The 56,353-nt window shown below is 67.7% G+C and carries 51 protein-coding genes and 4 tRNA genes; 18 read left to right on the top strand and 37 right to left on the bottom strand.

What is annotated here, in order from left to right; genetic code table 11:
• The coding region (locus tag FAB82_RS10085; protein WP_168801521.1) for a hypothetical protein at positions 1-1,653 on the top strand (1,653 nt) is incomplete at its 5' end.
• 45 nt (positions 1,654-1,698) lie between these two features.
• On the opposite strand, the gene FAB82_RS10090 is transcribed toward FAB82_RS10085, so the two are convergent.
• From FAB82_RS10090 to FAB82_RS10105, 4 genes are all read right to left on the bottom strand, one after another.
• The gene (locus tag FAB82_RS10090) at positions 1,699-3,717 is read right to left on the bottom strand and encodes an ATP-binding protein (RefSeq protein WP_136534417.1); all 2,019 of its coding nucleotides are present in this window, start codon (positions 3,715-3,717) and stop codon (positions 1,699-1,701) included.
• 210 nt (positions 3,718-3,927) lie between these two features.
• A tRNA-Cys gene (locus tag FAB82_RS10095) sits at positions 3,928-3,998 on the bottom strand.
• Positions 3,999-4,046: 48 nt separating this feature from the next.
• Positions 4,047-4,118, bottom strand: a tRNA-Val gene (locus FAB82_RS10100).
• Between the two features lie 24 nt (positions 4,119-4,142).
• Positions 4,143-4,215, bottom strand: a tRNA-Gly gene (locus FAB82_RS10105).
• Between the two features lie 137 nt (positions 4,216-4,352).
• Between FAB82_RS10105 and FAB82_RS10110 the strand changes: the two genes are divergently transcribed.
• The 7 genes from FAB82_RS10110 to FAB82_RS10140 all read left to right on the top strand — a co-directional run bounded on the left by FAB82_RS10110 (position 4,353) and on the right by FAB82_RS10140 (position 13,242).
• The gene (locus tag FAB82_RS10110) at positions 4,353-6,710 is read left to right on the top strand and encodes a Tex family protein (protein ID WP_136534418.1); all 2,358 of its coding nucleotides are present in this window, start codon (positions 4,353-4,355) and stop codon (positions 6,708-6,710) included.
• 142 nt (positions 6,711-6,852) lie between these two features.
• Complete coding sequence (locus FAB82_RS10115) at positions 6,853-7,989, top strand: sensor histidine kinase (protein ID WP_136534419.1); 1,137 nt, start codon at positions 6,853-6,855, stop codon at positions 7,987-7,989.
• Complete coding sequence (locus FAB82_RS10120) at positions 7,986-8,657, top strand: response regulator (RefSeq protein ID WP_136534420.1); 672 nt, start codon at positions 7,986-7,988, stop codon at positions 8,655-8,657. The genes FAB82_RS10115 and FAB82_RS10120 overlap by 4 nt, the downstream gene beginning before the upstream one ends.
• A gap of 107 nt (positions 8,658-8,764) precedes the next feature.
• On the top strand, positions 8,765-10,906 hold the full coding sequence (locus tag FAB82_RS10125; protein ID WP_136534421.1) for an MMPL family transporter: 2,142 nt from the start codon (positions 8,765-8,767) through the stop codon (positions 10,904-10,906).
• Positions 10,907-11,062: 156 nt separating this feature from the next.
• Positions 11,063-12,019, top strand: coding sequence for an RDD family protein (locus FAB82_RS10130; RefSeq protein WP_168801522.1), 957 nt, complete (start codon positions 11,063-11,065; stop codon positions 12,017-12,019).
• Positions 12,020-12,116: 97 nt separating this feature from the next.
• Positions 12,117-12,659: an HdeD family acid-resistance protein gene (locus FAB82_RS10135; protein WP_136534423.1), complete on the top strand. Its 543-nt coding sequence runs from the start codon at positions 12,117-12,119 to the stop codon at positions 12,657-12,659.
• Between the two features lie 88 nt (positions 12,660-12,747).
• The gene (locus tag FAB82_RS10140; protein ID WP_136534424.1) at positions 12,748-13,242 is read left to right on the top strand and encodes a hypothetical protein; all 495 of its coding nucleotides are present in this window, start codon (positions 12,748-12,750) and stop codon (positions 13,240-13,242) included.
• 67 nt (positions 13,243-13,309) lie between these two features.
• On the opposite strand, the gene FAB82_RS10145 is transcribed toward FAB82_RS10140, so the two are convergent.
• The 12 genes from FAB82_RS10145 to FAB82_RS10200 all read right to left on the bottom strand — a co-directional run bounded on the left by FAB82_RS10145 (position 13,310) and on the right by FAB82_RS10200 (position 24,397).
• Positions 13,310-13,633, bottom strand: coding sequence for a type II toxin-antitoxin system PemK/MazF family toxin (locus FAB82_RS10145; protein WP_136534425.1), 324 nt, complete (start codon positions 13,631-13,633; stop codon positions 13,310-13,312).
• Positions 13,630-13,896: a hypothetical protein gene (locus FAB82_RS10150; protein ID WP_136534426.1), complete on the bottom strand. Its 267-nt coding sequence runs from the start codon at positions 13,894-13,896 to the stop codon at positions 13,630-13,632. Before FAB82_RS10150 ends, FAB82_RS10145 begins: the two co-directional genes overlap by 4 nt.
• Before the next feature lie 84 nt (positions 13,897-13,980).
• Positions 13,981-15,381: an argininosuccinate lyase gene (gene argH / locus FAB82_RS10155; RefSeq protein ID WP_136534427.1), complete on the bottom strand. Its 1,401-nt coding sequence runs from the start codon at positions 15,379-15,381 to the stop codon at positions 13,981-13,983.
• 1 nt (position 15,382) lies between these two features.
• The gene (locus FAB82_RS10160; RefSeq protein ID WP_136534428.1) at positions 15,383-16,594 is read right to left on the bottom strand and encodes an argininosuccinate synthase; all 1,212 of its coding nucleotides are present in this window, start codon (positions 16,592-16,594) and stop codon (positions 15,383-15,385) included.
• The gene (locus FAB82_RS10165; protein ID WP_136534429.1) at positions 16,591-17,187 is read right to left on the bottom strand and encodes an arginine repressor; all 597 of its coding nucleotides are present in this window, start codon (positions 17,185-17,187) and stop codon (positions 16,591-16,593) included. The genes FAB82_RS10160 and FAB82_RS10165 overlap by 4 nt, the downstream gene beginning before the upstream one ends.
• Positions 17,184-18,134 (bottom strand): ornithine carbamoyltransferase, encoded by a 951-nt coding sequence (gene argF / locus FAB82_RS10170; protein ID WP_136534430.1) that lies wholly within the window; start codon positions 18,132-18,134, stop codon positions 17,184-17,186. Before argF ends, FAB82_RS10165 begins: the two co-directional genes overlap by 4 nt.
• Positions 18,131-19,333, bottom strand: coding sequence for an acetylornithine transaminase (locus tag FAB82_RS10175; RefSeq protein WP_136534431.1), 1,203 nt, complete (start codon positions 19,331-19,333; stop codon positions 18,131-18,133). The genes argF and FAB82_RS10175 overlap by 4 nt, the downstream gene beginning before the upstream one ends.
• Positions 19,330-20,229, bottom strand: a complete 900-nt coding sequence (gene argB / locus FAB82_RS10180; RefSeq protein ID WP_136534432.1) for an acetylglutamate kinase — start codon at positions 20,227-20,229, stop codon at positions 19,330-19,332. The genes FAB82_RS10175 and argB overlap by 4 nt, the downstream gene beginning before the upstream one ends.
• A gap of 69 nt (positions 20,230-20,298) precedes the next feature.
• The gene (argJ, locus tag FAB82_RS10185) at positions 20,299-21,453 is read right to left on the bottom strand and encodes a bifunctional glutamate N-acetyltransferase/amino-acid acetyltransferase ArgJ (protein ID WP_136534433.1); all 1,155 of its coding nucleotides are present in this window, start codon (positions 21,451-21,453) and stop codon (positions 20,299-20,301) included.
• Positions 21,450-22,463 carry an N-acetyl-gamma-glutamyl-phosphate reductase gene (gene argC, locus FAB82_RS10190; RefSeq protein WP_136534434.1) on the bottom strand — a complete coding sequence of 338 codons (1,014 nt, stop codon included), beginning with the start codon at positions 22,461-22,463 and terminating at the stop codon, positions 21,450-21,452. The genes argJ and argC overlap by 4 nt, the downstream gene beginning before the upstream one ends.
• A 92-nt stretch (positions 22,464-22,555) precedes the next feature.
• Positions 22,556-23,197, bottom strand: a complete 642-nt coding sequence (locus FAB82_RS10195) for a response regulator (RefSeq protein WP_136534435.1) — start codon at positions 23,195-23,197, stop codon at positions 22,556-22,558.
• A gap of 6 nt (positions 23,198-23,203) precedes the next feature.
• On the bottom strand, positions 23,204-24,397 hold the full coding sequence (locus FAB82_RS10200; RefSeq protein ID WP_136534436.1) for a sensor histidine kinase: 1,194 nt from the start codon (positions 24,395-24,397) through the stop codon (positions 23,204-23,206).
• 172 nt (positions 24,398-24,569) lie between these two features.
• Between FAB82_RS10200 and FAB82_RS10205 the strand changes: the two genes are divergently transcribed.
• The gene (locus FAB82_RS10205) at positions 24,570-24,995 is read left to right on the top strand and encodes a DUF2568 domain-containing protein (RefSeq protein ID WP_211116497.1); all 426 of its coding nucleotides are present in this window, start codon (positions 24,570-24,572) and stop codon (positions 24,993-24,995) included.
• 30 nt (positions 24,996-25,025) lie between these two features.
• Here FAB82_RS10205 and FAB82_RS10210 read toward each other — a convergent pair whose 3' ends face one another.
• The 12 genes from FAB82_RS10210 to FAB82_RS10265 form a co-directional block, all read right to left on the bottom strand.
• Entirely contained in the window at positions 25,026-25,676 is a 651-nt protein-coding gene (locus tag FAB82_RS10210; protein WP_136534437.1) for a phosphatase PAP2 family protein, read from the bottom strand.
• A gap of 55 nt (positions 25,677-25,731) precedes the next feature.
• Positions 25,732-26,112 (bottom strand): DUF4190 domain-containing protein, encoded by a 381-nt coding sequence (locus tag FAB82_RS10215; protein WP_168801523.1) that lies wholly within the window; start codon positions 26,110-26,112, stop codon positions 25,732-25,734.
• Between the two features lie 63 nt (positions 26,113-26,175).
• Positions 26,176-27,642: a penicillin-binding transpeptidase domain-containing protein gene (locus tag FAB82_RS10220; RefSeq protein WP_136534439.1), complete on the bottom strand. Its 1,467-nt coding sequence runs from the start codon at positions 27,640-27,642 to the stop codon at positions 26,176-26,178.
• A gap of 284 nt (positions 27,643-27,926) precedes the next feature.
• Complete coding sequence (gene pheT / locus FAB82_RS10225) at positions 27,927-30,398, bottom strand: phenylalanine--tRNA ligase subunit beta (RefSeq protein WP_136534440.1); 2,472 nt, start codon at positions 30,396-30,398, stop codon at positions 27,927-27,929.
• Between the two features lie 3 nt (positions 30,399-30,401).
• Positions 30,402-31,469, bottom strand: coding sequence for a phenylalanine--tRNA ligase subunit alpha (gene pheS, locus FAB82_RS10230; protein ID WP_136534441.1), 1,068 nt, complete (start codon positions 31,467-31,469; stop codon positions 30,402-30,404).
• A gap of 153 nt (positions 31,470-31,622) precedes the next feature.
• Complete coding sequence (locus FAB82_RS10235; RefSeq protein WP_136534442.1) at positions 31,623-32,432, bottom strand: TrmH family RNA methyltransferase; 810 nt, start codon at positions 32,430-32,432, stop codon at positions 31,623-31,625.
• Positions 32,433-32,816 (bottom strand): 50S ribosomal protein L20, encoded by a 384-nt coding sequence (gene rplT / locus FAB82_RS10240; RefSeq protein ID WP_136534443.1) that lies wholly within the window; start codon positions 32,814-32,816, stop codon positions 32,433-32,435.
• Between the two features lie 46 nt (positions 32,817-32,862).
• Positions 32,863-33,057 carry a 50S ribosomal protein L35 gene (rpmI, locus tag FAB82_RS10245; protein WP_136534444.1) on the bottom strand — a complete coding sequence of 65 codons (195 nt, stop codon included), beginning with the start codon at positions 33,055-33,057 and terminating at the stop codon, positions 32,863-32,865.
• Between the two features lie 82 nt (positions 33,058-33,139).
• Positions 33,140-33,718, bottom strand: a complete 579-nt coding sequence (gene infC / locus FAB82_RS10250; protein WP_281276887.1) for a translation initiation factor IF-3 — start codon at positions 33,716-33,718, stop codon at positions 33,140-33,142.
• A 345-nt stretch (positions 33,719-34,063) separates the two neighbouring features.
• Positions 34,064-34,534, bottom strand: a complete 471-nt coding sequence (locus FAB82_RS10255) for a PH domain-containing protein (RefSeq protein WP_136534446.1) — start codon at positions 34,532-34,534, stop codon at positions 34,064-34,066.
• 21 nt (positions 34,535-34,555) lie between these two features.
• Positions 34,556-34,951 (bottom strand): hypothetical protein, encoded by a 396-nt coding sequence (locus tag FAB82_RS10260; protein WP_136534447.1) that lies wholly within the window; start codon positions 34,949-34,951, stop codon positions 34,556-34,558.
• Positions 34,948-35,244: a ribbon-helix-helix domain-containing protein gene (locus tag FAB82_RS10265; protein ID WP_136534448.1), complete on the bottom strand. Its 297-nt coding sequence runs from the start codon at positions 35,242-35,244 to the stop codon at positions 34,948-34,950. Before FAB82_RS10265 ends, FAB82_RS10260 begins: the two co-directional genes overlap by 4 nt.
• Before the next feature lie 121 nt (positions 35,245-35,365).
• Here FAB82_RS10265 and FAB82_RS10270 point away from each other — a divergent pair, with 121 nt between their 5' ends.
• The 5 genes from FAB82_RS10270 to FAB82_RS10290 all read left to right on the top strand — a co-directional run bounded on the left by FAB82_RS10270 (position 35,366) and on the right by FAB82_RS10290 (position 42,222).
• Positions 35,366-36,847: an aminopeptidase P family protein gene (locus FAB82_RS10270; protein WP_136534449.1), complete on the top strand. Its 1,482-nt coding sequence runs from the start codon at positions 35,366-35,368 to the stop codon at positions 36,845-36,847.
• 399 nt (positions 36,848-37,246) lie between these two features.
• Positions 37,247-39,970 (top strand): aconitate hydratase AcnA, encoded by a 2,724-nt coding sequence (gene acnA / locus FAB82_RS10275; RefSeq protein ID WP_136534474.1) that lies wholly within the window; start codon positions 37,247-37,249, stop codon positions 39,968-39,970.
• Positions 39,971-40,038: 68 nt separating this feature from the next.
• Entirely contained in the window at positions 40,039-40,446 is a 408-nt protein-coding gene (locus FAB82_RS10280) for a VOC family protein (RefSeq protein WP_136534450.1), read from the top strand.
• A gap of 95 nt (positions 40,447-40,541) precedes the next feature.
• Entirely contained in the window at positions 40,542-41,000 is a 459-nt protein-coding gene (locus FAB82_RS10285) for a DUF3291 domain-containing protein (protein ID WP_136534451.1), read from the top strand.
• A 136-nt stretch (positions 41,001-41,136) separates the two neighbouring features.
• Positions 41,137-42,222 carry an NAD(P)-binding domain-containing protein gene (locus FAB82_RS10290; protein ID WP_211116504.1) on the top strand — a complete coding sequence of 362 codons (1,086 nt, stop codon included), beginning with the start codon at positions 41,137-41,139 and terminating at the stop codon, positions 42,220-42,222.
• On the opposite strand, the gene FAB82_RS10295 is transcribed toward FAB82_RS10290, so the two are convergent.
• The 5 genes from FAB82_RS10295 to FAB82_RS10315 form a co-directional block, all read right to left on the bottom strand.
• Positions 42,209-43,036, bottom strand: a complete 828-nt coding sequence (locus tag FAB82_RS10295) for an endonuclease/exonuclease/phosphatase family protein (protein WP_136534452.1) — start codon at positions 43,034-43,036, stop codon at positions 42,209-42,211. The two genes, FAB82_RS10290 and FAB82_RS10295, sit on opposite strands and share 14 nt — an antisense overlap.
• Positions 43,037-43,101: 65 nt before the next feature.
• Positions 43,102-44,016: an endonuclease/exonuclease/phosphatase family protein gene (locus tag FAB82_RS10300; RefSeq protein ID WP_136534453.1), complete on the bottom strand. Its 915-nt coding sequence runs from the start codon at positions 44,014-44,016 to the stop codon at positions 43,102-43,104.
• A 226-nt stretch (positions 44,017-44,242) separates the two neighbouring features.
• Positions 44,243-45,670, bottom strand: coding sequence for an FAD-dependent monooxygenase (locus FAB82_RS10305; RefSeq protein WP_136534454.1), 1,428 nt, complete (start codon positions 45,668-45,670; stop codon positions 44,243-44,245).
• A 258-nt stretch (positions 45,671-45,928) separates the two neighbouring features.
• Positions 45,929-47,092, bottom strand: coding sequence for a VLRF1 family aeRF1-type release factor (locus FAB82_RS10310; RefSeq protein ID WP_136534455.1), 1,164 nt, complete (start codon positions 47,090-47,092; stop codon positions 45,929-45,931).
• 98 nt (positions 47,093-47,190) lie between these two features.
• Entirely contained in the window at positions 47,191-47,961 is a 771-nt protein-coding gene (locus FAB82_RS10315) for a DsbA family oxidoreductase (protein ID WP_281276888.1), read from the bottom strand.
• A gap of 105 nt (positions 47,962-48,066) precedes the next feature.
• Between FAB82_RS10315 and FAB82_RS10320 the strand changes: the two genes are divergently transcribed.
• Positions 48,067-48,141 (top strand) — tRNA-Val (locus FAB82_RS10320).
• A gap of 68 nt (positions 48,142-48,209) precedes the next feature.
• Here the strand turns inward: FAB82_RS10320 and FAB82_RS10325 are convergent.
• Positions 48,210-49,433, bottom strand: coding sequence for a tyrosine-type recombinase/integrase (locus tag FAB82_RS10325; RefSeq protein WP_136534457.1), 1,224 nt, complete (start codon positions 49,431-49,433; stop codon positions 48,210-48,212).
• Complete coding sequence (locus tag FAB82_RS27030; protein WP_168801524.1) at positions 49,430-50,209, bottom strand: replication initiator; 780 nt, start codon at positions 50,207-50,209, stop codon at positions 49,430-49,432. Before FAB82_RS27030 ends, FAB82_RS10325 begins: the two co-directional genes overlap by 4 nt.
• Here FAB82_RS27030 and FAB82_RS28865 point away from each other — a divergent pair.
• Positions 50,185-50,580 carry a UTRA domain-containing protein gene (locus FAB82_RS28865; RefSeq protein ID WP_168801525.1) on the top strand — a complete coding sequence of 132 codons (396 nt, stop codon included), beginning with the start codon at positions 50,185-50,187 and terminating at the stop codon, positions 50,578-50,580. The genes FAB82_RS27030 and FAB82_RS28865 overlap by 25 nt on opposite strands.
• Positions 50,577-51,131: an NUDIX domain-containing protein gene (locus FAB82_RS10335; RefSeq protein WP_211116499.1), complete on the top strand. Its 555-nt coding sequence runs from the start codon at positions 50,577-50,579 to the stop codon at positions 51,129-51,131. Before FAB82_RS28865 ends, FAB82_RS10335 begins: the two co-directional genes overlap by 4 nt.
• Positions 51,132-51,189: 58 nt before the next feature.
• On the opposite strand, the gene FAB82_RS10340 is transcribed toward FAB82_RS10335, so the two are convergent.
• Positions 51,190-52,644, bottom strand: coding sequence for a hypothetical protein (locus tag FAB82_RS10340; RefSeq protein ID WP_136534458.1), 1,455 nt, complete (start codon positions 52,642-52,644; stop codon positions 51,190-51,192).
• A 789-nt stretch (positions 52,645-53,433) separates the two neighbouring features.
• On the opposite strand from FAB82_RS10340, the gene FAB82_RS10345 reads away from it, so the two are divergent.
• A complete protein-coding gene (locus tag FAB82_RS10345; RefSeq protein WP_136534459.1) occupies positions 53,434-53,697 on the top strand; it encodes a DUF4177 domain-containing protein in 264 nt (87 codons plus the stop codon).
• A gap of 586 nt (positions 53,698-54,283) precedes the next feature.
• On the opposite strand, the gene FAB82_RS10350 is transcribed toward FAB82_RS10345, so the two are convergent.
• The coding region (locus tag FAB82_RS10350) for a sialidase family protein (protein ID WP_136534478.1) at positions 54,284-56,353 on the bottom strand (2,070 nt) is incomplete at its 5' end.

Genomic DNA, 56,353 nt, shown 5'->3' on the forward strand with positions numbered 1-56,353 from the left:
CACCCCGGAACCCCGGCACCCCGGAACCCCGGGCTGCCGCAGTGGCCGGTTGACGGCCCAACCTCGCCGTACCGGCGCAGAGTCGTCCTCGCCGGCAGCACCATCCAAGCCCTCAGTCGGCTCTACTTCGACGTCGAACCCCTCCTCGCCGCCGACCGCCGCCTCCTGCTCCGCTACTCGGTGTTCGACGGCGACCGCCAAGACAGCGCCCACCGCTTCGCCCGGCACCGCGATCTCGACCTGATCGACTGGGACACCGTCAAGGCCGACCCGCCCGACCTCATCGTCTCCTCCGGCGCCAGCCGCTCCCTCCACGAGCCGCGCGCCCCCTTCGCCCTGCTCCCCCACGGCGCCGGCCACAACCGCTTCACCCCCTACTTCGACGGCGTCGCCGGTCTCGCCCGGGGCCAACTCCGCGGCCCGAACGGCGAACTGCCCGCCTACCTCGCCCTCCCCGGACCCGCCGCCGAGAAGCGTCTCGCGATCGACTGCCCCGAAGCGGTCCCGTATGCGGACATCACCGGCGACCTGTGCCTGGAACGACTGAAAGCCAGCGCCCGAATGCGTCGCGAATACCGCCGCGGCCTCGGCGTCCGCCCCGAACAACGCCTGGTCGTGGTCTCCTCGACCTGGCTGGGCCATTCCCTGTGGGCCCACCACCCGCAGCTGCCCGAACGACTCCTGGCCGCCCTGCCGATGGACGACTACGCGGTTGCCTTCATCCCCCACCCGAACATCCTCGCCGTCCACGGCAGCATGGAGGGCCTGTTCCGACGCCAGCTGGAGAACGGCCTGATCATGGTGGACCCCGGCGAAGGCTGGCGCGCAACGATATCGGCCGCCGACTGCGTCATCGGCGACCACGGCTCCACCACCTTCTACGCTGCGGCCCTGGGCATCCCGACGGCCGTGGCGGCCTTCGGACGCGACGAGATGCCGCCCGAGTCGCCACTGCGGGCCTTCGGGACGCTCGCACCGTGGTTCGACTCCGGGGGCGACCTCCTCGACCAGGTGGAGCGGTTGTGCGAATCGGGGCCGCTCAAGGACGACTGCTTCACCGAAGCGCTGGCCGAGCCTGACCCCGGTCCGTCCCAGCGCATTCCGGCCGCCATCCTGCGAATCCTCGGGATTGAGGCCGCGGAGGCGAAGAGCCCGCACATGCTGCCGCTGCCATCGCCGGTGGAGCACTGGCGGCCGACCTCGGCCTGGCGGTGCGTGGTCGAGATCGAGGGCGGTCACGCCGGCTGGAGCCGCTACCCGGCGGTCGAAGGCCGCGGCCCGCACCGAAGCGTCGGTGAGTTCGGCGCCCCCGGCCACCTCGTGGCGGACGTCAGGTGCCTGGACCAGGAGGCCAGAGACCGCGCCGACATCATCACCCGGCACCACGGCGCGCTCCCCGTAGCCGAAGCCCGCGACGAATCCCGCAGCCTCTTGAAAGAGCACCCGATGGCGCTCGCGGCGAGCGTCCGCCTGGCGCCGGACGAACTGGTCTGGGATTCCCGCGACGGCCGAACCCTCAGGGCGATGTGCCCACCGGAATACGCGGACGCGGCCGCATCGATCTGGCTCGAAGCCGGAAAACCCGACTCGGCCGAATGGCGCCTCGTCGGCACGGGACCTGAAGCGGCGCTTCGGGTCCGGCCTTTCAATTGACCGTGAGCGCGGGAGTGCCCGGACCGGGCTCCAATGGTGGTCCGGTCAGCCGATCTCGAGCGCCGCTTTCACTCGGTCCGCATCGAAGAACGCCTCGTGGGCCCTGTACAGCTCGTACGCCATGGTCAGGCGCATTCGGCGTTCCTCGCCTTCGAGTCGATCGGCCAGGCGCTCATGCGTCTCGGCGCCGAGCTGCCACAGGCTCTGCTCGCGCAGCTCCCCCACGATCCGATTGACCTCCGAGGTGGCCGCGGCCTTCGCCGCGGCGTCTCCGCTGTCGAACCGCAAGAGCGCCAAGTCGAGGCGGGTTCCGGCCAGGTGCAGTCCGTCGCCCTCGGCCTCGAATATCGCCGCGGCCCGCTGCCACGTCTCCTCGGCCGCCGCGAGGTCGCCCTCGTCGAGGCGGATCTCGGCCAGCACCCGCAGCCGGATGGCGACGGCCTTCGCGCGGCCGAGCGATTCGGCGCTCGCGATGGACCGCCTGATGTGGCCGACCGCCTCCTTGAAGCGCTCCTCGCGGTGGCGCAGCCGCGCGAACTGCTCCTCCAAGGTCCCGACGAGCGCCCTGAACCTCTCGCCTTGTTCCGGGGAGTCCTGCCCGGCGAGGGCCACCCGCAGGCCCTCATCGAGCCGCAACTCGGCCTCGGCGAATTCCGAGCTTTCGATCAGGCACAGCCCCAGCAGCGCCGATAGCTGTGCTCGGGCCAGCGGGCTCTCGGCCGCATTGAGCGCGCCGCGGTAGCACGTCACTGCCTCGCGGTGCTGCGCCGCGTTCGTGTAATACGCCCACAACGCCTCCGCCAGCGCCCAGGTCTCCTCGTGCCAGCCCCGGACCGCCGCTATGCGGACCGAGTCGGCCAGGGCCGTGTGGAGGGTCCGGAACCATTCCATGGCCTCGGGCCGGCCCGGGAACCCGCGCACCTCGAAGGCGGCGCCGAAGTCCGGGGCGTGCCGCTGGCGGTCGCCCATGATGGCCTCGTCGGCGCGCTGGGCGCGTCGCACGTGCCAGCCGAGCTGGCGGCGCAGGGGGATGATCAGATCCGAGGAGACCGCTTCGCCCGGCACCGGGAGGTTTCGCAGGGGATACCGCTCGATGCGGTACCAGCCGCCAGGGAGGCGGCTGATGAGTTGTGCCGCTTCGAGTTCGGCGAATTCCGCGGGCACCCCGTCGCGGGTCCAGTCGCGGGAGCCGACGAAGATCCCGGTCAGCGCGGTCTCGAACTCGCCGCCCGGGAGCGCGCCGAAGAACCGGTAGAGCCATCTGGCGGGCTCGCTGAGGCTGGTGTACAGACTGTCGAACACCGACTCGCCTCCGACCGCGGACTGGATGCCGCCGAAGCTGTCGAGCGACTTGTTGTGCACCAGGCCGGCGAGGGCCCGGAGCTTCGCGGGGACGCCACCGAACTCCTCGACCAGTCGGGGCAGCACGGCCCCGGACAGGTTCGGGCAGGCCCTGCGGAGATACTCGGCGGCGTCGGCCGGATCGAGCGGCCCCAGTTCGTGCTGTTCGTAGGCCGAGTCGTCGAGCGGCACGTCTCCGAAGACCGCGAAGCCGGAGCCCTCCCCCGCGGGTCGGAGGGCTTCCGCCTCCCGGACCCGGGTGACGCCATCGACCACCACGAGCATTCGCCGGTTCCGAGTGGCGGTCTGGAAGAGCGCGGTGAGGCCTTCGAGGGTGTCGGGGATCTGCCGTTGATTGGCGTAGAGGCGCGACAGCAACGAATGCATCGCTCTCGATATATCTTCCTTATTCAAGTCGATATAGAGCTGGCCACCCGGGTAGGCCCGCCGCATCCGCTCCAGGAGCATCGCCGCCACCGCCGACTTGCCGATGCCTCGGGGACCGTGGACCGAGAGCCACCGCCCCGACTCCAGCGCCCGTTCGAATTCGGCCAGTTCCCTTGCGCGGCCGGCCCAGTCGGGGCGCAGCGGCGGCCCTTCCCGAAGCGGGTCGGCGACGGGAGCGGCGTGGTAGTGCTCGACCCGGCCGATCTGGTTCACGCTGTGGACGTCGCCGTTGAATTCACTGTGGAACTCGCTCCGCGTGGACGACTCGTCTGGCATCTGGGCTCCCCGGAGAGGTTCGGAATGCTCAGTTCATGGTCGCACAGCGCCGAGCCGGTCGCTCGACTGCGGAACCCGCTCCGGCACAATTATTCTCCGGCTCCCGGCATCCCTGTTTCCTCAGTGGAGCGGCGAACCGGGGCCGCCGGAATGGGGGCAAAGAGAACGGCCCCGGATTCGATCCGGGGCCGTTCTCGTAATCCTCTGTTGAGGTGGGTACGGGAGTCGAACCCGTGTGGACGGCTTTGCAGGCCGCTGCCTAACCACTCGGCCAACCCACCATGATGCGAGAAAAGCCCAGGCCTTATCAACCTGGGCCCTCACTGCGGTGGACGATACTGGGATTGAACCAGTGACCTCTCCCGTGTCAGGGGAGTGCTCTCCCGCTGAGCTAATCGTCCGGGATAGCGCTCTTTCGAGCTCCGAGCGGACGACCGGGATCGAACCGGCGACCTACACCTTGGCAAGGTGTCGCGCTACCAACTGCGCTACGTCCGCATGTCTTCCAGGTGGTTTTTTCTGCCCCCCGGCGACGGGATAGAACTTTACCCAACGCCTTCGCAAGCGTCCACCCGGGGGTCGGGGATGGCGGCTTCGGGCGCCGTTGTCGCAGTCCTCTGGCAGAATCCATCCCCGTGGCTCAAGCTATCAATCAACGCATCGCCGAAGAACTCTCGGTCGGCTCCCATCAAGTCCGCGCCGCCGTCGGTCTTCTCGACGACGGCTCCACCGTCCCGTTCATCGCCCGCTATCGCAAGGAGGCCACCGGCGGCCTCGACGACGAGCAGCTGCGCGCCCTGGAGGAGCGCCTGGGCTACCTGCGGGAGCTCGACGCCCGGCGGGAGGCGGTCCTCAAGTCGATCGCCGAGCAGGGCAAGCTGACCGACGAGTTGGCGGCCCAGATCGACGGTGCCGACACCAAGGGCCGGCTGGAGGACCTGTACGCGCCGTTCAAGCAGAAGCGACGCACGAAGGCCCAGATCGCGCGCGAGGCCGGGCTCGAACCGCTGGCCGAGACGCTGCTGAACGACCCGACCCAGGACCCCGAGACCGTCGCGGCCGGCTTCCTCAATCCGGAGGCCGAGATCAAGGACGTCGCCGCCGCGCTCGCCGGCGCCCGCGCGATCCTCACCGAGCGGTACTCCGAGGACGCCGACCTCATCGGTGAGCTGCGTGAACGCATGTGGAAACGGGGCCGGCTGGTGTCGCGGGTGCGCGGCGGAGCCGAGGAGAAGGGGGCGAAGTTCTCCGACTACTTCGAATTCGGGGAGACGTTCACCACCCTGCCGTCCCACCGGGTCCTGGCGCTGATGCGCGGCGAGAAGGAAGAAGTTCTTTCCCTCACACTGGATCCGGGCGAGACGGAAGAAGAAGCGGCGGGCTACGAGGGCATGATCGCCGCCCGCTTCGGCATCCGGGACGCCGGTCGCCGGGCCGACGCGTGGCTGGCCAAGTCCGTCTCCTGGGCCTGGCGCACCCGCATCCTCGTCAAGCTCGGCGTGGACCTGCGGATGCGGCTGTGGCAGGGCGCCGAGGACGAGGCCGTCAAGGTCTTCGCCTCGAACCTGAAGGACCTGCTGCTGGCCGCGCCGGCCGGGCAGAAGACCGTCATGGGGCTCGACCCGGGCTACCGCACGGGCGTCAAGGTCGCCGTGGTCGACGCGACTGGGAAGGTCCTCGACACCACCGCGATCTACCCGCACCAACCGCAGAACCAGTGGGACGCCTCACTGGCCCAGCTCGGCGCCCTGGTGCAGAAGCACGGCGTCGAACTCATCGCGATCGGCAACGGCACCGCCTCCCGCGAGACCGACCGGCTGGCCGCCGACCTGATGAAGGCCCTAGCGGGCAAGGCGAACCTGTCCAAGATCGTGGTCTCCGAGGCGGGCGCGTCGGTGTATTCGGCGTCGGCCTACGCGACGAAGGAGCTGCCGAGCATGGACGTGTCGCTGCGCGGCGCGGTCTCGATCGCCCGGCGGCTCCAGGACCCGCTCGCCGAACTGGTGAAGATCGAGCCCAAGCACATCGGGGTCGGCCAGTACCAGCACGACCTGACCGAGACGAAACTCACCAAATCCCTTGAGGCCGTGGTCGAGGACGCCGTGAACGCCGTCGGCGTCGACCTCAATACCGCCAGCGTTCCGCTGCTGAGTCAGGTCTCGGGGCTCACCGAGTCCGTCGCCGCGAACATCGTCGCCTGGCGCGACGAGCACGGCCGCTTCGGCGACCGCAAAGACCTGCTGAACGTCGCCCGGCTCGGCCCGAAGGCCTTCGAGCAGGCGGCCGGGTTCCTGCGCGTCACCGGCGGCTCCAACCCGCTCGACGCCTCCGCCGTCCACCCCGAGGCCTACCCGGTCGTCGAGCGCATCCTCTCCGGGACGGGCGAGCAAATCGGCGGCCTGCTCGGGAACGCCGCGACGCTGCGGAAGCTCAAGGCGGGAGACTTCGCCGACGAGCGCTTCGGCGTCCCGACCGTCTCCGACATCCTGGCCGAACTGGAGAAGCCGGGCCGCGACCCGCGTCCGGAGTTCAAGGCCGCCACCTTCAAGGAGGGCGTCGAGAAGATCGGCGACCTGGAGGTCGGCATGATCCTCGAAGGCGCGGTGACCAACGTCGCCGCCTTCGGTGCGTTCGTCGACATCGGCGTCCACCAGGACGGCCTGGTGCACATCTCCGCGCTCGCCAACCGCTACGTGGACGACCCGCGCGAGATCGTCAAGTCCGGCGACGTGGTGCGCGTGAAGGTGCTCTCGGTTGACCCAGCGCGCCAGCGCATCTCGCTGACGATGCGACTGGACGACGAGCCCGGGCCCGATGAGGGCAAGGGCGGCGGTCAGGGGGGCGGTCAAGGCCGCGTCAAGGGCGGTCAGCCCCGCGGCGGGAACCAGGGCGGCCGCGGAGGCAAGGGCGGCAGGCAGCCGAGCCAGCGGGGCGGCCAGGCCGCTCCGCAGAGCGCGATGGCCGAGGCCCTGAAGCGGGCCGGGCTGGCCTAGGTCGGTTGACGGAATCCAAGCGGTGAACGCTCCCCTGACACGGGAGTGCTCACCGGTTCAATCGGCGATCACCGATCTAGAGTTTCGGACGGCGGCCCCGCTTCGGCGGGGCCGCCGTTTCGCTCCCCTTTAGGCTGGGGACGTGTTCGACCGTTTCTCTGACCGCGTCGGCGACCTCATCGTCGGTTCCATCGTGACCTTCGTCGTCTTCGTGTGGATCGCGCTGCAGCTCGCCGTGGTGGGCACCGATCCGATCGGCCTGTCCGAGCCGCTCGGGTGGGCGGCGACGGTCATCGCCTGCGCGGCGCTGTTCTTCCGCAACACCTTCCCGCTGACGGTCACGTTCATCACGCTGGTGTGTTCGATCGTCTACTACCCGGCCTCCTCGATCGACGGCCCGGTCCTGGTGACGTACGTCGTGGCGCTCTTTACGCTCGCGGCACGCGGGCACGTCGTCGCGGCCTGGTCGGTCACGTCGGTCTCGTTCGCGGCCCTGATAATTCCGGAGTGGATCAGCGGCTTCGTGCACATGTCCGTGGTCGAGACCTACCTCCTGGCGGGCTGGTTCGTGGCGATCGTCGCGTTCGGGTCCATGGTGGCGAGCCACCGGGCCTACCGGGCCCAGGCCGAGACGGCGATTCGGGAGGGTGAGCGGCGCAGCGTGGCCGAGGAGCGGCTGCGGATCGCCCGGGAGCTGCATGACGCGGTCGGGCACCACCTGTCGCTGATCAATGTGCAGACTTCGGCGGCGCTGCGGAAGCTGAAGAAGAATCCGACGTATTCGACCGAGGCGACGCTGGGCGTCATCGCGGAGACGAGCCAGTTGTCGCTGCGGGAGCTGCGGGCGATGGTCGGGGTGCTGCGGGAGGCGGGCGTGGATTCGCCGACCGGGCCGGGGCCGAGCCTGGAGCAGCTGCCGCCGCTGGTGGCGGCGGCCGAGTCGGCCGGTATCGAGGTGGTGCTGCGCCGCGACGGCCGGGCGGAGCTGCCGGTGGCGGTGGATGCGGCGGCGTTCCGGGTGGCGCAGGAGGCGTTGACGAACGTGGTGCGGCACGCCGGGGCCCGGCACGTGGAGGTCGATGTCGTGATCGGAACCTCCACTCTGGCGCTGCGGATCGCCGATGACGGGGACGCCAAGGGCGGCAAACCGATCGCCGGGAACGGACTGACGGGTATGCGCGAGCGTGCCGAGAGCCTGGGCGGTACGTTCGACGCGGGTCCGCGCGAAGACGGGGGCTTCATTGTCGAGGCCACGTGGCCGTTGGAGGTGCAGTCGTGATCCGTGTAATGCTGGTGGACGATCAGCGGCTGGTGCGGGCCGGGTTCGCTTCGATCCTGGGCGACGAGGACGATATCGAGATCGTGGCCGAGGCGTCGGACGGCGCCGAGGTGCCGGAGCTGGCGCGGCGGCACCGTCCCGATGTGGTGCTCATGGACATCCGGATGCCCGGCGTGGACGGCCTGGAGGCGACGGAGCGGATCGGCGCGGACGCGAAGCTCGACGGGGTGCGGGTGATCATCCTGACCACCTTCGACGAGGACGACTACGTGTATCGGGCGCTGCGGGCGGGCGCGAGCGGCTTCCTCGTGAAGGACACCGATCCGGACGAGCTGATTCATGCGATCCGGGTGGTGGCCGCCGGGGACGCGCTCATCTCCCCGGGGATCACGCGCCGGCTCATCGGCGAGTTCGCGGGCCGGGTGGCCCGTCCCGATCCGAGCCCGAAGCTGAACGCCCTGACCGAGCGGGAGACCGAGGTGCTTTCGCTGGTGGCCACGGGCATGAGCAATGACGAGATCGCCGGGGCGCTGTTCCTGTCGCCGGCGACGGCGAAGACGCACGTCAGCCGGATCATGTCGAAGCTGTCGGCGCGGGACCGGGCGCAGTTGGTGGTGACGGCGTACGAGTCGGGTCTGGTGCGCCCGACCTGGACCGACGGGGACTGATACTCCGCCTGGGGTACATGCCGCGCCGGGGTTGACACTCCTGGAGTAGGCCGATTGCCTCTGCTGAGCCGATGTACCGGGCCGCTGCGGCGGCGACGGTAGTGAGCATGAATCAGCAACTCACCCCACAGCGGCCTTCCGGTCTGGCGCGGCTCTCCGCGTGGACCCAACGCCGTCCATTGGTCGCTCTGCTCGCATGGGTCCTGGTGTTCGCCGGGGCCATAGGTGTCGGCTCGTGGACCGGTTCGGCCTTCGAGGACGACAACTCGATGCCGGGCACCGAGTCCCAGGAGTTGTCGGATCTGCTGGATGAGCGGGCTCCCGACGCCAATGAGTCCACCGTCCAGATCGTGTTCGGCGAGAACGACGGCGTCGCCGGCCAGGAGGACCGCGTCCAGGGCGTGCTCGACGAGTTCGCGGCGATGCCCGGCGTCGACGGCGTGAACGACCCGTTCGAGACGCCTGGCGCGCTCGCCGAGGACGGCACCGTCGGCTATGCCACCGCGAACTTCTCCGGTTCCACCGAGGAGGCGGCCGCGCTCATCGACGTGGCCGAGGAGGCCTCCGGCGACGGATTGACCGTCGCACTCGGCGGCGACGTGATCCGGGAGGCCACCGAAGGGGGCGGCGGCGCCGCCGAGGGCGTCGGCATGCTGGCGGCCCTGGTGATCCTGGTGCTCATGTTCGGATCGTTCCTGGCCGCGAGCCTGCCGCTGATCACCGCCGTGTTCGCCGTCGGCGTCACCTTCTTCCTGTCCATGGTGGTCTCCCATGTGGTGACGTTGCCGACGTACCTGACGCCGATCATGTTCCTGGTGGGCTTCGGGGTCGGCGTCGACTACGCGCTGCTGATCTTCGCCCGTTACCGGTCCGAGCTGCTGCAAGGCTCGAACCGCAAGGGCGCGGCGGCCGTCGCGCTCGACACCGCCGGCCGGTCGGTGATCTTCGCCGGGTCGGTCGTGATCGTGGCGCTCATGGGCCTGTTCGCGCTCGGTCTCGGTTCGCTCCAGGCGGTCTCGCTGTCGGTGGCACTGGTGGTGCTGGTGACGATGCTGGCGTCGGTGACGCTGCTGCCCGCGCTGCTGGCGCTGTTCGGCAAGCGCATCGAGAAGCGGGTCAGGAAGCACGCCGCGAAGGCGAAGCGTGCGCCGGGCTCTCGCTGGATGGGCTGGTCACGGTTCGTGGAGAAGCGTGCCTGGGCGGCTATCGCGATCGTCTTCGCGGGACTGCTGGCGCTGTCGGCGCCGCTGATGGACCTGCGGCTCGGCTTCGCCGACGCCGGAACCGACGCCGAGGGTACGACCACTCACGTCGCCTACGACATGCTCTCCGACGGCTTCGGGCCGGGCTTCAACGGCCCGCTCATGGTCGTCACCGACGGCACCGAGGCGGAGGCCGGGGCGGCCTACGAGGCCATGTCCGACCTGGACACCGTCGAGTTCGCCTCACCGCCGTTCCAGATCGGCGAGGACCTGTGGATGTCGACCGTCGCCGGCACCGGTGGTCCGGCCAACCAGTCCACGGTGGACCTCGTCGGGCAACTGCGCGGGGACGTGTTGGACCAGGTCGAGGGCACGCAGCTCGTCGGCGGATCGACGGCCGCGGCGATCGACTTCTCCGACATCATCATCGACAAGGCGCCTCTGTTCCTGCTGTTCGTCGTCGGTTTGTCGATGCTGCTGCTGACGGTCGTGTTCCGCTCGATCCTCATTCCGATCAAGGCGGCGATCCTCAACCTGCTCACCATCGGCGCCTCGCTGGGCGTGATCACCTGGATCTTCCAGGAGGGCATGTTCGGGATCCCGCCGGGACCGGTGGAGGCGTTCGTGCCGGTGATGGTCTTCGCGATCGTCTTCGGCTTGTCGATGGACTACGAGGTGTTCCTGGTCTCGCGGATGCGCGAGGAATGGGTGCGCACCAACAGCCCCATCGAGGCCGTCCGGAAGGGACTGGCTTCGACCGGAGGGGTCATCACCGCCGCCGCGGCGATCATGATGGCCGTGTTCGGCTCGTTCATGATGGACGACGCGAGGCTGTTGCAGCAGTTCGGGATCGCCCTGGCGGTCGCGATCTTCATCGACGCCATCGTCATCCGCTGCCTGCTCGTTCCCGCGATCATGAAGGTCCTCGGCCGGGCCGCCTGGTGGATACCGAAGTGGCTCGACCGGATCGTCCCGCACCTCACCGTCGAACCCGAACCGGAAGCCCAGGCCGCGGACCGCACCCGCGAGCCGGCCGCCACCCGATAGACCGCATTCAACACCCGCGACGCCCCCGGTGCGACACGCACCGGGGGCGTCGTCCCCGTGCGCGGTACCCCGGCGGTGGCGTGTCCTTCTTATACTGCTTGCACACCATACGGAGTCCGCTCGCCGTCCACCCCTATGGAGATTTCTGGAAGCCCCATGACGCAACCGCCCTTTCTGCCAGGTCCGCCCGACCACGGCCCCGGCCCCGTGGCTTCCGATCCTGGAGCCGCGTCGCCGGAGTCGGCCTCGCCCGCCCCGGGCATCGGCCGCCGAATCGGCGGCCGCGCGATCGACTTCGGCGTCTGGACCGCCGTGTTCGTCCTGCTCGCGACGCTGACCTACAACACCATCGCCGAGAGCCTCACGACCATTTCCGGCGGTGAGATCGTCCGGGTCCTGTTCAGTCTGCTCACCACCGGAGGCGATGTCGGCGAGGCCGCCGAATCGTTCGGGCTGTCGGCCTGGAGGATGATCGTCTCGAAGATCCAGCTGTCGATCTTCGTCCTCATCGCGTTCCACCTTGCCTACGAACTCGCCGCGGGCCTGTGGAAGGGCCGCACGGTCGGCAGGATGATCCTCGACATGCGACTGGAAGGGCGCCGGCGTCCCGGCGTCGGCGTTTGGCGCTCGGCGGTCCGTGCGCTGATTACGGTCGTCTGCACCGGCGGCCTGTACGGACTCGCCTGGGTGGCACTGCTGCACGGCAGCTTCGCCGGCGGCTTCGCGCTGTGGGTCCTGTCGGTCGCGGCACTGGTCGCCTATCTGGTGACGGCGCTGGTCGGCCGGGAGCGGCGGTCGCTGGCCGACCTGGTGGCCGGCACCCGGGTGGTCCGCGCCGGCGTCTACGCCAAAGCCGGGCAGACGATCGCGAACGCCGCCCAGGCGAGTGCGTCGGCGGCGCGGCAGGCGGCCGACGCCACCCGCACCGGCGCCACCGGTCTCGCCGACCAGGTCCCGGTCCAGCGCGCCAGGGAAACCGGCGCCCGCATCATCACGCAGGCGAGCGAGAGCGAACAGGCGCAGCGCCTGCGCGATCTGGGCACCTCCGCCAAGGACCGAGCCGTGGACACCTATCGCAGGCGCCGTGGAGACGGTCAGCCTCCGATCGCCTGATCACGATGGCTCTGTCTCATTCTGCGGAATCCTCGCCATGTGGTCCGGTTTGTCATAGCCTGAGGCCACCAGAGTTTTCGCAGGTGAGGTAGTTGTCATGCTTGAATTGCTCGCTAAGAACTGGGCCTGGGTGCTCGCGCGAGGGATTATTACGCTCCTCTTCGGCGCGCTCGCCGTGTTCTGGCCCGGCATCACCTTGCTGGCGCTCGTGATCCTCTTCGGGGCCTACGCCATCGTCGACGGCATCACCGCGATCGTCATGGGCATGCGGAAGGAAACCGGGCGCGGCTGGACCATCTTCATCGGCGTCATGGGCGTCATCGCCGGTCTCATCGCCCTGGTGTGGCCCGGGATCAGCGCGCTCGCGCTGCTCTACGTGATCGCGTTCTGGGCGCTCGTCCTCGGCATCGGCTACATCGTCAAGGGCTTCGGCGTCAAGGGCGATGCGGGCGGACGCTGGATGCTCGTCTTCTCCGGCCTCGTCGGCGTCATACTCGGCATCCTGCTGCTGGCGCGGCCCGGCGAGGGCGCGGTCGCGCTGGTGCTGACCATCGGGTTCCTCGCGCTCATCTGGGGTGTCATCACCATCATCTCCAGCATCCGGCTCCGCCGGCTCGCCAAGGAGCTTGACACCGAATAGGACAGTCCGGGATAGTCGGTCGGGTAAGCATGAGGCGACGGAGTGCGAGGTGGGGACGCCTCCGTCGCACCCCTCTGATGGGAGCCCCATGAAACGACCGTTCAAAACCCTGCGCGCCGCCGCGGCCCTCGCCGCCGGAATCCTCCTAGCCCTCGCCGTCTCCTCCCCCGCCTCCGCGGCACCGATGTACTTCGAGACCAACGATCTCGGCGAGGACCTGTGCACCTACTACGAGACCGCCGGTGAGGCCGAATGGCCGACGTTCACCGTGGAGCCCGTGGTCGTCATCACCGGCAAGGCCGCGACCACGGTCCTGAGCGACCGGAACTGCCTGCACGTCATTCCGTACGAGCGCCACATCGAATTCGTGGCGTACGCCGACGACCGGCCCGTATCCGAGCACCGGGAAGCGCTGGAGAACTCCAGGTCGAGCTTCGAGTACTCATTCAGCCTCGAATCCACCTGGGAGGAACCGATCGATTACCTGACCGTGGCGATCTGCCGGACCGTGCCCTCCGATGTGCCGTATGACGACTGCACCGAGCCGGTGTACGTCTACCCCGGCCCCGTAACGACCGGCTGAGCGAGCGCGAAAACGGCCCGCGCTTCGCGCGGGCCGTTTTCACTTGTCCTGCTTAAGGCTTTGGAATTCACACTGCGAGTCCGAGATAACGGATGACCGCGTACTCGACTTGCTCCATATCCTCCTGGTTGAGGAAGTCGATCAACCCGCCTGTCACATATTGCGTGTCTATGCTGCGCATTTGATCGACCAGCAATCGGGTGTCCCGCCCCGCCACAGCGATTTCGGGGCGGAAGGCCGCAGGTTTGGCCCTCGTCGAAGTCGGTATGACAGTGACCGTGCTCCAGCCGTCGAGACTAACGCTGATGACCAGCCCGAAACGCCTGCCCCGCTGTTCATGGCCTCGCTTCGCTTCACCGAGGTCGATGGGGTAAATCGCGCCCCGGATCACCGGTGATCCTCGCGGCGAGGGACGACGACATCGCTTCCGACGACTCGGATATCACCCGATTCGTCGTACTCCCATTCATCGGGCTCGTCGGACAGGTCCTCCAGAGCAAGCTTCGCCATATCTGCCCGTGCCTGCTCTTCCCACGCCAACCGTTCCAGACTTCGTAGTCCCCGGCGGATCACGTCAGACGTGTTCTCACCCTCGCGTTTGAAGCTCTGGATGATCCGCTCGTCATCGTCTGTAGGTCGAAAGCCAATAGCCATTCCCCGAGTGTACAACATTTGTAGAACATTCAGGCGCGAAAGCGGTCCCGGGCATTGCCCGGGACCGCTTTGCTTTGTCTCGCTTTAGTTCGGGGCGGCCCAGTCGCGCCAGGCCTCGACCGATTCGCGGACCTGGGCGAGCTGGTCGGCCACGGCCCTCGGGCCGGTCGAGCCGGGCGTGGTGCGCGCTGCCAGCGCACCGTCCACGTCGAGCACGGCCTTCACCGACGGGTCCAGGTGTTCCGAGATACCGGCCAGGTCGGCGTCGGCGATCTCGTGCAGCTCGATGCCGCGCTCCTCGCAGTGGGCGACGCAGGCCCCGGCGACCTCGTGAGCCGAGCGGAACGGGATGCCCTTGCGGACCAGCCAGTCCGCGATCTCGGTGGCGAGGCTGAAGCCCTTCGGGGCGGCCGCGCGCGGGATCTCGGTGTTGAGCCGCATCGTCTCGACCATGCCGGTCACGGCGGGCAGGAGCAGCGCCAGATTGTCCAGGGAGTCGAAGACCGGCTCCTTGTCCTCCTGGAGGTCCTTGTTGTACGTGAACGGCAGTCCCTTGAGCGTCACGAGCAGGCTCGTGAGGTTGCCGACGAGGCGCCCGGACTTGCCGCGCGCGAGTTCGGCGACGTCCGGGTTCTTCTTCTGCGGCATGATCGACGAGCCGGTCGAGAAGGCGTCGTCCAAGGTCACCCAGCCGAACTCCTGGCTCGACCAGAGGATGATCTCCTCCCCCAGGCGGGAGAGGTGGATGCCGATCATGGAGCACACGAACAGCAGCTCCGCGGCGAAGTCGCGGTCGGACACGCCGTCGAGCGAGTTCGCGACGGGCCGTGCGAAGCCGAGCTCCTCGGCGACGGCGACCGGGTCGAGCGGCAGCGAGGAGCCCGAGAGGGCGCCCGAGCCCAGCGGCGAGACCGCCGCGCGCTTGTCCCAGTCCCACAGCCGTTCCAGGTCGCGGATGAATCCCTGGGCGTGGGCCAGCAGCTGGTGTCCCAAGGTGATCGGCTGCGCGTGCTGCAGGTGGGTCATGCCCGGCGCGGGCGCATCCACCACGGTGGCGGCCTGCTCGGCCAGCGCGCTGACCAGGTCGGCCAGGTCGGCGCCGAGCCCACGGGCGTGGTCGCGACAGTACAGGCGCAGGTCGGTGGCGATCTGGTCGTTGCGGCTGCGGCCGGCGCGGAGCTTGCCGCCGAGCTCGCCGAGGCGTTCGACCAGTCCGCGCTCGAGCGCGGTGTGGACGTCCTCGTCGGCGACGGTGCCTTGGAAGGCACCGGATTCGACGTCGACGGCGAGGCCGTCGAGTGCTTCGAGCATCCGGTCGAGTTCGGACTCATCGAGCAGTCCGGCGCGGTGCAGGACGCGGGCGTGTGCTTTGGAGGCCTTGAGGTCGTATGGTGCCAGCCGCCAGTCGAAGCCGATCGACGCGTTCAGGGCTTCGAGGGCGGCGGCGGGACCGCCGGAGAAGCGGCCTCCCCAGAGTTTCGACACGTTATTTGCCCTCGATCTTCGCCCGCTCGTTGCGGGCCGCGGCGAGCTTGGACGGCAGGCTCCACAGTTCGACGAAGCCGCGCGCGTTGGACTGGTCGAACGCGTCGCCTTCGTCGTAGGTGGCCAGGTCGAAGTCGTAGAGGCTGGTCTCGGAGCGCCGGCCGGTGACGGTCGCCTTGCCCGCGTGGAGGGTCAGCCGGACCTCGCCGGTGACGTGGGCCTGGGTGTCCTCGATGAACGCTTCCAGGCTGTCCTTGAGCGGGGAGAACCAGAGGCCGTCGTAGACCAGTTCGCCCCAGCGCTGATCGACGTGGCGCTTGAACCGGGCCTGCTCGCGCTCGATGGTGACGTTCTCGAGTTCCATGTGGGCGGCGATCAGGGTGATGCCGGCCGGGGACTCGTAGACTTCGCGGCTCTTGATGCCGACGAGCCGGTCCTCGACCATGTCGATGCGGCCGATGCCCTGGGCGCCGGCCCGCTCGTTGAGCTCGTGGATGAGGTCGAACGCGGACTTCTTGACGCCGTCGAGCGCGACGGGCTTGCCGGACATGAAGGTGATGATCACTTCGTCGGCGTCGCGCGGCTCGGCGGGGTTGTCCGAGTAGGAGTAGATGTCCTCGATGGGACCGTTCCAGATGTCCTCCAGGAAGCCGGTCTCGACGGCTCGGCCCCACAGGTTCTGGTCGATCGAGTACGGGGACTTCTTGGTCACGTCGATCGGGAGCTGCTTCTCCTCGGCGAACGCGATGGCTTTGTCACGGGTCCAAGCGAAGTCACGGGCGGGGGCCACGATCTTCAGGTGCGGGGCGAGGGCGGCGAGGCCGGCCTCGAACCGGACCTGGTCGTTGCCCTTGCCGGTGCAGCCGTGGGACACGATGGTCGCGCCGTGCTTCTCGGCGGCGGCGACCAGGTGCTTGACGATCAACGGCCGCGACAGGGCGGACACGAGCGGGTAGCGGTCCATGTAGAGGGCATTGGCGTACACGGCCGGGAAGCAGTATTCGGCGGCGAACTCCTCTCGGGCGTCGATCACCTCGGCGGCGACGGCACCGCAGCCCAGTGCCCGGGCCTTGATCTCGGCCATGTCCTCGCCGCCCTGGCCGACATCGATGGCCACGGCGATGACTTCGGCGTCGAGCTGCTCTGCCAGGTACGGAATGGCGACGGAGGTGTCCAGCCCTCCGGAGTAGGCGAGCACTACCTTTTCAGTCATGACTGGTTCTCCTCAGCGTCGTTCAGAGGCATGGCCTCGGTGGTGTTGTGGTGTTCGTAGCGTTTGCGGGGCGCGTCGCCGACTTCGAATACGGCGTCGACGGCGCCTTTGCCGGCCCAGGTGAGCATCTGCGATGCGACCTCGCGGCCGGTGACGCCGTCGCGGGCGATGACGGCGATGGTGTCGTCCCCGGCGATGGTGCCGATGATGGAGGCGAGCCCGGAGCGGTCGATGGCGCTGGCGAGGTACTGGGCCGCGCCGGGCGGGACTCGCAGGATCGCCATGTTGGCGGAGTGGTCGGCGCCGACGAGCAGTTCGCGCAGCAGGCGCTGGAGCCGATCCGAGGCGGCCTCGGTGTCGCGAAGTGGTCGTTCGCCTTCGGCGAAGATCGAGTAGACGGCGGCGCCGCCGTCGGTGCCGCGGACCTTCACAGCGCCGAGCTCTTCGAGGTCGCGCGAGAGCGTGGCCTGAGTGGCGTCGATGCCGTCGGCGGACAGCAGGCTCGCCAGTTCGGTCTGCGAGCGGATCTCCAGGCCGGAGATCAGTTCGACGATCCGGGCCTGCCGGGCGGCTTTGGTGGTGGGTTGGTTCATGGCCGCTCACCGCCGATGAGCCAGGCGAGCAGGGCCTTCTGGGCGTGGAGCCGGTTCTCGGCCTGGTCGAAGACCCGCGAGTGGGGGCCGTCCATGACCTCGTCGGTGATCTCCTCGCCGCGGTGGGCGGGCAGGCAGTGCAGGACGATCGCTCCGTCGGCGGCGTGGGCGAGCAGCTCCGCATTCAGCTGGTAGGCGGCCAGGTCGGCGAGGCGCTGGTCCTGGCCTTCCATGCCCATGGAGATCCAGGCGTCGGTCGAGACGACGTCGGCGCCGGTCACTGCGGCTACGGGATCGTCGGTGACGGTGACCGAACCGCCGGTCTCGGCATTGATCTCGGCGGCGCGGGCCAGTATCTCGGCGGAGGGCTGGTAGCCGGCGGGCGCGCCGATGCGGACGTGCATCCCGGCCATCGAGCAGGCGATGACGGTGGAGTTGCCCATATTGAAGGCGGCGTCGCCGACGTAGGCGATGCTCGTTCCTTTGAGCGGCTTGTGCTCGGCGATCGTCTGGAGGTCGGCGAGCAGCTGGCAGGGGTGCCAGCCGTCGGTCAGGGCGTTGACCACCGGGACGCTCGCGTGCTCGGCGAGGTCGGCGATCCGGTCGTCGCCGAAGGTGCGGATGACGATCGCTTCGACATAGCGGGAGAGGACCTGGGCGGTGTCGCCGACGGTCTCGCCTCGGCCCAGGTGGGAGGACTGGGAGTCGATGATGATCGGATTGCCGCCGAGCTCGGCGATGCCGGCGTGGAAGGACAGCCGGGTCCGGGTGGAGGACTTCTCGAAGATCACCGCGACGGACTTGGGGCCGGCCAGCACGGTGGAGCCGAACCGGTCGTGCTTGAGTTTGGCGGCCAAGGCCAGAACCTCGGCCTGTTCGGCGATGGTGAGGTCGTCGTCCTTGAGAAAATGCCTCTTGGTCTGCTCCGCAAACTGCTTCGGCTTCACGGTCGTCCTCCGGGTGAGGGGAACACTGCGTCGAGTGCGGCGATGAGTTTGTCGCAGAACTCGTCGAGCTCGGTCTGGGTCATGGTGAGGGCGGGCGCGATCCGGACCGTGTCGGGCCGGGGCGCGTTGGCGAGGACGCCGAGTCCGATGAGGTGGTCGACGGCTTCGGCCGCGACGGGCTCGGTGAGGGCGATGCCCCGCCACAGGGCCTGGCCGCGGATCTCGGCGACCCGGGGGTCGGCACCGAGCCGCGCGTCGAGGTGCTCGCCCAGCGCGAGGACATTCTCGAGTAGGTGCTCCCGCTCGATCGTGTCGATCACGGCCAGCGATGCCGCGCAGGCGATCGGGTTGCCGCCGAAGGTGGAGCCGTGCACGCCCTTCGTGAAGAGCGCGGCGGCCTCGTCGGTGGCGAGGACCGCGCCGATCGGGACGCCGCCGCCGAGCCCCTTGGCGAGGGTCACGACGTCCGGGACGATGCCCTCGGCGTGGTGGGCGAACCAGGCACCCGTCCGGCCGAAGCCGCACTGGATCTCGTCGAGGATCAGCAGCGCGCCGTTCGCGGTGGTGAGTTCCCTTGCGGCCTTGAGGTATCCGGCGGGCGCGGGCATGACACCGGTCTCGCCTTGCGTGGGTTCGAAGAACACGGCTGCGACGGTGTCGTCCACGGCGGCCTTGAGGGCCTCGAGGTCGCCGTAGGGCACGAACACGACGTCGCGGCCCAGCGGTTCGAACGGCTCCCGGATCGCGGCCTTGCCGGTGATCGAGAGCGCCCCGAGGGTCCGGCCGTGGAAGCCGTTCTCGGTCGCGACGACCTTGGTGCGGCCGGTCTGCTTGCCGTGGAGGATCGCGAGCTTGAGCGCGGCCTCGTTGGCCTCGGTGCCGGAATTGCACAGGTAGACCCTGCCGGCGTTGCCCCACAGGTCGAGGAGCTTCTCGGCGAGCTCGATCTCCTTCTCGTGCATGAAGAGGTTGGAGGTGTGGGCGAGCCGGGCGGCCTGGGTGCTGACGGCCTCGACCAGCGCGGGGTGGTTGTGGCCGAGGCTGGAGACGGCGATGCCACCGATCATGTCCAGGTAGGTATTGCCGTCAACATCGGTGACATAGCGGCCCTCGCCTTCGCGGAGGGCGACCGGCGGAAGGCCGTAGTTGCCCATGAGGGAGGCGGAGAACCGCTGCTTGATTTCGTCTGAATAGGTCATTTCGACTCCACGACCATCGTGCCGACGCCGTCGGTGGTGAAGATTTCCAGCAGCGTCGAGTGGGGGACGCGCCCGTCGATGACGTGCGCCTGGGGGACGCCGCCCTTGACGGCCCTGAGGCAGGCCTCCATCTTCGGGACCATGCCCGATTGGAGGCGCGGCAGCAGTTCGGCGAGGTGGGGGGCGGTGATCTGCCGCAGCAGCGAGCCGCGGTCGGGCCAGTTCTCGTAGAGCCCTTCGACATCGGTGAGGACGATCAGCTTCTGGGCGCCGAGGGCCTCGGCCAGGGCCGCGGCGGCGGTGTCGGCGTTGAGGTTGTAGAGGACGCCCTCGTGGTCGAGCGCGACGGTGGAGACGACGGGGATGCGCCCGGCGGCGATGAGGTCGGCGATGGCGGTGGTGTTGACGCTGGCGACGTCGCCGACCCGGCCGACGTCGACCCGTTCGCCCTCGACCTGGGCCCACCGGCGCTTGGCGGTGAAGAGCTGGGCGTCCTCGCCGCTCATGCCGACCGCGTGGGGGCCGTGGTTGTTGATGAGCCCGACCAGTTCACGCCCGACCTGGCCGACCAGGACCATCCGGACCACATCGGCGGCCTCGGGGGTGGTGACGCGCAGGCCGCCCTTGAACTCCGAGGCGATGTCGAGCTTGGCGAGCATGGCCGAGATCTGCGGGCCGCCGCCGTGGACGACGACGGGCTTGATGCCGACGTAGTGCAGGAACACCATGTCGGCGGCGAAGGCGGCCTGAAGCTCGGGGTTGATCATGGCGTTGCCGCCGTATTTGACGACGACGGTGGCGCCGGCGAACCGCTGCAGCCAGGGCAGGGCCTCGACCAGCGTCTCGGCCTTACCGAGCGCGTCTTTCAGGTGGGGGGCGAGATCTTCAAGACTCATCGGCGTTTACTCCGGTTCGAGGGCAGGCGAGCGAAGCGAGCCGGCTGGGTGCGGTGTCGGGTGCGGGCCTCATGTGGAGTACGCCGAGTTCTCATGGACGTAGTCGTGGGACAGGTCGTTGGTCCAGATCGTGGCCTGGGCGGCGCCATTGTGGAGCTCGATATCGATCGCGACGGCCCGGCCCTTGAGGTCGACATTGTCGCGGCTCTCGCCCGCGGCGCCGGCCTTGCAGATCCACACGCCGTTGACGGCGACGTCGACTTCGTCGGCGTCGAACGGGGCCTTGGAGGTCCCGACGGCGGCGAGGATGCGGCCCCAGTTGGGGTCGCAGCCGAACATGGCGGTCTTGACGAGGTTGTCGCGGGCGACGCAGCGGGCGACCTCGACGGCGTCGTCCTCGGTCTCGGCCCCGGACACGGTGATCGTGATGTCCTTCGTGGAGCCCTCGGCGTCGGCCAGCAGCTGCCCCGCGAGATCCTGGCAGAGCTCGGAGAGCGCGGAGATGAACTCGTCGGGTGCCGCTGTGACGCCGGAGGCGCCGGAGGCGAGCAGGAGGACGGTGTCGTTGGTGGACATGGAGCCGTCGGAGTCGAGCCGGTCGAAGGAGTAGCGGCAGGCGGTGCCGAGGGCGGCGTCCGCGAGCTCGGCGTCGATGACGGCGTCGGTCGTGAGGACGACGAGCATGGTGGCGAGGCCGGGGGCGAGCATGCCCGCGCCCTTGGCGATCCCGCCGATCTTCCAGCCGCCGGGGCCGGTGACGACCGCGTTCTTGGCGACGGTGTCGGTGGTCATGATGGCCGTCGCGGCGGCCTCGCCGCCGTCCTCGGTGAGCGCGGCGGCGGCCGCGTCGATACCGGGGAGGAGCTTGCCCATCGGGAGGCGTTCGCCGATGAGGCCGGTGGAGCAGACCGCGACTTCGACTGCGCCGCAGCCGAGGACGGCGGCGACCTTCTCGGCGGTGGCGTGGGTGTCCTGGAAGCCCTCGGCCCCGGTGCAGGCGTTGGCGCCGCCGGAGTTGAGGACGACGGCCTTGAGCTTGCCGTAGGTCATGACCTGCTGGGTCCACTTGATCGGCGCGGCCTTGACCCGGTTGCCGGTGAAGCGGCCGGCGGCCACCTGGGACGGCCCTTCGTTGACGACGAGCGCGAGGTCGGACTTGCCGGAGGGCTTGAGCCCGGCGGTCACACCGGAGGCCTTGAAGCCCTTGGGAGTCGTGATGGTCACGGCGCAACTCCGTTCACGGTGAGGCCGGCGGCCTCGGGGAGTCCGAGCATGAGGTTGGCGCACTGGACGACCTGTCCGGCGGCGCCCTTGCCGAGGTTGTCGATCGCGGCGGTCACGATGATCCGGCCGGAGTCGCGGTCGACGGTGCCCTGGACTTGGACGGCGTTGGTGCCGTAGGTCGAAGCCGTCGCGGGCCACGCCCCCTCGGCGAGCAGGTGCACGAAGTGCTCGCCGTCGTAGGCCTTGGACAGGGCGGCCCGCACGTCGGCGGCGGTCACGTCACCGGCGGGCCTGGCGGTCACCGTCGAGATGATGCCGCGGGGCATGGGGGCCAGCAGCGGCGTCATCGACAGGCTCGTCGCCCCGGTGGCCTGCTTGATCTCGGGCACGTGCTGGTGGGCGCCGACCTTGTAGGGGCTCATCGAGCCGATGACCTCGCTGGCCAGCAGGTTCTTCTTGGGCGAGTTCCCGGCTCCGGAGGTACCGGAGGCGGCGACCACGACCACATCACTCGGGTCGGCGATCCCCGCGTCGAGAAGGGGCCGCAATGCCAGGATGGTCGCGACGGCGTAGCAGCCGGTCGCGGCGACCCGGTTCGAAGCGGCGATGGCCTCCCGCTGGCCCGCCAGCTCGGGCAGGCCGTAGGTCCAGGCCCCGGCGTGGGGGCCGGGGTAGTAGGCCTCCCAGGCGGCGGCGTCTTCGAGCCGGTGGTCCGCTCCGAGGTCGACGACCTTGAGATCGGCGGGGAGCTGCGCGGCCAGCGCGGCGGACTGGCCGTGCGGGAGGGTCATGATGACCAGGTCGGCGCCGGAGAGCGCCTCCGGGGTGGTCTCGCAGAAACGTCGGTCGCCGTAGGCGGTCAGGTGGGGGTGGACTGCGGTGATCGACTCACCGGCCTGGCTGTGCGCACTGGCGGCTACGACTTCGAGCTGCGGGTGATCTGCGAGAATCCGCAGCACCTCGCCGCCCGCGTAACCGCTGGCGCCTGCCACGGCGACCTGATACGTCACTGGAAACCTCCGTCTTGAATGACTATGCATCCAACTGTATCAGCATCCATGTCGGAGTCGATAGCGACTTTCCACACTTTGGGAGTCGAGCATTATTCCTGTTCACGGGCGAAAATGGCCGCCTGGACGCGGCTGCTGAGACCGAGCTTGGCCAGCAGGTGCGTCACATGCGATTTCACCGTGGCCTCGGCCATCCCGAGCTGGGCGGCGATCTCGGCGTTGGCCAGGCCCTCGCTGATAAGGGCCAGGACCTCGCGCTCGCGGGGCGTCAGGGAGGCCAGGCCGTCGCCGTCGACGGGAATCGGCGCGTAGGCGGGGCGGGCGCGGGCGAACTCGGCGATGAGGCCCCGGGTGACGGCCGGGGAGATCAGGCCGTCACCCCGCGCGACGACGCGGACCGCGTCGACCAGGGTTTCGGCGTCGGCGTCCTTGAGCAGGAATCCGCTCGCACCGGCGCGAAGCGCGTCGAAGACGTTCGCCTCCTCGCCGTAGCTGGTCAGTATGAGCACGTCCGTGACCCCGCGCAGCTCTGCGGCGGCCGCGATGCCGTCCTGGCGGGGCATCCGGATGTCCATGACGACCACGTCGGGCCGCACGGAGCGGGCCAGCTCGACCGCCTCGAACCCGTCGGCGGCCTCGGCGACCACCTCGATGTCGTCGGCGCTGTCGAGGAGCATTCGCAGGCCGGCGCGGACGGCCGCATGGTCATCGGCGAGCAGGACCTTGATCGGCATCTGGGTTCACTCCGGTTCGGTTGGCGGCGGCGTTGCGGTTCGGCCGACGGCTACCGGGTCTCCGGTCGGGATCTCGGCCCGGACCCGCCAGCGTCTTCCGTCGGGCCCGGCCCGGACCGTACCGCCCAGCAATCGGACCCGTTCGGTCATGCCCACCAGTCCCGCACCGCCGCTTGGGAAGGGGACGGCCGCGGTGTCGACGGCGTTCTCCACGGCCACCGTCAATCGCCCCGGAGCGCAGGCGATCTCGACCGATGCGTCCGAGCCGTACTTCAGTGCGTTCGTCAGTGCTTCCTGGACCACCCGGAAGGCGGCGGTCTCGACCTCCCCGGGCAGGTCCGCGAACTCCCCCGACGTCGCGAAATCGACCTTGAGCCCGACCCTGCGCATCCGCTCGACCAGCTGCGGCACCTGGTCGAGCCGGTAGGAGGCCAGCTCCTCCTCCGAGTCGGCGGCGCGCAGCAGTCCGATGATGCGGCGCAGCTCGGCCAGCCCTTCCACGCTGCTCTGCCGGATCGCGGCCACGGATCGGCGCACCGTCTCCGCGTCCAGGTCCCTGCGGGACTGCAGGCCGGTGGACTGCAAGGCGATCGCGCTCAGGTAGTTCGCGACGGTGTCGTGCAGTTCGCGGGCCATGAGGGTGCGCTCGCGCAGCACCGCCTCGCGTCGGCGCACGTCGGCCAGGCTCGCGGCCTGCTGGGCGCGCTCGGCCTCCAGCTCCGCCCGGTCGTGGGCCTGGCGGACGATGACGCCGGTACCGATCGGGGAGAGCAGGATGATCGCGGCGATCGCGGCGGTACTGAGCGTCCCGCCGGCGTCCCGGCTCTCCACGCCTATCCAGACGGCGGCACCGAGGACGAGCATGGACGCGGCCGCGAACAGGAGGCGAGTCCGCTCTCGTGGACCGTAACGCACGTAGGAGTAGATGTTGTCGGTGTAGACGCACACCGTCACCAGCGAGAAGCCGATGAACACCTCGGCTCCGAAACCCACCGTCCCCAGCGCCAGGCACCAACCGGGGGCCGACCGCCGAATGACCACGCCCAGGCAGACCAGGCCGAGCGGCACGAACCGCACCGCGAGCGGGACCTCCTGGTAGGGCTCGAAGCTGCCCAGCCCGATTAGGACGGCACCGATCGCGAACAGCAGCACCGCGGCGATGAGGTCGCCGCGCCTGACGCGACCCAGTGGACTGTTCATACCTCAATCCCATCATGGGAGTTCCGCCGCGGCGTCGACCTCGGTGCCGAGACCGGTCTCCTACTTTGGTCGCAGACGCCGCGGCGCCTCGGCATCACCGGACCGGACGAGTCCGACGGTTCCACGGCCGCCCACCGCGAACCGTCCGAATCGGAGCACGCATCATATTCACATGAGCGAAGCCGATGAACCGGTCCGAGGCGGCAGGCCACCGGAGCCCGAATGGGCCCCCTTCACCGGGGCCGCGCGCGGCCTGGTCATGGGGAACGCGCTCCTGGCGTTCGCGCTCGAACTCGCGATGCTCGTCTTCATCGGCTGGTGGGCGCTCGCGCTCGATTTGCACCTGGCGCTGCGGTTGCTCATCGCCGTCGCATCGATCGGCGCGGTGGCGGTACTCTGGGGAGCCTTCGCATCGCCGAAGGCGCGCTTCGAGTTGCCCGTGTACGGCGTCCTCGCGGTCAAGGCGGTGGCGTTCGCGGCGGGTGCGTTGGCGCTGTGGGGCGTCGGCCTACCGGTTGCGGCCATCGCCTTCGCGGTGCTCGCGGCCTCGAATACCGCGGTGGTCACGATCGTCAGAACCAGGCCGATGGCCGAGTAGGGACGTCGAGGGATCCGTGGTCGACATCGGTCACGCCGTCGAAGGGGTCGGCACGTCATCCCCGTGCGCCGGTCCCTCGCGCCATTTCCGCTCCCGGTCCAGCAGCGGGGAGAAGGCCCACCAGCACAGCAGTGCCACGCCGATGCCGGTGGCGACGCCGCCGATCGTGTCCGAAGGCCAGTGGGCGTGCAGCCAAGTGCGCGACCACATCATGGCGAGCACCAGGACCGTGGCCGCCGGCCACCACCAGCGCGAGGCGGCGACAGGTATGGCGACCACCGCCAGCGCCACCACGAACGCGGCCTCGTGCGAGGCGTGGCCCGACGGGAACGACAGGGAGGCGATCTCGATCATGCGGTCGGCCGGGCGGGGACGCTGCCCGATGAGCTTGAATCCCTCGGTGACCAGGTGGCCGGCGACCAGGGCGGCGGCGAAGAACAGCGCCGATCGCCAGCGCCACCGGGCGAGCAGGACGATCACGATCGCCGCCTCGATGATCCGGCCGACCCAGCCGCCCAGTCGGTCGAATCCGACCGCTGTCGTCCACAGGGGACCGTCTCGGTCACTGCTGCCCATGAGGCCCAGCCAGGCGTCGTCGAATCCCTGGAACGGCGGGGCGCCCGGGTCGGCGCGTACCCACAGGGCGAGCGCGAGCACCGCCAGCGGCAACGAGAACGCCACGGGCAAGGCGAGCCTGGATTCGGGGAACTTCCGGGGCAGCAAGAGCAGCGACCTATTACGTCGCCGAGTTGAAGGCCGCGACTCCGAGGGTGATGATGAGGATGATGTAGAGGATCCAGAAGATGGTGAAGGCCAGCGAGATCCAGCCGAAGATTCGGCCGGCCTTGGCGAGCGGGCGGCCGATGCCCATGCCCGCGTCGATCTCGCGCGCGGCGGCGCGGCCCATGAAGAGCCCGATCAGGCCCAGCGGCGAGGTCATGAAGATCATGCCGCACACCATGGCCGCGACCGCTTTGGAGTTGATCTCGGGGCCGGCCGGATACGGCTGGTAGGGCATGCCGGGCTGCGGCATCTGCGGCTGCTGGCCGGGCGGGGGAGGCATCTGCGGGGGCTGCGATTGCTGCGGTTGTTGGCCGTAAGAGTCGGGCATGGACATTACGAACTCCATTCACTCTGAGTACATCGCGAATCATAAGCACACCAGGCCCCGGCGATCCGGTCAGCAGTTGGGGTCCAGCCAGTCGCATTCGGTCGGCGATTCACTCGGCTCCTCAGTGGTCGGTTCCGGTTCCGGTTCTTCAGAGGTGGTAGTGGGATCGGGTTCGGGTTCCTCGGTGGTCTCGTCATCGGTCGGCTCCTCCGACGAAGGTTCGTCCTCGGACGGCTCCTCGGTGGCGCCGCCGCAGGCCTCGGCCGTCGGGTTGACCTCACAATACTCGCTTTCGGGATCGATGGAGCCGTCGTCGTTCTCGATGCCGTCGGTGATGTCGCTGCCGGCCTTGACGGCGCCGTCGAATTCCTCCGGGGCGTAGTTGAACGCCTCGATCGCGGTGTCGACCACGCTGCGCCACACCGGGACACCGGGCGGGTCGTCGTCTCCGCCGCCGCTTCCGCCGACCCAAGCGGCGACGCTCAGCTGCGGTATGGCGCCGACGTACCAGGACTGCTCCGGATCGTCGGTCCATTCCCCGCTCAGGCCGAAGAAGTCGCGCTCCTCGAGGGCGTCGCCGCCGCCGAGGCCCACGAATTGCAGGTCGCGGGCGGTGGTGGTGCTGATGGCCTGGAGGGAGGCGATGCCGCGGTCGGCCTCGACGGTATTGCCCTTGGCGTCCACGACACGATCGATGAAGTGGGTGTCGGCGTAGACCCCGTCGCCGGCGATGGTGGCGTAGACGGCGGCCATGTCGAGCACGCTCACGGCGTAGGTGTCCAGGTCGGCGGCCTTGAGTCCGCTGTAGTCGGCGTCCTCTCCCGTGGGCCGGGCGGTGCCGTCCGCATCGGTGATCGCGGTGAGCCCCATGGCACTCGCGGTCTGGAGGACCGATTCGGCACCGTACTGCTCCGCTATGTCGTCGACGGCGGCGGAGCGGGAATCGCGCACCGCGTCGGTCAGGGTGACATCGGAGTCCTCGTCGCTCCACCACGAGTCGATGGAGGCGCCGTCCTGGAGAGCGGTGGCGGCGGTGACCATGTCGAACACCGAGGACGGCGGGTGCGGTGCGGCGGCGCCGACCTGGTCGGCGCCGGTCTCGGACTCGGCGCCGTAGTAGCACAGGACCGCGCCGCTGCCGGGTTCGACGGCGACGGCCCCGGCCTCGCCCTCTATGTCCTCGACGGCGGTCTGGAGGTCCTCGTCGATGGTGAGGGCGACGCGGTAGCCCTCGGGGTTGGCGCTCGCGTCGTAGAGGTCGTCCTCGCCGATGCCGTAGCGGGTTTCGAGTTCGGCGTAGGCGGTCTCGATCAGACCGGCATTGCGGTCCTCGAAGTCGTCGGGGACCGCTTCGCCGCTCGAGTACAGGAGCGCCGCCATCTCCTCGCCGCCCGAGCCGTAGCCGGGGTCGTCGCCGCCGAGGTTCGCGATGACGATGGAAAGACCGATGGCGAGCACGAGGCTGAACGTTCCGGCGATGATCAGGTGCCGCCTGCTGAAGTCGCGGGACTTGATGCGGCGGAAGGTCGCCGTCATTCCGGGGATCGAGAGCTCGAAATTCCCGGCGTGGCGCCCCGTTCCGGAGGGTCCCTGACCTCGGGCGCCGGCCCGATGGCTGCCGCGGGCACCACGAGAGCCGGTGCGCCTCCGCCTACCACCAACGCGAGAGGGGTTCCGGTTTTCCACTCCCGTACCTTAAAAGGCGCGGACCAGCCGGCAAACCGCGGCTCTGGACCTACCCCGTATAACCGCATGTCACACGTGGAATCGGCGGGGCCCGTCCGGATCGAGATCCGGCCTGGCCCCGCCGATTGCGTGATCTAGTCGCGAATCGCCGCGCCGTAGCGTTCGGCGGCGACGGCCACGGCGGCGTCGCGGACGGCGACGCCCTCCTCGTTGGTCAGCGTCCGGTCGGCGGCCCGCAGCTCCAGCTTGAAGGCCAGGGACTTTCGGTCCTCGCCGAGCTTGGCGTCGCGGTAGACGTCGAACAGGCGGAGCGAATCGAGTAGTTCGCCGGCGCCCTCACGCAGCGCCGCCTCGACCTCGCCGGCCGGGACGGACTCGGCCACCACGACGGCGACGTCGATGAGCGTGGCCGGGTAGTGCGAGACGACCGGCGCGGGGGCCAGGCCCGGCAGCGGGATCGCCGTCAGGTCCAGCTCCATGGCGACGGTCCGCTTCGGCAGTCCCAGCGCCTCGCACACCTCGGGGTGCAGTTCACCGGCGTGGCCGATCACCGAACCATCCACATTGATCTCCGCACAGCGGCCCGGGTGCCACGGCGCGGCCTTGCCCTGGGCGGCGGTCATCTCGGCGCCCGCGGCCTCGACCACGATGCCGGCGGCCTCGACCGCGTCGGCCCAGTCCACGGCCCGGCCCGGCTCGCCGATTCCGGCGGGAACGGCCTGCCCGCACAGGATCGCGGCGACGTGCCGCGGCTGCACGGGAAGGCGCCGGATCGCGGCGGCGATGGCCTCGTCGTCGGGACGCCGGGTCACCGGCAGTTCCACGACGTCGAGCTCGGTCCAGCCCTCGGCGGGCTTGAACACCAGGCCCTCCTCGAAGACCGCGAGGTCCTTCGCGCCGCGCGCCAGGTTCGTCCTGACCGCGTTCACCAGGCTGGCGAGCACGGTGGTGCGCAGCAGCGGGGCGGCGTCATCGAGCGGGTTGAGCACGGCGACGGCGTCGCGCTGCGGGTCCTTCTCGTCCAGGCCCAGCTCGTCGGCGCGGTCGCGCGTCACGAACGGGAACGTGTAGGTCTCCACGAAGCCGTTGTCCGCCAAGGCCCGGGCGACGCGGCGGCGTCGCCGCTGCGAGGACGTGAGCCCGGTCCCGGCGATGGCGCGCGGGATGCTGGACGGAATGTGGCTGTAGCCGTGGAGCCGGGCGACCTCTTCGACCAGGTCGACCGGGTCGGTCAGGTCGGGCCGCCACGAAGCGGGCGTCACAGCCAGGACCTCGTCGCCCACTACACCAACAGTGCAGCCGGCAGCTTCGAGCATGGACACGACAAGATAGCGGTCATACTCGACGCCGACCGTCTTCGACGGCAGGCCGACCGGGATCATGATCTGCTTGGCCGGTTCGCGGTGGTCGATGTCAGCGATTTCCGGTTCGAGCGAACCGCCGCCATATTCGACAAGCAGGGCGGCCGCGCGTTGAGCGGCAATCAAGCTCAGCGCCGGGTCTGCACCTCGCTCATAGCGCTTGGATGCCTCAGAAGTGAGCTTGTGCCGCCGTGAGGTACGCGCGATCGCAACTGGGTTCCAGTGTGCGGCTTCGATGAGCACATCTTGGGTGGTAGGCCCGACCTCGGAGGTCTGGCCGCCCATGACCCCAGCCAGTGACAGCGGGCCAGTCTCATCGCAAATGACCATGTCCTCGGGATCAAGCTTGCGGACCGCGTCATCGAGAGTCTTCAGGGTCTCGCCGGCGTGCGCACAGCGCACTACCAGACCGCCATTGAGCTTGTCGCGGTCGAAGGCGTGCAGCGGGTGACCAAGTTCGAGCATCAGGTAGTTGGTGACGTCGACGGCGAGGCCCAGCGGCCGCATCCCGGCCTGGGTCAGGCGCTTGGCCATCCACTTGGGGGACTCCGCGTTAGCGTCGACCCCACGCACCGCGCACAGCGTGAAACGCGAGCAGCCGTCGGTCTCGACTCGGATCGGGAATGGCTGACTACTGGTGGCCGGCTCTTCTTTCTCAATTCCAGCCGGGTCGGTGAACGCGACGCCGAGGCGGTGGGCGACCTCGCGGGCGATGCCGCGCACCGAGAAGCAGTACCCCATGTCGGGGGTGATGGCCAGCTCGAACACGACATCGTCCAGGCCGATCAAAGGGCGGGCGTCCTCGCCGACGGTGCCTTCAGGCAGCACGATGATGCCCTCGTGGTCGTCGGAGACGCCGAGCTCGCGGGCGGAGCAGATCATGCCGTCCGAGAGGCGGCCGTACGTCTGGCGCGAGGCGATCTTGAAACCGCCGGGCAGCTCCGCGCCGGGCAGGGCCACGACCACCAGGTCGCCCTCGGCGAAGTTCCTGGCGCCGCAGATGATCGAGCGCGGCTCGGCCTCGCCGACCTCCACCTGGCAGTGGCGGATCGGCTTCTTGAAGTCGGTGAGCTCCACGATCGAGGCGACGCGGCCGACCACGAGCGGGCCGGTGACGTTCGCGCGGAGGTCCTCGACCTCCTCGACTTCGAGTCCCGCTTCGACCAGGGCCGCATCGAGATCGGCGGTGGACAGGTCGGCGGGCAGCGCGGCGTATTCGGCGAGCCAAGAGACTGGAATCCGCATCGGTTACTCCTCAACTCGCAGGCCGGCGGGGAAGCGGACGTCCCCGTCGATGATGTCCCTCAGGTCGGTGATGCCGTGGCGCAGCATCAGCGCGCGCTCGACCCCCATGCCGAAGGCGAAGCCGGAGTACACGTCCCGGTCGATGCCGCAGGCGCGCAGCACGCGCGGGTTGACCATGCCGCAGCCGCCCCACTCGATCCAGCGGGCGCCGTCCTTGTGCGCGGAGAACCAGACGTCGACCTCGGCGCTGGGCTCGGTGAACGGGAAGTACGACGGGCGCAGGCGCGTGATCGCGTCCGGGCCGAACACGGACTTCGCGAAGTGGTCCAGCGTGCCCTTGAGATCGGCCATCGTGATGCCCTTGTCCACCACCAGGCCCTCGGTCTGGTGGAACACCGGCGAGTGCGTCGCGTCGACCTCGTCGGTGCGGTAGACCCGGCCGGGCGCGACCGTGTAGATCGGCGGCTGCTGGGTCAGCATGGTGTGGATCTGTACCGTCGAGGTGTGCGTGCGCAGCACCAGGTTCGACCCGGGCCTGCCGTCGCCGTCGGCGATGTGGAACGTGTCCATCATGGTCCGGGCCGGGTGGTCGGGGTGGATGTTCAACGCGTCGAAGTTGAACCACTCCAGTTCGACCTCGGGGCCCTCGCCGATCTCGTAGCCCATCGCCACGAAGAGGTCGGCGATGCGGTCCATCTGGACGCTGATCGGGTGGCGGGCGCCGGTGCGGCGCCGCGGCGTGCGGGCGGTGACGTCGACGGTCTCCTCGCGGAGGATCCGGGACGCCTCGGCGGCCTCCAGAACACCCTTGCGGGCCTCGAACACTGCCGTGATCTCGGTGCGGGCCGCATTGACGTTCCGGCCGGCCTCGCCGCGTTCCTTGCCCGGGATCGAGCCGATGGCACGACGGGCGAGGGACACCGGGGCCTTGTCGCCGAGCGCGGCGGTCTTGGCTGCCGCCAGCTCCTCGATGGTGCCTGCGGCCTCGATGACCGCGGCGGCTTCTTTCACGGCCCTGGACAGGGCCTCGGGCTGGAGCAGGCCAGCCTGGTTCTCAGTATCGTTGCTCATGCGCTTCTCTCCTGGCGGGACCTAAAGGAGTGTAGGGAAGGCACGCGGCTCGGCCGCAGCCCGCCGGAGTGTGGACAGCTAACGCCACAGCCCGCACCCGGCGGGCTGGATAAATTCGCGTTGGCTGTAGCGCATGGAGCAATCATAACGTCTTTAGCTACGCAGCCTACGCTGGGAAGAAGCACTCGCATAAAGGCAGACACCTGCGGCGACCGCGAGATTCAGGCTCTCGGCCTCGCCCCAGATCGGAACCCCGACCTTGCGATGCGCCAGCGCGGCGGTGGAGCCGGCCAGGCCGTGGGCCTCGGAGCCGAACAGCCACACCGTCGGCCCGTTCAACTCGCCGTTCGCGGCCAGCTCGAACAGGTCCGCTCCCCCGGTCGAGGCGGCCAGGATCTGGGCGTGGTCGAACACGTCCAGCAGTTCGGCGGTGTCGCCACCGCGGATCACCGGCAGGTGGAACAGGCTCCCGGCGGAGGCGCGCACGCACTTGCCGTTGTACGGGTCGACCGAGTCGGTCCCGAAGACCACGCAGTCGGCCCCGGCCGCGTCGGCGGCGCGCAGGATCGTCCCGGCATTGCCCGGGTCGGTGATGCCGTCGAGCACCGCGACCAGCTTGGCCTCCTCGGGAAGGCGCTGGTCGAGGAACTTGCAGACCGCCACCAGGCCCTGGGGCGTGACCGTCTCGGCCAGCGACGCCAGCGCATCGTCGGTCACCGGATGGACGTAGACGCCCGCGGCGGTGGCCGCGTCGACCAGCTCAGTGTGGCGGACGTCGGCGTCGAGCGTGTGGAACAGGTCGACCGCGGCGCCGGCCGCGATCGCCTCGCGGACGGCCTGCGGGCCCTCGGCGAGGAACTGCCCGGCCTTGTCCCGCGCGCGGCGGCGCTGAAGCTTCCGGGCAGCGACAACCCGGGACGATCGTGCGGTGAGCGCGTCCGTCCCGGGTTCGTCAGCGATCATCTACTGCTCGGCCGGAGCGTTGACGTCCGCGGGGAGGGCCGCTCGGGCGACCTCGACCAGCGCGGTGAAGGCGGCGGCGTCGTTGACGGCCAGCTCGGCGAGGATCTTACGGTCCACTTCCACCTCGGCGAGGGCCAGGCCCTGCATGAAGCGGTTGTAGGTGATGCCGTTCGCGCGGGCGGCGGCGTTGATGCGGGTGATCCACAGCTTGCGGAACTCGCGCTTGCGGGCCTTGCGGTCACGGTACGAGTAGGTGTACGAGTGCAGCAGCTGCTCTTTGGCCTTGCGGTACAGGCGCGAGCGCTGGCCGCGGTAACCCTTGGCCTCTTCGAGTACTGTGCGGCGCTTCTTCTTGGCGTTCACCGAACGCTTGACGCGTGCCACTGATCTATCTCCTTGCGATTAACGGATATGGGTCAACGAGGGCGAGCTAGCGGCCCAGCAGTTTCTTGACCTGCTTCTGGTCGGCCTTGGCCACCTCGGTGCGGCCGTCCTTGTCCCGCTTGGACCTGGCGGACTTGTGCTCCATGAGGTGGTTCTTGCCGGCCTTGCGGCGCATCAGCTTGCCAGAACCGGTGACCTTGAACCGCTTCTTGGTGCCACTGTGGGTCTTCATCTTCGGCATCGTGCTTCTCCTTATGAGTCAAAAGCCTGCACTGGCTTCAGCGGGCGCAGCGCGCCCGCTGAACGTCAGGCATTCGGACGGCTTACTCCGCGAGGGGGGCTTCTTCGCTGCCCTCTTCGCTTTCACGGCCGCCCTTGCGACCGCCGCCCTTGATATCGCCCTTGGGGCGATGCGGGGCAACCACCATGACCATGTTGCGGCCGTCCTGCTTCGGGGCGGATTCGACGCCACCGAGGTCGGCGATCTCCTCGGCGAGCTTGTCGAGCAGGCGCCGGCCGAGTTCGGGGCGCGACTGCTCGCGACCGCGGAACATGATGGTGATCTTGACCTTGTCGCCGGCCTTGAGGAAGCGCACGATGTGACCCTTTTTGGTCTCGTAGTCGTGCGTGTCGATCTTCGGCCGAAGCTTCATTTCCTTGATGACGGTCTGCTGCTGGTTCCGGCGCGAGGCACGGGCCTTCTGAGCGGACTCGTACTTGTACTTGCCGTAGTCCATGAGCTTGCAGACCGGCGGTCGGGCGGTGGGCGCAACTTCAACCAGGTCCATGTCGACGTCGGCGGCCAACTGCAGGGCCTTGTCGATCGACACGATGCCGACCTGCTCTCCCTGCGGGCCGACCAGGCGCACTTCACGTGCCCGGATCTGGTCGTTAACGCGCAAATCGCTGATGGGGCCTCCTTGGTTCGCGATTCTCGCCGGTGCGGTGCACCGGCGCCCGTGTTGCTGTTTCGGTCGTCGTCAGCGGGCGCTGGCGGCGGCCGTCGCCAAGCGGAACCGGCCAGCACGCCTCGGGAAGAGGTCCCAAAAGAAAAGACCCCAGCTGATCAGCCGGGGTCCACTCCAGGGCACGGCAGAACTAAGCTGCCGTGCGTGACCCGTTTGCCTCAGTTCCCTCCGAGGAGGACGGGCTGCGGGTGGGAGCTGGACTCCGCTTGCTGTGCGCGACGTAAGTGCGCACGGTTTATAAGTATATCCCCATGCTACGAGCGGGTCGCATGAGGTCCCCTATGACCTGCGCGACTGTTCCATGAGCGCCCGCAGGTGCTTGACGGCCGCCACGGCCCGGTCCTTGTCGCTGATCTGGATCGCCATGACCGAGATCTCATCGTCGTCGGCGATCTCGACCGTGGCCCACTGGCTCTTGGCGGAGAAGTTGACGCCGGTGACGATCTCCCACGGCAGGAACTTCGTGGATCCGATATTGCGGATCTCGACGCCGCGCTCGTCGGCACGGACGCGCAGGCGCAGGAACATCAGGATGACCCCGCCGCCTATGAGGCCCAGCCCGATCATGCCCGCGTGGTCGGCCCAGGTAATGGTGCCGCCCCCGGCGGTCCGGTTGCCGAGCGTGAACGAGAGGCCGAAGAAGGACCCGGCGAAGACGATCGCGCCGACCCAGGCCCCGATCTGGGACTTGCGGGGCTTGTAGTCGAGCGGGCCGAGCTCGGTCATGGGCTTCTCCTGTACGGCGTGCATGTTTCCCTCTCTAGGGTGCCCTTACGGCAGCTGATCTATCTCAAGGCTCGAGTCGAATGCCAGCAGAGTCTTCGGCTCGCCGGTCACGATGGGCCAACCGGGGCGTTTCAGGCCACACCAGGCGACGTGGCCGGCGGCGATATTGCCGTGCTGGCGGGACCGGGAGAGCATGAGGCCCACGTCGCGGGCGGACTTCTTGTCCAATTCCATGACGACGGTGACGGGGAGTCCGAGGAGGACCAGCAGGGCGTCGCGGTCGCGGCGGCGGGCCTGCGACCAGGCCTCGGCCAGCGCCCCGGCGGGGATGGCCAGGACCACGTTCTGTTCGAGCGCGGTGAAGACGACGGCCTGGGGGTAGGGCATGGAGGTGGCGAAACCGACGATGGCGGACACGTCCAGAATGCGGCCGCCGATCACGTCCGGGCCTCTCCTTCTCCCTCGACACCGAGGACTTCTCGGGCCCAGGCCAGGTGCTCGGCGCTGGGGGCGTGGCCCTTGCGCTCGAAGAGGTCCTGGAGCTCGGTGAGCGAGCGGTCGCGTTCGAGGCGCTCGGCGACGGCGGCGATGACGTACTCCGACACCGAGTCGGCACGGCCGACGGTGACGAGGCGGCGGATCTGCTCGATCTGCTCATCGGGGAGGGAGACGCTGGAACGCGCGGGCCCCGCCCCGGCGGACGGGCCCGGCGACAAATTGGCGCGATCGGTCACGGGCTCAGCGTAACGCCGCCCGGCCTGAGGCATGGACCCGACATGACTGCGATTCGGAGCTCCCAATGGAGGTAGGTTCGGGGTACGAATAAGACCCGATCACACGGAGAAAGCACCTGCCATGTCTGAGAAGAAGTCCGGCGAGCGCTCGCACGACCCGCAGTTCCCGCAGAAGTTCCTCGATTTCATGCGATCGGGCTGGGGCGGCCTGGATCTGGAGGCCGCGCCGCTGACGCAGGCGGCCTACACCGACCGACGCCGCGAGTCGCTGTCGGCGGCCTTCCCCGGCGAGACGGTCATCGTTCCCACCGGTGAGGAGAAGGTGCGCGCCAATGACACCTTCTATCCCTTCCGGGCCGGCTCGGACTTCGCTTGGCTGACGGGCGATCTCGATCCCGAGGGGGTGCTGGTGCTGCACCCGAGCGGCTCCGGCCACGACGCGGTGCTGTACCGCCGCCCGCGCAAGGGCACCGACTCCGACGAGTTCTTCCGCTCGGCGAAGTACGGCGAGCTGTGGATCGGCCGCAAGCACTCCCTGGACGAGGCCCAGACGCGACTCGGACTGCCGTGCAAGGACGTCGAGGCGCTGGAGGCGGCGCTCGAGGGGGCGGACCGCTCGAAGGTCCGGCTGCTGCGCGGCTTCGACTCCGCGCTGGACCGGCGCTTCGCCGCCGAGGAGGCGGCCAAGGACGCCGACGGCAAACCCGTCCTGACGCGCGACCGCGAGCTGGCGGCGGTGCTCTCGGAGCTGCGCCTGGCCAAGGACGCCTGGGAGCTGCGGCAGCTGCAGGAGGCGGTCGACGCGACCGTGCGCGGCTTCGAGGACGTCGCGCGGATCCTGCCGCGGACCGGTTCGGTCTCGGAGCGGCTCATCGAGGGCGTGTTCGGGACGCGGGCGCGGCTGGAGGGCAATGGCCTGGGCTACGACTCGATCGTCGGCGCAGGGGCCCACGCCACCACGCTGCACTGGACCACCAACGACGGGCACACCAAGACCGGTGAGCTGCTGCTGATGGACATGGGCGTGGAGAACCGCAACCTCTACACGGCCGACATCACCCGCACCATCCCCGTCGACGGCCACTTCACTCCACTCCAGCGCCAGGTCTACGACATCGTGCACGCCTCGCAGCAGGCCGGCATGGACGTCATCAAGCCCGGCACGGACTTCCAGGAGATTCACCAGACCTGCATGCGGGTCCTGGCCGAGGGCCTGCACGACCTGGGCATCCTGCCCGGCTCGGTCGACGAGGCGCTGGACAAGGACGCGCTGTACTACCGGCGCTGGACGCTGCACGGCTTCGGGCACATGCTCGGCCTCGACGTCCACGACTGCGCCGCCTCGCGGCCCGAGCACTACTACAAGGGAAAGGTCCAGGAGAACTTCGTGCTCACCGTCGAACCGGGCCTGTACTTCCAAGCCAACGACGAGCTGGTGCCCGCCGAGCTGCGCGGCGTCGGCATCCGCATCGAGGACGACGTGCGCGTCACCGCCGACGGCTGCGAAAACCTGTCGGCCGGTCTGCCGCGCTCCTCGGACGAGGTCGAGACCTGGCTCCAGACCCAGCGTGAGGCCGGGCCCCGTCTCGCATCGGAGTCCTAAGCCGCCGGTATTTCGGCTGGTAGTAGCGTTCGTCACAGGGCGCCTGTGGACGCTCCTAACCCGAGGTCTATAGTCCGATTTTAGGCTTATATCCACCGCACCGGGCCGGCGGCGGCGGTTACCGCACACCAACCGCCCGCCGCCGCCGGCCTTTAAAACCCGTGCGGGGTGCCTATGCATCGGCGATGCTCTCCGCCTTGAAACCCGCAGAACCCGTGGTGGTACAGTTGGATCCGTTAAATAAGACGGACGTACTGTTTACTTCTCTCGGTTCCGCGACGGACGACCCGGGCGGGCGCTGTGCCGCCGCTCCCCTCCTGGGCCGACCTGCGTCCCCGGCCCCCGTTGTTGCGGCAGACTGAGAACCGACAACTCAGATCAGAATCGGGAGTACTTATGGTGAGTACGGACTCCTTCGGCGCCCGCGAAGCCCTCCGGGTCGGCGAAAACGAATACGACATCTTCCGCATCGACAAGGTAGAAGGGCACGACCGGCTGCCCTTCAGCCTCAAGGTCCTGTTGGAGAACCTGCTGCGCAATGAGGACGGTGCGGACATCACCGCCGACCACATTCGCGCCATCGGCTCCTGGGACCCGAAGGCCAAGCCCAGCACCGAGATCCAGTTCACGCCCGGCCGCGTCATCATGCAGGACTTCACCGGTGTGCCCTGCGTGGTCGACCTCGCCACCATGCGCGAGGCCGTGCGCGACCTCGGCGGCGACCCGAGCCAGATCAACCCGCTCGCGCCCGCCGAGATGGTCATCGACCACTCCGTGATCGTCGACTTCTTCGGTCACCCCGACTCGTTCAAGCGCAACGTCGAACGCGAATACGAGCGCAACCGCGAGCGCTACCAGTTCCTGCGCTGGGGCCAGACCGCCTTCGACGAGTTCAAGGTCGTCCCGCCCGGCACCGGCATCGTCCACCAGGTCAATATCGAGCACCTGGCCCGCGTCGTCATGACCCGCGGGGGCGTCGCCTACCCCGACACCTGCGTCGGTACCGACTCCCACACCACGATGGAGAACGGCATCGGCGTGCTCGGCTGGGGCGTCGGCGGTATCGAGGCGGAGGCGGCCATGCTCGGCCAGCCCATCTCGATGCTCATTCCGCGCGTCGTCGGGTTCAAGCTCTCCGGCGACCTCGCGCCCGGCACCACGGCGACGGACCTGGTCCTCACCATCACCGAGATGCTCCGCGACCACGGCGTCGTCGGCAAGTTCGTCGAGTTCTACGGCGAGGGCGTCGGCGCCGTGCCGGTGGCCGACCGCTCCACGCTCGGCAATATGGCGCCCGAGTTCGGCTCCACCTGCGGCATCTTCCCGGTCGACGAGCGCACCGTCGAATACCTGCGCCTGACCGGCCGCACCGAGGAGCAGATCGCGCTCGTCGAGGCCTACGCCAAGGCCCAGGGCATGTGGCACGACCCGGCGAAGGAGGCCCAGTACTCCGAGTACCTCGAACTCGACCTGTCGACCGTGGTGCCCTCGATCGCCGGGCCCAAGCGCCCGCAGGACCGCATCCAGCTCGACAACGCCGCCCACCAGTGGCGCCGCGACGTGGCGAACTACGTGCACACCGAGGCCGGCGAGGAGACCTTCCCGGCCTCCGACGCCCCGGCCGAGAAGCCCAACGACGGCGACCGCCCGCACAACCCGCAGACGGTCAAGTCCGAGGTCGGTGAATTCGAGCTCGACCACGGCGCGGTCGTCATCGCCGCGATCACCTCGTGCACCAACACCTCCAACCCGTACGTCATGGTCGGCGCCGGGCTCCTCGCCAAGAACGCCGTCGAGGCGGGCCTGCTGACCAAGCCGTGGGTGAAGACCTCGCTCGCGCCGGGCTCGCAGGTCGTCACGGGCTACCTGACCCGCGCCGGGCTCTCGGCGTACCTCGACAAGCTCGGGTTCAACCTGGTCGGCTACGGCTGCACCACCTGCATCGGCAACTCCGGCCCGCTTCCCGAGGAGACCTCGGCGGCGGTCCAGGCCGGCGACCTCGCCGTCTCGGCCGTCCTGTCGGGCAACCGCAACTTCGAGGGCCGGATCAACCCGGACGTCAAGATGAACTACCTGGCCAGCCCGCCGCTGGTGGTGGCCTACGCGCTCGCCGGCTCGATGGACGTGAACCTCACGACCGACCCGATCAGCCAGGGCAAGGACGGCCAGGACGTGTTCCTGCGCGACATCTGGCCCTCGTCCGAGGACATCCGCGAGGTCGTCGACGGCAATATCGGCCGCGACATGTTCCTGCGCGAGTACGCCTCCGTGTTCGACGGCGACGAGACCTGGCAGAGCCTGCCGATCCCGACCGGCAACACCTTCGAGTGGGACGACGCGTCGACCTACGTGCGCAAGGCGCCCTACTTCGAGGGCATGCCGGAGACCCCGGCGGCCATCGAGGACATCACGGGCGCGCGGGTGCTCGCCAAGCTCGGCGACTCGGTCACCACCGACCACATCTCCCCCGCCGGGTCGATCAAGGCCGACTCGCCCGCCGGCAGGTACCTGGAGGAGCAGGGCGTCGGCCCGCGCGACTTCAACTCCTACGGCTCGCGCCGCGGCAACCACGAGATCATGGTCCGCGGCACCTTCGCGAACATCCGCCTGCGCAACCAGCTCGCACCGGGCACCGAGGGCGGCTGGACCCGCGACTTCACGCAGGCCGAGGCCCCGGTCTCGACCATCTACGAAGCGGCCCAGAACTACGCCGCCTCCGGCACGCCGCTGGTGGTCTTCGCCGGCAAGGAGTACGGCACCGGTTCGAGCCGCGACTGGGCCGCCAAGGGCACCCGGCTGCTGGGCGTCAAGGCCGTCATCACCGAGTCGTACGAGCGCATCCACCGCTCGAACCTCATCGGCATGGGCGTCCTCCCGCTCCAGTTCCCGGAGGGCGAGTCGCACCAGAGCCTGGGCCTCCACGGCGATGAGACCATCTCCATCACCGGCATGACCGAGATCAATGACCGCATCCCGGAGACGGTGTCGGTCAAGGCGGTCGCGGCCGACGGCACCGAGACGGCCTTCGAAGCCGTGGTCCGCCTGGACACCCCGGGCGAGGCCAGCTACTACCGCAACGGCGGCATCCTCCAGTACGTCCTGCGGGGCCTGCTCGCCAAGTAAGCCAGAATTACGGAGAGGGGCGGGCCTGCGGGCCCGCCCCATTCCCGTTCCATCCCTAGGAGAACCCCATGTCAGACGCCGCCAGGTACCGCGACCCGCGCGGCACCTCCCCGTTCAGCTACTCCCTGCACCACGTTCAGATCGCCATCCCTCCGGGCACGGAGGACGAGGCGCGTGCGTACTACGTCGGCAACCTCGGCATGACCGAGGTGCAGAAGCCGCCGGAGCTCGCCAAGCGGGGCGGCCTGTGGCTGCGCACCGACGCGCTGGAGATCCACCTGGGCGTCGAGGCCGATCATGTGCCCGCCCGGAAGGCACATCCGGGCATCCTGACGGGGTACCTCGACGGCCTGAGCGCGCGCCTTTCCTGGGCGGGGCACGAGGTCGTCTGGGATGAGGACTTCATCGGCTACCGCCGCTTCCACACCCACGACCCCTTCGGCAACCGCCTGGAGTTCATGTCCCCCTTGGATTGAGGCGAGCGCTCTCGAAAACCGCTCTCGAAAACCCAGTCGACTGGGTTCTGCGATCGGCGTTGACGAACGGGTCGCACCCCTGTCAGGCTCGGTATATGGCCTCCTCTTATCAATTGGCGCAAGTGAACATCGGGCGCATGCTCGCTCCGCTCGACACCCCTCAGATGCACGGCTTCGTGTCCAATCTCGACGCTGTCAACGCGGTCGCCGACGCCGCCGAGGGGTTCGTGTGGCGGCTGGTCGACGAGGGCGGGGCCTCCGCCACCGACTTCCGGGTCTTCGGCGACGAGTGGCTCATTCTCAACATGTCGGTGTGGACCTCTCCGGAGACGCTGAACGCCTACGTCTACGGTCCCGATCACCGCGCGATCCTGCAGCGCCGCCGCGAGTTCTTCGAACGCCTGACGGAGCCGTACGCGGCGATGTGGTGGGTCCCCGCCGGGCATCGTCCGACGCCGGAGGAAGCCGAGAAGCGACTGACGATCCTGCGGGAGAAGGGCCCCACGCCCGAGGCGTTCACCATGCGCGACCTGTTCCCGTCCCCCGCGGACTAACGGTGCTCCGGTGGTCTCGTGCTGCCCGGGCTGTCCGGCGTTCCCGCCACCCGCGGACTAACGGGTGTTCAAGACCCTCCCGGTGATCGGCCTCACCGGGCGGAATCCTCGGTGCGCCAAGGCGGTTGAACTGGAAATGGAGCGCGAAGTCGAGGTCGTCGTGATCGGGGCCGGCCAGGCCGGTCTCGCGGCCGCCTATCACCTGCGGCGGCACTTCGAGCCCGGGACGGACTTCGTCGTCCTGGACCACTCGCCCCATGCGGGAGGCGCCTGGCAGTTCCGGTGGCCGACGCTCACCTTCAAGACCGTCAACGGGGTGTACCAGCTTCCCGGGATGTCCGTTCCAGAGCCCGATCCTCGAACGCCCGTCTCCGGCGTCATCTCCGATTACTTCGCCGAATACGAGCGCCACTTCGATCTGCGCGTGCAGCGGCCCGTCTCGGTGCGGTCCGTCCGGTCGCGCCAGGACGGTCGCCTCGAAGTCGCCACCGATCGCGGCACCTGGATCGCCCGCGCCCTCATCAATGCCACCGGCACCTGGTACCGGCCCTTCTGGCCCCGCTACCCCGGTCAGGAGACCTTCGCCGGCCGCCAGCTCCACACCGCTCAGTACCGCGGACCATGGGAGTTCGAGGGCCAACGCGTCGCCGTCGTGGGCGGCGGCATCTCCGCCGTTCAGCACCTGTTGGAGATCCATCCGTACGCCGAGGCCACGCACTGGTTCACCCGTCGGCCGCCGCTGTGGCGAGACGGCGAGTTCAATCCCGACCGGGGCCGTGAGGCCGTCGCGATGGTCGAGGACCGCGTGCGCCGCGGGCTGCGGCCCCGCAGCGTCATCAGTGTCACCGGCATTCCGCTCTCGCCCGAGATCCAGGCGGCGCGGGAGGCCGGGATCCTCGCCGCGAATCCGGTGTTCGACCGCATCGAACCGGCCGGACCGGTGACGGAGGACGGTTCGATCATGCCGGTCGACGTCATCTTTTGGGCCACCGGCTTCCGTGCCTCGCTCGATCACCTGGCGCCGCTGGCGCTGCGGGGCAGCGGCGGCGGGATCGTCATGGACGGGACGCGGGTGGCGGCCGATCCCCGTGTCCATCTCGTCGGATACGGGCCTTCGGCGAGCACGATCGGCGCGAATCGCGCGGGGAGGGCGGCGGTCAGGGAGATCCGGGCGCTGCTGACCGAGGAGGCGCCCGCACCTCGGGCGGTCATTCGAGGCTGACGAGCGCCTGGAGCGGCCAATGGTCGGAGGGCGTGACACCGTCGGCCGCGTAGGTGTTCACGCCGATCTGGTGGACCTTCACGCCCGACTGGACCAGGATCCAGTCGATGCGGTCCTTGCCTTCGACCGGCTCGGTCTTCCAGCGGTTGAAGGTGCCCCATTCCGGGGTGAGGCGTTCCTCGGCGAGGTTCCAGGCGTCGGTGAGGCCCGCGCCGTGGCGTCGGGCGCCGGTCAGAACCTTGTAGGGCTTGGAGCTGGGTTCGCAGTTGAAGTCCCCCGCCACGATCGCCGGTGAGCGGAAGCGGGCCACGACGTCGCGGTTGATCTCCGCGCCCTTGCGTTGGGCGCGTTCGGATCGGTGGTCGAGGTGGTTGTCGACAATGTGGAAATCGGCGCCGGTTTCCTTGTCCTCGAACCGGATCCAGGTGAGCATGCGGACCGTGCGGCTGCCCCAGCTGCGGGAGCCGACCACGTTGGGATGGCGCGAGAGCCACAGATGGTCGTATTCGACGGGGGCGAGCCGGGCCGATTCCCAGAACACCGCGGTCGATTCGCTGCGGGAGCTGCCCCCGCGCCCCAGGTGGATCCAGTCGTAGCCGTCCAGGTCGGCGCGGAGTTCGAGCAGTTGCCGGTAGCGGCCCTCCTGGGTACAAAGGACGGTGGGCCGCTCGCGCGCGATGAGGCCCTGCACCAGCGGGCGCCGCTTCCACCACGACTGCGGGGCCTGGCCGGTGGCGGAGCGCAGGTTGTAGGTCATGACGTGCAGGTACGGTGCGTCGGCCGGTCCGATCAGCGGTTTCTCCGGGTCGCTCATGGTCGAGACGATAACCGGCGGGCGGCCGTCATGCGAGGACTTCTCGAAGACGGCCGCCCGGCCGTTCACGGGAGGGAGATCAGGGCTTGGGCCGGGTAGTGGTCGGAGGGGGTCAGGCCGTCCTCGGAGTAGGTGTTGACGGCGGCCTGGTGGATGCGGATGTCGGGGCTGGTCATGATCCAGTCGATGCGGCGGGCCTCCTCGCTGGGGACGGGGTCCCAGCCGTTCCAGGTGCCGTAGACGGGGGTGACCTGTTCTTCGGCGGCCAGCATGGTGTCGACGAGTCCGCCGTCGGTGAGGATCTGGTAGGTCGGGGTCTCGGGGAGCTGGTTGAAGTCGCCGGCGGTGATGACCGGGGAGGTCCACTGGGACATGACGTCGAGGTTCATCTGGGCGCCCTTCTGGCGCGAGTCCTCCGACTGGTGGTCGAAGTGGTTGTTGACCGTGTAGAAGTCCTTGCCGGTCTCCAGGTCCTCGAAGCGGATCCAGGTGAGCATCCGCACGACGTTATTGCCCCAGCCCTTGGAGCCGATGAGGTACGGGGTGTCGGAGAGCCACTGGTGGTCGTATTCGAGGACCTTGAGCCGCTTGGTGTTCCAGTAGATCGCGGTGGCCTCGCTCTTGCTGCCGCCGGTGCGCCCCAGGTGGATCCAGTCGAAGCCGCGGACGTCGGCGAGGACGTCCTGGAGCTGGCCGTAGAGGCCCTCCTGAGTGAACAGGATGGTGGGCTTCTCTCGCTTGAGGACGGTGGCGACGAGCGGTCGGCGCTCGTCCCAGGTGTGGGGCGAGGCGTCGCCGCCCTCGTAGCGGATGTTGAAGGTGAGCAGGTGGATCCGGTCGCCGTCGGGAGCTCCGATGAGGGGTCCGCTGGCGGTGTCCTGGGCGTGGGCGGTTCCGGTGAAGGCGGTGTTCGCTACGACGGTGGCACCGAGGGCGAGGCTCGCTCCGATTACGTTCCGTCGACTAAGGATCTTCGTCATGAAACCTCTATATCTCAGGAGGAAGGCGATGGGATAGCAAGTTCACGACAAAAGCGACTGAATGACAACCGACAGTACGTGAATGCTTCGCTAATTCACGTTGGCGCGCATGAAAACGCCCTCCCCGGGTGGTCGGGGAGGGCGCATCCTCGTCCTAAAGCGGCAGTGCTCCGGACGTGGTGACGGCGGCGAGCCGAGCTCGCCGCCGTCGGGTGTTTCCCGGTGGTCATTTCCCGGCGTGGGCCGCGAGGTATCCGCGGATCGCCTCGGGGTCATCGGTTCCGGCCCAACCGATGTAGCCGTCGGGGCGGATCACGCGGGCCAGTCCGTCGGACTCGGTCGGCGCCTCGTCCACCACGTGCTCGCCGTCGAACTCCCCCGCGCTGTCGAGCACCACGAACCTGCCGCCGCGCAAGCGCTCGTAGAGGCGCTTGCCGCCGACCAGGTCGGTGTCGCGGGCACGGCGACCGACCTCGCGGTGCTCGCCGACGCCGTGTCCGTAGTGGATGGCGATGCCGCTGATCTGGCCGGCCATCTTCGCCATGACGGGCCCCAGCCGCACCACCGTCGACAGGGCGACCGTGCGCAGCAGGCGGCCGACCCGGGATCGGCCGGCCGCGGCGCGGACCATGGCGCCGCTGGTGCGGAGCACGGCCTCGCCGACCGGGTGGCGCTCGCCTTCGAAGGTGTCGAGCAGCGACGGGTCGGCGCCGCGCAGGACGGCGGCGAGCTTCCAGGAGAGGTTGGCCGCGTCCTGGAGTCCGGTGTTCATGCCCATGCCGCCCGCCGGGGAGTGGCAGTGGGCGGCGTCGCCCGCGATGAAGACATTGCCCTTGCGGTAGGTCGGGGCCTGGCGCTCGTCGGAGTGGAAGCGGGAGACCCAGCGGGCGTCGCGCATCCCGAAGTCGTCGCCGAAGGAGAACCGCAGCGCCTCCTTGAGCTCCTCCATCTCGACGGGCGCGTCGTCGGGCTGCTGGTCGCGGCGGTTCCAGGCGATGATGCGCCAGTAGCCGTCGGCGAAGTCCGCGACGAAGCAGAATGCGCCGTCGCCCGCGTCGATCGCGGGGCTCCGCTTCGGCGGGCGGTCGAGCTTCACGTCGGCGAGCATGATCGATTTCAGGACCGCCTCGCCGGGGAAGGGGACATCGATGGCCCGCCGGACCGCCGAGTGGACGCCGTCGGTGCCCACGACGTACGCGGCGGTGCGCTCGCCCTCGTCGGTGTGGACGGTGACGATCCCGTCCCGCTGGTCGATGCCGGTGACCTCGCGGCCGTAGAGGATGGCTGCCCCGGCCCTGAGGGCGCGGTCGCGCAGCACCTCTTCGACCTGGTACTGCGGGGTCATGAGCAGGTAGGGGAATCGCGAATCGAGCCCGCTCATGTTCACCTGGGCCCTGCCGAACAGGCCGAGCCTCTCGACCTTGTTGCCGCCCTTGGCGAACAACTCATCGGCGAGGCCGCGGGCGTCGAGGACCTCGAGGGTGCGGGCGTGCACGGCGAAGGCGCGGGAGAGATTGGACAGTTCGGCACCGCGCTTCTCCAGGACGGTGACGTCGACGCCGGCCTCGGCGAGGTCGCCGGCGAGCAGGAGTCCGGTGGGACCGGCGCCGACGACGATGACTTGAGACTTCTGGTCTTCCGCGTACTCGGACATGGCCGTCTCCCTCGGGGTGGGTGGGAACTCTTTAATTCATCATCCGTTGAATTTACGGTAACATCCGGCGGCGCACGACGGAAGTCGTTGCGGAGCATGACGTTGAATGATCCGAGACACACGAAGCGGAGAGCGGGGCAAGAGGGGGCGAACGCCTCCGGAAAAAGCACCAGGGCCGCGGGAGGTGAGAAACCCGCGGCCCTAAGCTGTGCTACCGAGATGAACTTAGCATAGGCTAACCTAATCGATCAAGAGGGGTCACCAACGCAAGAACGCGCCGACCCCCTCGGCCTTCTCCGACAGCCTGACGTCCTCCCCCAGGACCGAGACGGTCGCGTCCGAGGACAGCGCCAGCTCGATCATGGCCTCCCCCAGCTGGGCCTCGGCGATCGCGTCCGCCAGGTTCGGGTCGGGCGCGATGGTGTCGGCCAGGACGATCCCGGCCGGAATGCGCCGCCCGCTCCAGGCGGAGTCGCGTTCGAGCAGCAGCCGGTCGACCCGACCGGCCTGTAGCGCCTCCAGCACGGCCTCCGAGCCGAGCGCGGCCCGCGGCGGGGCCTCGGCGAAGTCCGCGGCCAGCTTCCGGTCCCGGGCCAGCCGGGCCCGGGCCATCTCGGGGGCCAGCGCTTCCTCGATCTGGGCCGGCGTGGCCTGGCTGAGCACCAGCTTCGACGCCACCACTTCGGACTTCACGCCGTTGAGCAGGTCCTTCGAGGTCGCCTCGACCAGTTCGGGTTCGCCCGTGAGGACCAGGAACTCCCAGCCGAAGTTCATCACGTGCTCCTCCAGCACCGGGTGGGCGGCGGAGAGGAACTTGGCGAGGTGCTCGGCGACGCGGAAGTCGAACAGGTCGTGCTGATTGGACGAGATGTACCCGTCGCGCCCGCCCCAGGCGCTGTGGGATGCACTGGGGCCCTTCATGATCCGCCATTCGGCGGTGTCGAGGGAGAAGGAGAGCCCGGAGATCTCCTCGCAGCGGCCGAAGCGGCTGTCCAGAATGCGCATCCCCTTGCCGTCGACGACCGCGATGCCCACGGGTGAACCTTCGGCCCAGGCGTCGAACATGGGTGCGAGGTGGGAGCGGGGAGCGAGGGCGACGCGGTCGGTCAGGGGCGTCTGCATCTCGACCGAGAAGGTCTCGCCGTCCGAGAGGGCGACGAACAGGGCCCGTCCGATGCCGGGCGATCCGGGGTTGACGAGGCGTTCGAGCTCCAACTCCATGGAGTGGAGCCGGTTGCCCAGGGCTGCGCGGGTGCCGTTGTCGACCGACTCCTGCAGGTGTTTCAGGCCCTGGTCGAGCCGGGTCTTCCAGGGCGGCTGCGACCCCTCTTGGCGGGGGTCGGCATTGACGTAGAGCGAGAGCACGCCAGAATCGTCGCGCAGCTTGACCAGGCGCAATCGTGTCTCGCGGTCCATCGGCATGGCGGCCTCCTCTTCGTTGAGTGGAATTCGCCTCAGGATATTCCCGAAGCGGTCCGCAGGGGAAGGATTGGCCGCCCTGCCTGATGGAAAGCGTCGGGTCAGATGGCGCAGCCGTCGGGGCCGCAGGCCTCGGCGTCGTCGGTACCGGCGACGGTGATGATGGCGGGCTTCCGCTCGCCCCAGGCCTTGTCGAGGATCTCACCGAACACCTCGGTGGGCTGGGCGCCGGAGACGCCGTACTTGCCGTCGATGACGAAGAAGGGGACGCCGTTCGCTCCCAGCGCGGCCGCCTCGGCCTCGTCGGCCTTGACGGCCTCGCGGTAGGCCGCGGGGTCCTCCAGGACGGCGGTGACCTCGTCCTTGTCGAGCCCGGCCGCTACGGCGACCTCGACGATGCGCCCGCAGTCGTACAGCGAGGCCTCCTCGGCGAAGTTGGCGCGGTAGAACGCCTCCCAGACCTCGGCCTCCAGCCCCTTCTCGGCGGCGAAGTGGAGGATCCGGTGCAGGTCGAAGGTGCTGCCGTGGTCGCGGCCCTCGGTCTGGTACTCCAGGCCTTCAGCGCTGGCGAGATCACCGAGCTTGTACTCGTTGGCCTGCGCCTGGGCCACGCTGATGCCGTACTTCTCGGCGATCATCGGCACGACGGGCGCGATGTCGTTGGGCGCCCGCCCGGGGTCGAGTTCGAACGAACGGTGGCGGACCTCGACCTGGTCGCCGTTCGCGAACTGCGACACGGCCTTGTCGAAGCGGGCCTTGCCGACGTAGCACCACGGGCAGGCGATGTCGGACCAGATGTCAACACGCATTTTTTGCTCAGTCACGCCCTGAACAACGCCCCGTAAGAAACCCGCATTCCATGACCTGCGCAACTTCGGGCCCGATCACCCGACCCGAGACGCCAGCCCTGCACTCGCGCCCAACCGCACGTTCAGGTACCCTTTGTCACGCTCGGCGCGACCTACTCGCGCGTCTGAGGGCGCTTAGCTCAGCGGTAGAGCACCTCGCTTACAACGAGGTGGTCACAGGTTCGATCCCTGTAGCGCCCACCAGCACGAAGGCCCCCGACGGGGAATCCGCCAGGGGCCGAAAAGAGCCAGATCAAGAGCCGATCTCGGACTCAACCCTCATCGAGGAACCCCTTCCCGAACGCCTTATCAAGCAGCTCAGCACCCGTGGTGATGACCGGTCGAAGCTGGTGACGATAGACGGTTCGAGTCGTGCTCGTTTTGGCGTGGCCGACGAGATCCGCGATCAGTTCATCCGAAGCGCCCTGGTCTGACATGAGTGAGACGAAGGTGTGCCGAAGCTCCCGTGTTGTCCACTCCCCCGGAATCCCGGCTAGCTCAGTGACCGACCGGAAGAACCGCCGCACGTTCCGCGCCTCCATCACCGTGTCGTACCGAGTCCCGAAGACGTAGACGATGCCCTCGGACTTGTACCCATTCCGCTCGCGCCGCTTTCGCTGCTCGACCTGGTACGCGGTCAGGATCTCCACGATGAAGTCGGGGAGACCGACTGTGCGGCGGCTCTTGAGCGTCTTGGTTTCGCCCCTCTTGCGAACCGACCGCCAGACCACCACGTGGGGTGGAAGGTTTTCCGGGTGGACGCGCCCGCACGAGCAGGTCTCATCCTTGACCGGGTTGAGGTGCGTGTTCTCCCACTTCAGGGGCCGCGACTCTTCGGTGCGCACTCCGGTGAATATCGAGAGCGCGATGTAGGCGTGAATCCACTTGCCTTGGCTCGCTTTGAGAACCGCTTTGGCCTGGTCGAGGGTGAGCGACTTGCTCTGCCGGCTTTCCTTCCCCTCAGGTGCGTCCACGAGCATCGCAACGTTGCGCCGGACCTTGTTGCGGGACTCTGCGTGTCGGATGATGCGGCGAAGCGTCCCTAAAATCATCGTGATCGTGGGGGTTCGCAGCCCCTTCTTCGTCAGACTCACCATGAAGTCATCGACGTCGTCCGGCGTGAGCCGCTTCAGCTTGGCCTTGCCGAGTCTCGGGATGATGTACTTCTCGACCTCGGTTGTCTTTCGCTCAATCGTCGCCGGTGCGCGACCGCTCAGCTTTCGCTCCAGCCAGTCGCGGGCGGCCTGCTCGACGGCGTACTTGTCGCCGAGCTCGATGCCATCGTCGTAGTCCTCTTTCAGCTCCTTGAGCTTGGCGCGAACTTCCTTCATCGTTGCGCCGCGGACGCTCGGACGCAGCCGGGACCCGTCCGGCTTGTAGCCCAAGGAGATCGAGCCGACATAGCATCCGTTGGCCTCGTCCCAGTAGATCGAGCCGTCGCCGCGACGTGCCTGCTTCCGAGTCCGGCCCTTCGTGTTCTCCTTCCCCTCGGTCATCGCTTATCGTCCTGCCTATGCGCGTCTCTCTTAGACTGTCTGCTTTGGATCATTGCTTCAGCGATCGCTTGGGCTACTTCGCGCTCGGCGTCGTTGTCGTGTCCAAAGCCGACTGCTTCCCAGTCGTTGACGACTAGTACCGCCTCCTCGGTGGTCTCCAGCTCGGCGAGGATCTCGGCGAGGCGGTAGCGGGATCGGATCGCGCGCAGTTCCCCGAGCGTGGTCGACCAGGCGCGGGATTTGGTAAGGAAGTGGCCGCGGAAGCCGAGCATGTACGCCCACCGCCGCAAGTTCAGCTCGGCGAAGGCCTCCAGGCCGCCAAGCTCCCACGCGGTGCGCATCATCGCCTTGTGATGCGCCGAGATCGGCAACTCCTCGATATCGGCCGCGGAGCGGATCCGCCGGTCCGGTCCGTCATGAGTTCCTGTCGACTTGGTGGCGTACTTCGCCACGTACGAGGCGACCCGCTCGGCAGCGACCCGCGCCGAGTCCTCTTCGGTTTGGCCGGCATCGGCGGACCCGGCGATGTCCCGGACATCCAACTGCCGGCCGAACTCGAGTACGAGGCCCGACCCGTCCTTGCGAGCGGTGGTGACCGAGACCGAAGCCGCAGCAGCTCGGATCGCTTCTGCCAGCACCTCTTTTGAAGCCCACCGGGGAGGAGCCGCTTCCGCACCCGCAGCGCCGTCGAGGCGGACGGCGGCGTGGAAGTGGACCATGCCGCGCCGCTGGTATTCGGCGACCTTGCGAGTTGGCGCGATGGCTAGCCGTTCCAACGGGTGCCCCTCTACTCCAACGCGCACGCCTTCAAGGTGTGGTCGGCGACCCTCCGTTCCAGATGTCGACTACCTGGCTCCCCCCTGAGACGATCGAGGAATTTCCCAACCTCAAGCAGGTGAACACCGGACCGGGAGGCCTCTACTCCCGTTTCGAGGAGAAGGGCCATGTCCTGATGTTCGAGGAGTCGGTCTCGTGCAGACTTCCACGGCCCCAGGAACAAGAGGCTCTAGAGGTTGATGCGAGCCAGCCGGTCCTCGTAACCTGGCGACGCTGCTACAACCAGCGAGAGCGAATCATGGAAGTGACCAACAGGACCATCGTCGGCGATCGACACGACTTGGTCTACCGATTCGGAGGTCGGCTGTGACCAAGGATGACCGCGAACCTGCGATCAAGCAAGTCGCCACCAAGATTGCCTACCAGACTCCGTACATCACCATTCGCGAAGATGAGATCGAGCGGCACGACGGATCTAAGGGCATCTACTCCGTCATCGACAAGCCCGACTTCGCCCTGGTCATCCCGCAGGAAGCCGACGGATACTGGCTCGTTGAACAGTACCGATACCCGGTCCAGGCTCGAAGCTGGGAATTCCCGCAAGGCACCTTCTCCCATGGTGTCGAGGGCACCCCCGAAGAGCTTGCAAGGGCAGAGCTGAGGGAAGAGACTGGCCTCTCGGCAGCGAAGCTAGAGCACCTTGGATTCCTCCACTGCGCCAAGGGAATCAGCAGCCAGGGCTTCCACATCTTCCTGGCGTCCGAACTCGAGCACGGCGACCCGGACCGCGAAATCGAAGAGCAAGACATGGTCCAAAAGTGGTTCAGCCGAGCCGAAGTCGAAGAGATGATCCGCACCTGCGAGATCACGGACGACTCGTCAATCGCGGCCTATGGGCTCCTCATGTTGCATAGACTCTAATGGCAACAACACTGCCGGTTGTGAAACCTCACAATGAAGAGAGAATGCCGAACCCGAATCAGGCTTTGGAAGCCGAGGGCTTATTGTCGTTCCGCGCATCAACGACTATTACATATGGGTCCCCGGTCAGATTGAGAACTCGAAGAATATTAGCCACTTTAATTTCATCAGCTCTAGAATAACATATTATGACCTTGACAGCCTTATTTGTATTGTTCGCCTTCTTGTAAATCTCAACCTGCTTCTCCAGGTTTCGCTTTAGGTGGCTGTTGCTTGCCAACTTGAACTCAATCAGAGATTTATCGCCAGAACCGTAGCTGATCTTAAAATCAACTGGCCCGCGACCGTTATTTGGTTCACGATTTACATCAAACTCCGTCATGCACCACAGGAGTCCAAAGAATAGTTGAACTTCTTCTTCGCGAGAAAAGGGTTTCCCTTTCCTATTGATGAGCTTGTAGCCGTCCTTATTTTCCACGTAGTCCTTGAATACCTTCACTCGCTCTAGGGATTCTTCAAGGCTCGTCCAGGGTTTTTGATAGAAATCTGTTCTCGCACTCAAATCGGCGATTGCTTGCTTAAGCTGAGCGACGAGTACTTGATGTACGTCATCTACCCGCATACTGCTGGAATGAGAAGCCTCTCTTCCGTTGATTTCGCGAGATCTGATGTAGTAGTCGATGAGCTCAGGAAACTGCCGAAATACTGCTTGGGCGACAGTCTTCTTTTCTTCTTTGGTCGATTTTCGACTCAATCTCTTCCACAGATAGTTATTCACCTGAGCCCTGAGTGACTCGTCTTCGATTGCTGCCGGAATTCTCTCAAAGTTCCTGAACATGTCGCCCTTATTGATCCAAGATTCATCTCGGGTCAATATATCCTGAGGCGTTAGCAAGACAAAGTCAGATCCGAGCTTGGGAAGAATATAGCGCCGAGTTTCCCAACTCTCAGTTTCAAAGTTGAACCGAGCGCGCCTCACCCAAAATTGATCTTGCTTCGCCGCAGGGACGTGCCTGATTGTAAACTCCTGCGTATACTCAAGGAGATAATCCTTAATTAGATTCGTGGTGAAGTCACTGATATTGTCTCGGCCGACTCCCGATTTGATAAGTGCCAGCTTTTCAAGGTGTGTTCCAGCTGTGACTTGCTCTTGGCCAAAGTTATTGAGAATGGATCCCAGGGATTCGTTCAGAGAACGCGCAAAATCCATGCCGAGGCCGCTTCCTCCGTTGCCAAATAGCGTGAATCCAAGCCAATTTTGCTTAACTTCCTGAAAGCAATACAGGTTGCGAAGCAGATCATGATTAGGATTCTCTTCTGTTTTTGATCGAAGAAATGTCAGATAATCAATGATCTGTCCATGCAAAGCCTGGTACTCATCATTTTCGCTATTGAAGAGCAGGAAGGGGTCAACAAAAAGCGGCAGGTCGGATACGACGCTAATATCAAATGCACCATACTCTTTAAGTGCGTCCGTTCCGACTTCGAAGTATTCTGAGAAGTAAAGGTTCATAGTGACACCAATCTTCCGGCTGTGAATGCAAGCTGTTCGGCCATTATCGCATGATTTCCTTCACCACACACCCCAGCTACTTGCCTATTTTTGCGCTATTTCTATTTAACCCACTTCTTGACGCGATGTCCGATTTTTGCTCGTTGCACACCCATAGGCAGGGGTCGAGGACCTTAAGGTTTGAGCTCGCTTTAAATAGCTGCGTAGCTAACCCTGCCTTGACGCCCCTAGTGCCACTTGCCAGCATTCTCTCTATCCCCATGGCCGGGCCGCCTCTTGAATTCCGAGCCCCCTACTTCGATGGTGGCCTTGGCGTGCGTGTTCAAACTTTCTATACATCATCAAGGGGCGCGCAAGCGCGCCCTGGCGCTTCGCCGCTCGGCCGGGGCATGCGGCCTTCGGCCGTTCCGCGGCCGGCGGCGGCGCCAACGAGTAGGCCCGGATAGAAATGACCAGTGCCGGACACCAGTAGGCCAGGCGGGGCGCAGGGGCGCCTGGGCAGCGACAGCGGGATAGTGGGGAGCGTCGCGAGTCTCGAACATACGTACGCTTTCCTTGCGCGAGACTCCGGCTCCGTTCTCACACAGGCCGAATGAACGACGTCCGAGACACCTGTGGTCGATGCCGTGGCGGTCGGCGGCACCACCGAAGGATCGGAGCGGGCTACTTGCCGCCGCAAGCGTCGGCTACGGCAAGGCTCCAGCAGCGTAAGAGGATGGCTCAAAACTGTACACATCCGGCCCGTATGCAGGCTCAATGTGTTGAGCTTATGTCGGGAGGTGTATCGGCATGGGAACCAGGTACGAGTACAAGACCATCAAGGTACCGATGGCAGCGGGCAACTCAAGAGAGCGGCGCAAACGAGACAAGATCCTCAATGACTACGCTGCGCAAGGGTGGGAGGTCGATCAGATCGACCCTAAAAGCATCCTCGCATTCGGGCGTTCAGATCGCGTCACCCTTCGCCGCAAGCTCCATCGCTTATCAAGAGCCGAATCCAGAGCCGAAAGCAGCGGTCAACAACGGACAACAGCAACCAACAACCACCGTTAGCCACCGTCCTAGAATGGCCTCTAGCAGCGCAAACACCTTCGAAACCGGACACTAGAGGACACGAATTATTGACTTACAACGAGGTGGTCACAGGTTCGATCCCTGTAGCGCCCACTAACCAAATAACCCGGACATTCAGGCGGTTACATCTCGTCCCAAATGATCCGGGTTTGGTTATGAGCCAACTGGTCACCCGCGGGTTTGGTTATGAAGTCTCCACACCGATGATCGGCGTCGACCGGTAGATCGCCCCTCCATGATGTGGTAATCGCTTCTGAGCGCACCCGTTCGAGGATGTGGTCGCAGCCCGGCAGCCTGACGCAATCGGCAGCAGCCCCGCAAGTATTCACATGTGGGTTCGACCCGCACCCGTGTCATGTCACAGACTTGTACGCCCCCGAACGGGCCGAACAAGACTCGTATCCAAGTTTCCTGGTCCAGGCGACGTACGACAGGGAGGGCAACGAGCTCACCGCCGCGGTGACCTCAGTGCGCCCGGAGTCCGGCCAGCTCCTCCTCCGTTCCGAGGTCAGGTCGACTACGTGGCATGAACCTAGCCAAAGCGGTAGCGGGCGGCCGGGTGGCGTCAGTCACTGATGTCGCCGTAGATCAGGCCGCGGCCGTTGGTGGCGATGTAGACCCGGCCGTACACGTCGGGGTCGCCGGTGATCGCCTTGCCGGTCCAGCCCCACTGGTGCGCATCATCATTGATCCGCGACCAGTTGCGGCCCTCGTCGGTCGAGCGCCAGATCCCGCGTACGCCATCGGCTTTCGCCGAGGTGTAGATCGCCGGGTAGCCATACCGGGTGCGGCTTTTGCCGAAGCCGACCGCGTCGGCCTCCTCGAAGTCGCGCACCCGCCGCCAGGTCCTGCCGCCGTCGACCGAGCGCCACATGCCGTACGTCTTGTCGGCCTCGCCGCCGGCCAGCCACAGGTGCTTCGCTTTGCCGGGGACCGCCCGGAACTCCACGGGCCCTTCGGAAGGCAGACCGCTCGCTCCCGTCGCGGCGAAGGCCCGGCCGCTGTTCGTGCTGGCGTAGCAGACGCCGGAGGCGAAGGCGTACAGGCGGTTCGGGTCGGCCCTATCGGACCGCACGAGTGCTCCGGCGGGGAGTCCCTCGACGGGCGTCCACGTCTGGCCGAGGTCGGTGCTGAACACCGGCACGGTCGACCCGTCGCCGGGGGACCAGACGATGACCGCCCCGTCGGCACTGACTGCGACGGTGCCCGCGTTTCCCCCGCCCGCGACGCCCTCAAGCCGAACGGTGGTCATCCAGGTCGCCCCGCGGTCGATCGAGACGCCCACATGCCCATCGGTATCGCCTTCGACATCGCCGGTGCCGACGATGATGTCGGGTTCCAACGCGGCGAAGTCCAGGCTGCGGCCCGACGTCCAGTTCGGGTGGCGAATCATGACGCCCGCCCGGTCGAGGTCGGTCTGTACGAAACCGCCGAGGTCGCCCATCGCGGATACCAGGGTCCCGCCGAGCGCCGCGATGTCCTGCACCGCCGTCTCCTCGATGCCCTCGACGCGGACGCCCACGTCGAACCGCTCGATCGGCAGCGCCACCTGGTGCCCGGCCGACTCATCCCAACCTACGAGCGGCCCCTGCGCGTCCCAGGCTGTCAACTGCTCGGTGCCCCAGATGGTCCCGCCGATCCACATGATCCGGTCCGAATTGTGCGGGTCGATCGACAGCGTGTCGATCATCCAGCCGTGCTTGATCGCATAGGCCGGGCCGTCATCGACCTTGCCGAACGTCAACCACTCGCTTCCGCTGGGGTCCAGGGTGAACCGGTCAGTGCGCTCCGGCGGCCACGAGTAGTCCGCGTCCCAGGCGTAGTCCCAGCTCGTCTCCCAGGTCGCACCGGAATCCGTTGAGCGGAAGATGATCTCGTCGGGATACCAGTGGTTCTCGGTCGCGGCCATCAGGGTCCCGGGACGCTGCCGGTCGACGGTGAGGCCGCCGAATCCGGGAATGGCCCCAAGGGGGTCGTATTCGGGGGTGACATCGGCCCACTCACCGGTGGCAAGCGACAGACGCTGAATCGAGCCGCCTCTGCCGGCAGCGGGCGGGCCATTGTAAGGGCCGGGGTCCCAGCTGGTGACGACGAACAGATGCCCGTTCTCGTGGTCGATCGCAGCCTGCTTCGGGATGGTGCGGTTGCCGTCGGCGGTGCCGAGGGCTTCGGCCGCACCGGGGACGGGCTGCCAGGTCGCGCCCCGGTCGGCGGAGACATAGAGCGGGTCGTCGGGGTCGGCGACGCCCACGAAGATCCGGCCGTCCCGGTCGAACTCGACCCAGATGACGCCCTGGTTGTCGCCGGAGTACGGGTCTCCGGGGGTGATGACGAAGTTCCCGGGGTTGGGAAAGGCGGTCACCTCGGCCCAAGTGCGGCCGTGATCGGTCGAGCGCCACAGGCCATTGCCGTTCGGCGTGCCGAGGTAGACGACGGCATTGTCGGCCGGATCTACTGCCAAGCGTTCGCCCATCCCCCGGCCGGGCATATTGCCGCCCTGCTTGAACGGCAGTTCGGCCGCGCCCCAGGTGTCGCCGTAGTCATCGGAGTAGAGGACGGCGCCCGGCGTGGGATCCCAGTCGTTGGTGTAGGTCCCGACGGCGGCGTAGACGCGTTGCGGCTCAACGGGGTCGGT

It is taken from the genome of Glycomyces buryatensis (genome assembly GCF_004912275.1).
Lineage (GTDB): Bacteria > Actinomycetota > Actinomycetes > Mycobacteriales > Micromonosporaceae > Glycomyces > Glycomyces buryatensis.

Excerpts from the sequence above, each read along its gene's own strand:
- rpmI (WP_136534444.1), bottom strand. The coding sequence starts at position 33,057 with ATGCCGAAGATGAAGACCCACAGTGGCACCAAGAAGCGGTTCAAGGTC.
- FAB82_RS10135 (WP_136534423.1), top strand. The coding sequence starts at position 12,117 with ATGCTTGAATTGCTCGCTAAGAACTGGGCCTGGGTGCTCGCGCGAGGG.
- FAB82_RS10200 (WP_136534436.1), bottom strand. The coding sequence starts at position 24,397 with ATGAACAGTCCACTGGGTCGCGTCAGGCGCGGCGACCTCATCGCCGCG.
- FAB82_RS10340 (WP_136534458.1), bottom strand. The coding sequence starts at position 52,644 with ATGAACCTTTACTTCTCAGAATACTTCGAAGTCGGAACGGACGCACTT.
- FAB82_RS10140 (WP_136534424.1), top strand. The coding sequence starts at position 12,748 with ATGAAACGACCGTTCAAAACCCTGCGCGCCGCCGCGGCCCTCGCCGCC.
- FAB82_RS10270 (WP_136534449.1), top strand. The coding sequence starts at position 35,366 with ATGTCTGAGAAGAAGTCCGGCGAGCGCTCGCACGACCCGCAGTTCCCG.
- FAB82_RS10310 (WP_136534455.1), bottom strand. The coding sequence starts at position 47,092 with ATGCCGATGGACCGCGAGACACGATTGCGCCTGGTCAAGCTGCGCGAC.
- FAB82_RS10165 (WP_136534429.1), bottom strand. The coding sequence starts at position 17,187 with ATGAACCAACCCACCACCAAAGCCGCCCGGCAGGCCCGGATCGTCGAA.
- FAB82_RS10175 (WP_136534431.1), bottom strand. The coding sequence starts at position 19,333 with ATGACCTATTCAGACGAAATCAAGCAGCGGTTCTCCGCCTCCCTCATG.
- FAB82_RS10125 (WP_136534421.1), top strand. The coding sequence starts at position 8,765 with ATGAATCAGCAACTCACCCCACAGCGGCCTTCCGGTCTGGCGCGGCTC.
- FAB82_RS10285 (WP_136534451.1), top strand. The coding sequence starts at position 40,542 with ATGGCCTCCTCTTATCAATTGGCGCAAGTGAACATCGGGCGCATGCTC.
- argB (WP_136534432.1), bottom strand. The coding sequence starts at position 20,229 with ATGAGTCTTGAAGATCTCGCCCCCCACCTGAAAGACGCGCTCGGTAAG.
- pheT (WP_136534440.1), bottom strand. The coding sequence starts at position 30,398 with ATGCGGATTCCAGTCTCTTGGCTCGCCGAATACGCCGCGCTGCCCGCC.
- FAB82_RS10160 (WP_136534428.1), bottom strand. The coding sequence starts at position 16,594 with ATGACTGAAAAGGTAGTGCTCGCCTACTCCGGAGGGCTGGACACCTCC.
- FAB82_RS10235 (WP_136534442.1), bottom strand. The coding sequence starts at position 32,432 with ATGATCGCTGACGAACCCGGGACGGACGCGCTCACCGCACGATCGTCC.
- FAB82_RS10090 (WP_136534417.1), bottom strand. The coding sequence starts at position 3,717 with ATGCCAGACGAGTCGTCCACGCGGAGCGAGTTCCACAGTGAATTCAAC.
- FAB82_RS10290 (WP_211116504.1), top strand. The coding sequence starts at position 41,137 with ATGGAGCGCGAAGTCGAGGTCGTCGTGATCGGGGCCGGCCAGGCCGGT.
- FAB82_RS10300 (WP_136534453.1), bottom strand. The coding sequence starts at position 44,016 with ATGACGAAGATCCTTAGTCGACGGAACGTAATCGGAGCGAGCCTCGCC.
- FAB82_RS10280 (WP_136534450.1), top strand. The coding sequence starts at position 40,039 with ATGTCAGACGCCGCCAGGTACCGCGACCCGCGCGGCACCTCCCCGTTC.
- FAB82_RS10130 (WP_168801522.1), top strand. The coding sequence starts at position 11,063 with ATGACGCAACCGCCCTTTCTGCCAGGTCCGCCCGACCACGGCCCCGGC.
- FAB82_RS10305 (WP_136534454.1), bottom strand. The coding sequence starts at position 45,670 with ATGTCCGAGTACGCGGAAGACCAGAAGTCTCAAGTCATCGTCGTCGGC.
- FAB82_RS10205 (WP_211116497.1), top strand. The coding sequence starts at position 24,570 with ATGAGCGAAGCCGATGAACCGGTCCGAGGCGGCAGGCCACCGGAGCCC.
- pheS (WP_136534441.1), bottom strand. The coding sequence starts at position 31,469 with ATGAGCAACGATACTGAGAACCAGGCTGGCCTGCTCCAGCCCGAGGCC.
- FAB82_RS10295 (WP_136534452.1), bottom strand. The coding sequence starts at position 43,036 with ATGAGCGACCCGGAGAAACCGCTGATCGGACCGGCCGACGCACCGTAC.
- FAB82_RS10345 (WP_136534459.1), top strand. The coding sequence starts at position 53,434 with ATGGGAACCAGGTACGAGTACAAGACCATCAAGGTACCGATGGCAGCG.
- FAB82_RS10220 (WP_136534439.1), bottom strand. The coding sequence starts at position 27,642 with ATGACGGCGACCTTCCGCCGCATCAAGTCCCGCGACTTCAGCAGGCGG.
- FAB82_RS10255 (WP_136534446.1), bottom strand. The coding sequence starts at position 34,534 with ATGCACGCCGTACAGGAGAAGCCCATGACCGAGCTCGGCCCGCTCGAC.
- FAB82_RS10195 (WP_136534435.1), bottom strand. The coding sequence starts at position 23,197 with ATGCCGATCAAGGTCCTGCTCGCCGATGACCATGCGGCCGTCCGCGCC.
- FAB82_RS10150 (WP_136534426.1), bottom strand. The coding sequence starts at position 13,896 with ATGGCTATTGGCTTTCGACCTACAGACGATGACGAGCGGATCATCCAG.
- FAB82_RS10215 (WP_168801523.1), bottom strand. The coding sequence starts at position 26,112 with ATGTCCATGCCCGACTCTTACGGCCAACAACCGCAGCAATCGCAGCCC.
- FAB82_RS10325 (WP_136534457.1), bottom strand. The coding sequence starts at position 49,433 with ATGACCGAGGGGAAGGAGAACACGAAGGGCCGGACTCGGAAGCAGGCA.